Raw genomic sequence first — 48,188 nt, 5'->3', positions numbered from 1 at the left:
CAGACCCCAAGCCGTTCATCTGGACCAAGACCGCCGAAGAGATCCTCGATTCCCTCGCCCGCTTCTGCCGACGGATCTCTGGCGCAGGACACTAGGGCCTGCCCGGCGGATCATGCCGCAGACGCAGACGCAGACGCAGACGCAGACGCAGACGCAGACGCAGACGCAGACGCAGACGCAGACGCAGGGCTCGGCACGCCCCCGCTCACCTGCGTGGACGAGGCGCCGCCGCTGTCCTGCGACGTGATCCGCCGGACAGGCCCTGGCCGCAGCCCGGGTCAGCCGGCACGCTCCGCCTCGCCGCGCTCCACGCAGAACTCGTTGCCCTCGGGGTCGGCGAGGACCACCCAGCCCGTGCCGTCCGCGTTCCGGCGGTCGTCGACCAGCGTGGCCCCGACGGCGAGGAGGCGCTCGACCTCCTCGTCGCGGGTACGGTCCTGCGGCTGGAGGTCGAGATGCACCCGGTTCTTGACCGCCTTGGGCTCCGGGACGGTGACGAACAGCAGTCCCGCGGCCTCGATCAGCGCATCCTCGTCCCCCGGCTTGTCGTCCTCGTGCACGGGCCGGCCGAGGACCTGGGACCAGAAGGTGGCGAGGCGGTAGGCATCGGCGGAGTCGATCGTCACATGGCGAACGGTGGAGGTCATGACAGCGATTCCGATCTACTCGCCGAGCCCGCGCAGCAACTCGGGCAGCGCCGTACCGATCGGCTCCCGGATCACCTCGTCGGCCCGCTCGTCGTACGGCGTCGGCTCCGCGTTCACGATGATCAGCCGCGCCCCGTGGTCGGCGGCGACACCCGCGAGCCCCGCCGCGGGCTGCACCTGCAGGCTGGACCCGACCGCGACGAAGACCTGACACGCCTTGGTGACGGCCACCGCCTCACCCAGCACGACCGGGTCGAGCCGCTCGCCGAACATCACCGTCGCCGACTTCAGGATCCCGCCGCACTTCCGACACGGCGGATCCTCCTCACCGGCCTCGACCCGCTCCAGCGCGTCCTCCATCGGCCCCCGGGCATGGCATTTCGTGCACACCACGCTCCGCGCGGTGCCGTGCAGCACCAGCACCTTGCGGGCCGGCATCCCCGCGAGCTGGTGCAGCCCGTCCACGTTCTGCGTGATCACCCGCACCGGCACCCCGGACCGCTCCAGGTCGGTCACGGCCCGGTGCGCGGGGTTCGGCTCGGCCTTCAGCGTCCGGTTCTCGCGCCGCATCCGCCAGGACCGGCGCCGGATCTCCGGGTCGCCCATGTAGTACTCGTACGTCACGAGCTTCTCGGCCTCGGGATCCCGCCGCCACAGCCCGTTGGGCCCGCGGTAGTCCGGGATGCCGGAGTCGGTCGAGATGCCGGCGCCGCTGAGGACGGCGACGAGGGGCTTGGCCATGTCACCGAGGGTAGGACGCCCGTGCGTTCGGAGGCGAACGGATATCCGGGCCAGGCCCGGGCAGCCGCCGGGGTCAGCCCACCCGGTGCCCGTTCTCCAGCTCCGCCGTCCCCGACCCGTCCCGCAGGACGTCCAGCGCGGTCAGGACGCGGTGGCCCAGGGAGCCGGGCAGGTGCTCGGAGAGTTCCTCGCGCGGGACCATCCGCCAGGACAGCAGTTCCTCCTCCTGGAGGCGGATGGCCTTGAAGTCGTCCTCGCCGAGGACCCCGCCGTCATAGAGGTACGCCACCAACGGCGGGCGGGCGGTGCCGTGCACCCAGTCCACCGCGAGCAGCCGGCCGAGGTCACGGTCCAGGCCGATCTCCTCGAACGTCTCCCGGCGTGCGCCCTGCCGCGGTGTCTCGCCCTCGTCGGACTCGATGGTGCCGCCCGGAAGCGCCCAGCCCTCCCGGTAGTTGGGTTCCACGAGCAGCACCCGGCCCTCGGCGTCGCGGAAGAGGGCCGCGGCGCCGGCGAGGACACGGGGGAGACCCGCGATGTACGTGGCGAAGTCTTCACTGGTGGTCATCAAGGAAGGGTAACCAGGCTTCGCAACCCCGCCTCCGGCTCACTGCCCGGCTCGTCGCACGGACGGACGAGGCGGCTGGGGCTCCGCCACCTGTGCAAGCCGCAGTGTCCGCTCCGCCAGCTCGGTGATCCGCACCCCGTCGAAGCCGAACACCGCGCTGCGCACCGTGTCCTCCAGCGGGTCCTTCCACTGGGACGGGATGGCGTCCGCACCGGTCAGTACGCCGGCCACCGAGCCCGCGGTCGCGCCGTTGGAGTCGGTGTCCAGGCCGCCGCGGACGGTGAGTGTGATGGTGCGGGTGAAGTCGCCGTCACCGTACAGGAGCCCGGCGGTGAGGACGGCGGCGTTCGGGACGGTGTGGATCCAGCCGAGCCCGGCGGTCTCCTCGGCCACCGTGGCGAGCGTGTCCTCCCAGGTCATCCGCGTGTCGTGGAGCGAGACGACCCGCCGTACGGTACGGGCGAGGCGGCTGCCGGCCGGGATGACGGCCAGCGCCTCGTCCACGGCCCGGCGCACCGTGCCGGCGGTGAACGCCGCCGAGACGAGCGCCGCCGCCCACATCGCGCCGTACACCCCGTTGCCGGAGTGGGACAGTGCCGCGTCCCGGCGGGCGAGCAGGGCGGCGCGGCGCGGGTCGCCGGGGCGGGTCCAGCCGTAGATGTCGGCGCGGATGAGGGCCCCGATCCACTCCTGGTAGGGATTGTCGTACGTCGCCGTCAGCGGCGGTCTCAGCCCGCCTGTGAGGTTGCGGTACGCGGCCCGCTCCGCCGTGAACGTCTGCAGATAGGGCAGCCGCAGCAGCCACAGGTCGCCCACCTGTTCCGTGCTGAAGGAGAAGCCGTGGGTCTCCAGGAGGTCCAGGCCGAGAATGGCGTAGTCGACGTCGTCGTCGCGGCAGCTGCCGTGGATCCGGCCGCGGACGCACTGGCGCCACTCGGGGCGCAGCTCGAAGCCGTCGCTCTCGCTGATGGGCTCGGGCAGGTAGTCGGTGAGCGGCAGCGCGGCGGCCTGCCGCAGATAGCGGTCGATCCGGTCCCGCGTCCACAGGTCGCCCTGCTCGACCGGCTTGCCGAGCATGTTGCCCGCGATCCGGCCCAGCCAGCCCCCGAGGATGCGGTCGGCGAGCTCGTGCTCGGTGCCCACAGGGGTCATAGTTCCGGTTTACCCAATTCCGGCGACGACCGCGCGGGGTTCGGCCGTCCCGCAGGGGTTCGCCGGGGAGTCGCGGAGGTTGCCCCGGGGGCCGGTTCGGGCATGACGGCACAGGTGTCCTGCGGTTAAGGTCACAGCGGCGCGACTGGCCTTGACGTACGTGGGGCCCGGAGAGCAAGGGGAGTACAACGTGGCGGACGCTGCGCGGAAGGGCACCCACAGGGTGCTCATCGCCGCAGACAAGTTCAAGGGCTCACTGACGGCCGTACAGGTCGCCGAGCGGGTGACGGCCGGGCTGCGCCGGGTCGTACCGGACCTCGAGGTGGAGTCGCTGCCCGTGGCGGACGGCGGTGACGGGACGGTGGACGCGGCGGTCGCGGCCGGGTTCGAGCGGCGTGAGGTACGGGTCGCCGGCCCCCTCGGGCACGGGGTGACCGCCGCGTTCGCGCTGCGCGACGGCACGGCGGTCGTGGAGATGGCGGAGGCGAGCGGGCTGCAGCGGCTGCCCGCGGGCGTCTTCGCACCGCTCTCGGCGTCCACGTACGGCTCCGGAGAGCTGCTGCGGGCCGCGCTGGACGCGGGCGCACGGACGATCGTGTTCGGGGTCGGCGGCAGCGCCACCACGGACGGGGGCGCCGGAATGCTGTCCGCGCTGGGTGCCCGGTTCCTGGACGCGGAGGGGGAGCCGATCGCTCCGGGCGGCGGCGGTCTCGCCGGACTGGCCTCGGCCGACCTGTCGGAACTGGACCCGCGGCTCGCGTCCGTCGAGTTCGTCCTGGCGAGCGACGTCGACAACCCGCTGACCGGCCCGAAGGGCGCACCGGCGGTGTACGGCCCGCAGAAGGGCGCCTCGCCGGACGACGTGGAGGCGCTGGACGCGGCCCTGGCCCACTACGCCAAGGTGCTGGAGGAGACGGTCGGGGCGAAGGCCGCCGAGTACGCCGCCTCGCCGGGTGCCGGCGCTGCGGGCGGCATCGGATACGGCGCCCTGCTCGTCGGCGCCCGCTTCCGCGCCGGCATCGAGGTCATGCTCGACGTCCTGGGCTTCGCGTCCGCGCTGGAGAAGGCCACGCTGGTCATCACCGGCGAGGGCTCCCTCGACGAGCAGACACTCCACGGCAAGGCCCCGGCGGGGGTGGCGGCCGCGGCCCGCGCGGCCGGCAAGGAGGTCGTCGCGGTCTGCGGACGGCTCGCCCTGCCCCCGCAGGCACTGGGCCTCGCCGGCATCCGCCGGGCCTACCCGCTGACGGAGGCCGAGCCGGACGTGGCCATGTGCATCGCCGAGGCCGGCCCGATCCTGGAGCGCGTGGCGGAGGGGATCGCCCGGGACTTCCTGACCTGAGCGGCGACCTGAACGGCGCCATGAACGGCGCCATGAACGCGGAAGGGCCCCGAGCCGGTCGGCTCGGGGCCCTTCCCCTTGTCTGTCCTGCGACCGCTACGGCAGCTGTGCCGCGCGTGCCTCGCGCCGGTTGTCCCGGAAGCTGTTGACCCGGCGGGCCGTGGCGAACAGCGGAATCACCGCGCCCATGACCAGCTGGAGCGCACAGCCCATCTGGAGGAGCAGCTGGCCGCCCGGGGCATCGAACGCCCAGGCCGCCAGGAGACCCATCGACAGGACGATCCAGGAGAGCATCGCCACCGCGAGACGGCCCCGCGGCTTCGGGTACTCGACCCGGCTCACCATCAGCCAGGCCGTGCCCAGGATCGCGAGGAGCGTCGCCTCGAAGGGCAGTTCGAGGAGCACGATCGAGACCACCGTCAGTGCGCCGAACGGGGACGGCATGCCCTGGAAGGTGCCGTCCTTCACCGTCACGCACGAGAAGCGGGCAAGTCTCAGCACCACCGCCAGCAGCACCACGATCGCGCCGACCGCCGCCACCCGCTGGTGCGCGTCGTTCGCGACCATGCCGTACACCAGGACGAAGTACGCCGGTGCCAGGCCGAAGCTGATGAGGTCCGACAGGTTGTCCAGCTCGGCGCCCATGGGGGAGGAGCGCAGCCTGCGCGCCACCAGGCCGTCGAACAGGTCGAAGACCGCCGCGCACAGCATCAGGATGACCGCGGTGGCCGCGCTGTGGCGGGCCATGCCCGTCTCCTGGCTGCCGGTGAGGTGCGGGATCAGGATGCCGGTGGTGGTGAAGTACACCGCCATGAAGCCGCACGTGGCGTTGCCGAGGGTGAGGGTGTCCGCTATTGAGAGGCGGAGAGAGAGGGGCATCTCCTCCTCTTCGTCCACCTCGTCGGCCTCTGGCACCCAGCCCGTCTGCGTTTCCGGATCAATCACGGTCAATGCGAGTCACCCCAGCCACGGTCTTCTGTCCGACCTCGACCGCGACCTCCACGCCCTCGGGCAGGTAGATGTCGACGCGCGAGCCGAAGCGGATCAGACCGATCCGGTCGCCCTGCTCGACCTTGGTGCCCTGGGGCACGTAGGGGACGATGCGACGAGCGACCGCACCGGCGATCTGGATCATTTCGATGTCGCCGAGTTCGGTGTCGAAATGCCAGACTACGCGCTCGTTGTTCTCGCTCTCCTTGTTGAACGCCGGTACGAACCCACCCGGGATGTGCTCGACCGACGCCACCGTGCCGGACAGCGGCGCGCGGTTGACGTGGACGTTGAGCGGGCTCATGAAGATCGCGACGCGGGTGCGACCGTCCTTCCACGGCATGATGCTCTGCACCACGCCGTCGGCGGGCGAGATGACCCTGCCCTGGGCGATCTCGCGCTCGGGGTCGCGGAAGAACCACAGCATGCCCGCCGCGAGCGCGGTGGCGGGCACGGCGACGGCCTTGGCGGCGCCGGACTTGCGCGCGCGTACCAGGCTGAGGGCTGCGGTGGCGACGGTCGGCAGGAGCCACGGCGATGCTCCGCGCGCGAGGCGTACGCCTGCCAGGCTGTCGCGAGGTGCAGAGGTTTGGCTGTGGGGCATGGATGACCTTCGTAGCGGATGATGCCGCGCTGCGGGAGGGGGACGGCGGCTTACCGGGATCGTACCGGTCGCGGGCCACAACTGGGCAAGCCGGGAAGCCGAGTCCGCCGCTGAAGAGTGCTGACGGGGTGTGATCTTCTTCTCGAGGAAAACACCCCGAACGCGGACATCTATCCCTGGAGCCGATACTCTTCGAGCAGCCTGCGACCGATGATCATTTTCTGGATCTCGGCGGTACCTTCACCGATCAGCAGCATCGGAGCCTCACGGTAGAGGCGCTCGATCTCGTACTCCTTGGAGAAGCCGTAGCCGCCGTGGATCCGGAAGGCGTCCTCCACGACCTCCTTGCAGTACTCGGAGGCGAGGTACTTCGCCATCCCAGCCTCAAGGTCGTTTCGTTCTCCGGAATCCTTTTTGCGAGCCGCGTTCACCATCATCGCATGGGCGGCCTCGACCTTGGTAGCCATCTCCGCCAGCTTGAACTGGATGGCCTGGTGCTGGGCGATCGGCTTGCCGAAGGTGTGGCGCTGCTGGGCGTACGAGACGCCGAGCTCGAACGCACGCTGAGCGACGCCACAGCCACGCGCCGCCACGTTGACGCGGCCGACTTCCACGCCGTCCATCATGTGGTAAAAACCTCGGCCGGTGGCGCCCCCGAGCACCCGATCGGAGGAAAGCCGCAGGCCATCCATGATCATCTCGGTGGTGTCGACACCCTTGTAGCCCATCTTGTCGATCTTCCCGGGGATGGTGAGGCCGGGGCGGACCTCTCCGAAGCCGGGCTCCTTCTCGATCAGGAAGGTGGTCATCGACTTGTGGGGCGCGGTGCCCTCGGGGTGTCCTTCGTCACTTCGGACGAGGACGGCCACCAGACTTGACGTCCCACCGTTCGTCAGCCACATCTTCTGGCCGGTCAGGACGTACTCGTCGCCGTCCTTCACCGCCTTCGACGTGATCGCCGACACGTCCGAACCCAGGCCCGGCTCCGACATCGAGAACGCGCCCCGGATGTCGCCGGCCGCCATCCTCGGCAGGAAGTGGTCCTTCTGCTCCTGCGTGCCGTGCTGCTTGAGCATGTACGCCACGATGAAGTGGGTGTTGATGATGCCGGACACCGACATCCAGCCGCGGGCGATCTCCTCCACGCACAGCGCGTAGGTGAGGAGCGACTCGCCGAGGCCGCCGTACTCCTCGGGGATCATCAGGCCGAACAGGCCCAACTCCTTGAGGCCGTCGACGATCGCTTGCGGGTACTCGTCGCGGTGCTCCAGCCCGGTCGCGACCGGGATGATCTCCTTGTCCACGAAGTCGCGGACCGTGGACAGGATCTCCTGCTGGATGTCGGTCAGACCGGCGGTCTGGGCGAGTCGCGCCATGGCTACTTCTCCTGCTCCCTGAGCTCGGGCCGGCCGGGCTGCTCGCCGCCGCGCTCCTTGATGTACTGCTCGGTGGGCACCATCACCTTGCGGCGGAACACGCAGACCAGCGTGCCGTCCTGCTTGTAGCCCTTGGTCTCGACGTAGACGATGCCGCGGTCGTTCTTCGACTTGGACGGCCACTTGTCGAGCACGGTCGTCTGGCCGTAGACCGTGTCGCCGTGGAAGGTCGGCGCCACGTGCTTGAGCGACTCGACCTCCAGGTTGGCGATCGCCTTGCCGGAGATGTCCGGGACGGACATGCCGAGCAGCAGCGAGTAGATGTAGTTCCCGACGACGACGTTCTTGCCGAAGTCGGTCGTCTTCTCCGCATAGTTCGAGTCCATGTGGAGGGGGTGGTGGTTCATGGTGAGGAGACAGAACAGGTGGTCGTCGTACTCCGTGACTGTCTTTCCCGGCCAGTGCTTGTACGTCGCCCCGACCTCGAACTCCTCGTAGGTGCGTCCGAACTGCATGCCTACGCCTCCGGAATCTCGAACTTGCCGGTGCGCTGCATGCCGGCGGCGCGTCCCTTGCCGGAGACGACCAGCGCCATCTTGCGGCTGGCCTCGTCGATCATCTCGTCGCCGAGCATCGCCGAGCCCTTCTTGCCGCCCGCCTCGGACGTGTAGTACTCGTACGCGTCCAGAATCAGTTCGGCGTGGTCGTAGTCCTCCTGGGAGGGCGAGAAGATCTCGTTGGACGCCTCGACCTGACCCGGGTGCAGCACCCACTTGCCGTCGAAACCGAGGGCCGCGGCGCGCTGGGCGACCTCGCGGTAGCCCTCGACGTTGCGGATCTGCAGGTAGGGGCCGTCGATCGCCTGGAGGTTGTTGGCGCGGGCGGCCATGAGGATCTTCATCAGGATGTAGTGGTAGGCGTCCGCCGGGTAGCCGGGCGGCTGCTCGCCCACGACCAGCGACTTCATGTTGATCGACGCCATGAAGTCGGCCGGGCCGAAGATGATCGTCTCGACGCGCGGGGAGGCCTGCGCGATCTCGTTGACGTTGTTGAGGCCCTGGGCGTTCTCGATCTGCGCCTCGATGCCGATCTTGCCGACCTCGAAGCCCATGGTCTTCTCGATCTGCGTCAGCAGGAGGTCGAGGGCGACGACCTGCTGGGCGGTCTGGACCTTCGGCAGCATGATGCAGTCGAGGTTCGGGCCGGCGCCCTCGACGACCGTGACGACGTCGCGGTACGTCCACTCGGTCGTCCAGTCGTTGACCCGCACGACCCTGGTCTTGCCCGTCCAGTCGCCCTCGTTGAGGAACTTGACGATGGTGTGCCGCGCCTCGGGCTTGGCGAGCGGCGCGCACGCGTCCTCCAGGTCGAGGAAGACCTGGTCCGCGGGGAGGCCCTGCGCCTTCTCCAGGAAGCGGGGGTTGCTTCCCGGGACCGCGAGACACGAGCGGCGGGGACGCAGACGGTTGACGGTCATGCGGGGACCTCCAGGGGGTCGAGCTTGTTCGCTTTCCGGATCTCGTCGACGATGCGGCCGATGATTCCCGTGATGTCGAAGTCCTTCGGGGTGAAGACCGCGGCCACTCCCGCGGCCCTGAGCTGTTCGGCGTCGTTGTTCGGGATGATGCCACCAGCGATCACCGGAATGTCTGTGGCACCGGCCACACGCAGCCGCTCCAGCACGTCCGGCACCAGCTGCGCGTGCGAGCCGGAGAGGATGGACAGGCCGACCGCGTGCACGTCCTCGGCGAGCGCCGCGTCCACGATCTGCTCGGGCGTGAGCCGGATGCCCTGGTAGACCACCTCGAAGCCGGCGTCCCGGGCCCGTACGGCGATCTGCTCGGCGCCGTTGGAGTGCCCGTCCAGGCCCGGCTTGCCGACCAGGAAGCGGAGCTTGCCGACACCGAGGTCGGCAGCCGTCAGGTCCACCTTGCGGCGGACCTGGGACATGGCCGAGCCCTCCGCCGCGGAGACGGCCACCGGCGCGGACGACACGCCCGTCGGCGCCCGGAACTCGCCGAACACCTCGCGCAGGGCCCCGGCCCACTCGCCGGTCGTGACCCCGGCGCGGGCGCACTCCAGGGTGGCCTCCATGAGGTTGGCGGTGCCCTTGGCGGCCTCCTTCAGCCGCTCCAGCGCCTTGCAGGGGCGCGGGTGGTTGAAAGGCGGCTGATAGCGCGTGTCGCGCCAGTTCTGGAGCGAGGCGACGACCCGGGCCTCGACGGCCGGATCGACCGTCTGGATGGCCGTGTCGAGGTCGGCCGTCAGCGGGTTCGGCTCGGTCGTCTCGAAGATGTTGACACCGATGATCTTCTCTTGGCCGGACTCGATGCGGGCCCGCCGCTCGGCGTGCGAGGCGACCAGCTGCGACTTGAGGTAGCCCGACTCGACGGCGGCCATCGCGCCGCCCATCTCCTGGATCCGCTCCATCTCCGCGAGCGACTCCTCGACCAGCTCGCCCACCTTGGCCTCGATCACCTTCGAGCCCTCGAAGATGTCGGCGTACTCCAGCAGGTCGCTCTCGTGGGCGAGCACCTGCTGCATGCGCAGCGACCACTGCTGGTCCCAGGGGCGGGGGAGCCCCAGCGCCTCGTTCCAGGCGGGCAGCTGCACGGCACGCGCGCGTGCGTCCTTGGAGAGGGTCACGGCCAGCATCTCGAGGACGATCCGCTGGACGTTGTTCTCCGGCTGCGCCTCGGTCAGGCCGAGGGAGTTGACCTGGACGCCGTAGCGGAAGCGGCGGTGCTTGGGGTCCTCGATGCCGTACCGCTCGCGGGTGACCTGGTCCCAGATGCGGCCGAACGCCCGCATCTTGCACATCTCCTCGACGAAGCGGACGCCCGCGTTCACGAAGAAGGAGATCCGGCCGACGACGTCACCCATGCGCTCCTGCGGCACCTGGCCGGAGTCCCGCACGGCGTCCAGCACCGCGATCGCCGTGGACATCGCGTACGCGATCTCCTGGACCGGCGTGGCGCCCGCCTCCTGCAGGTGGTAGCTGCAGATGTTGATCGGGTTCCACTTCGGGATGTGGGAGACCGTGTACGCGATCATGTCCGTCGTCAGGCGGAGCGAGGGCACCGGCGGGAACACGTGCGTGCCCCGCGACAGGTACTCCTTGACGATGTCGTTCTGGGTCGTCCCCTGGAGCTTGGTGACGTCGGCACCCTGCTCCTCCGCGACGACCTGGTAGAGCGCCAGCAGCCACATGGCGGTGGCGTTGATGGTCATCGAGGTGTTCATCTGCTCCAGGGGGATGTCCTGGAACAGCCTGCGCATGTCACCGAGGTGCGCGATCGGCACGCCGACCCGGCCGACCTCGCCGCGGGCGAGGACGTGGTCGGAGTCGTAGCCGGTCTGCGTGGGCAGGTCGAACGCCACCGACAGACCGGTCTGACCCTTGGCGAGGTTGCGCCGGTACAGCTCGTTGGACGCCTCGGCCGTGGAGTGACCGGCGTAGGTCCGCATCAACCACGGCCGGTCCTTCTGACGCTCTGTCATCCTGTGACCTCAGATGTTCCGGAAGCGGTTGATGGCGTCGACGTGCTTCGCGCGCTTCTCCGCGTCGCGCACGCCCAGGCCCTCCTCGGGTGCCAGGCACAGCACTCCGACCTTGCCCTGGTGGAGGTTGCGGTGCACGTCGTAGGCGGCCTGCCCGGTGTCCTCCAGGGAGTACACCTTCGACAGCGTCGGGTGGATCTTGCCCTTCGCGATGAGCCGGTTGGCCTCCCAGGCCTCGCGGTAGTTCGCGAAGTGCGAGCCGATGATCCGCTTCAGGGACATCCACAGGTAGCGGTTGTCGTACTCGTGGTTGTACCCGGAGGTCGAGGCGCACGTGACGATCGTGCCGCCCTTGCGCGTGACGTAGACGGAGGCACCGAAGGTCTCGCGGCCGGGGTGCTCGAAGACGATGTCGACGTCCTCGCCGCCGGTGAGCTCACGGATGCGCTTGCCGAAGCGCTTCCACTCCTTCGGGTCCTGGTGGTGCTCGTCCTTCCAGAACTTGTAGTCCTCGGCGGTGCGGTCGATGATCGCCTCGGCGCCCATCCTCCGGCAGATGTCGGCCTTCTGCTCGCTGGAGACGACACAGATCGGGTTGGCGCCGCCGGCCAGCGCGAACTGCGTGGCGTAGGAGCCCAGTCCGCCGCTCGCGCCCCAGATGAGCACGTTGTCGCCCTGCTTCATGCCGGCGCCGTTGCGGGAGACCAGCTGCCGGTAGGCGGTGGAGTTGACCAGACCGGGCGCGGCGGCCTCCTCCCAGCTGAGGTGGTCCGGCTTGGGCATCAGCTGGTTGGACTTGACCAGCGCGATCTCGGCGAGGCCGCCGAAGTTGGTCTCGAAGCCCCAGATGCGCTGCTCGGGGTCGAGCATCGTGTCGTTGTGGCCGTCGGACGACTCCAGCTCGACGGACAGACAGTGCGCGACGACCTCGTCGCCGGGCTTCCAGGCGTTGACGCCGGGGCCGGTGCGCAAGACGACGCCCGCGAGGTCGGAGCCGATGATGTGGTACGGCAGGTCGTGGCGCCTGGTGAGCTCCGAGACCCTGCCGTAGCGCTCCAGGAAACCGAAGGTCGACAGCGGCTCGAAGATCGAGGTCCACACGGAGTTGTAGTTCACCGAGGAGGCCATGACGGCCACCAGGGCCTCGCCCGGGCCCAGTTCGGGCAGCGGCACGTCGTCCAGGTGCAACGACTTGCGCGGGTCCTTCTCGCGGGTCTGCATGCCCGCGAACATCTCCGTCTCGTCCTTGTGCACGGTGATCGCGCGGTACGACTCGGGGAGCGGCAGAGCGGCGAAGTCGTCCGGCGTCGAGTCCGGCGACTGGATCGCGTCCAGGATGTCCTTCACGGTCACGGTGTGCCTCCGGCGAATGGCGTCTCGAGACAAGACGCTGAGGGTTACGTCGGTGCTGCTGAGGGTGGGTGGTGCGTGCCGTCGGTTCGGCGGTTGTGCTGTTCGGCAGCGCTTTGTGGCGCGGGAGGTTGCCTGTGACGCAGGCGTCCGGGCGGGCAGACCGATGGTTTGCTGGGACAGCCGGCGTACGAAAGGTCTCTGCACGCCGGCCGCCCGGACACCTTCAACGTATGACACCGCGTGTCACCTCGCAAGGCACTGAGTGCCAGAACTTCCTCTCAGCTGAAATCTTTACGTAACAAATGAGCGATGATCGATCGAACGGGGGTGGAAAGGTGCCTGAAAAGCTGCCCTGACATGCCAAAACGGCCACCCCGAGGGGTGGCCGTCGTCACAGTGGCGAGAAGGTCTCAGCGGCCTCAGCGGTCCTTGAGTGCCTCTTCGATGGTCCGCATGACCTGGTCGAGCGGGGCGTCCGTGCGGGCCACCGTCACCAGCACCTCGCCGTGGGTGGAGACCGTCGCGGCGGCCGGTCTCGGGGTGGTGGTGCGCCCGGCCCCGATGCCCGACCCGAACGTCTTCCGTACGATCGCGAAGGCGTGGTCCAGCTGGGCCTCCACGTCCCCCTGTGCGCCGGCCCGCAGCCAGCGCCGCAGGACGTGGTTGTGGGCGGTGACCACGGCGGACGCGGCGACCTCCGCCAGCAGCGGGTCGTCGTTGGCGTCGTCGTCGTGCGCGTGCTCGTCGAAGTGGCCGAGCAGGTAGCGGGTGAACAGCCGCTCGTAGCGGGCCACCGACGCGATCTCCGCCTCGCGCAGGGTCGGCACCTCGCGCGTGAGCTTGTAGCGGGCGACCGAGATCTCCGGCCGGGCCGCGTACATCCGCATGACTTCCTTGATGCCCCGGCACACCGTGTCGAGCGGATGCTCGTGCGCGGGGGCCGCGTTGAGGACCGCCTCCGCCCGGATCAACGTGTCGTCGTGGTCGGGGAAGATCGCCTCTTCCTTGGACCGGAAGTGCCGGAAGAAGGTGCGACGCGCGACCCCGGCCGCGGCGGCGATCTCGTCGACCGTGGTCGCCTCGTACCCCTTGGTCGCGAACAGCTCCATCGCGGCGGCCGCCAGTTCCCGGCGCATCTTGAGCCGCTGGGCCGCCGCGCGACTGCCCGCGGCACTTTCCGGTGCGTCGGGCGTAGCTGGTGTACGTGAGGACTTGGCGGGCTGGGACATGCCCCGAACGTACTGCATGTGCGCAGCTCGCCGCGCAGGTCCCCGCTTTCCCCCGGCCGGTGCGGGCGGGGGAGTGGCGGGCGGGGACGGGCCGTTCGGGGCGGGCGGTGCCAACCCGCCCGGCTCGAGCAGTCCGCCCCAGTCCGCGTCCTTCGTGAACCAGTCGCCGGGACGCTCAGCGGCGGGCATATTCGCGGAAGCCGCGGCCCGTCTTGCGGCCGAGGCAGCCCGCGGCCACCAGGTGCTCCAGGAGCGGCGCCGGGGCCAGGCCCGGGTCGCGGAACTCGCGGTGCAGGACCTTCTCGATGGCCAGCGAGACATCGAGCCCGACGACGTCCAGGAGTTCGAACGGGCCCATCGGGTAACCGCCGCCCAGCTTCATCGCCGCGTCGATGTCGTCGAGAGACGCGTAGTGTTCCTGCACCATCTTGATCGCGTTGTTGAGGTACGGGAAAAGCAGGGCGTTCACGATGAAGCCGGCCCGGTCCCCGCAGTCGACCGCATGCTTCCTGATCTTGACGCAGACCTCGCGGACCGTGGAGTGGACGTCGTCGGCCGTCAGCACCGTACGGACGACCTCGACCAGCTTCATCGCCGGTGCCGGGTTGAAGAAGTGCATGCCGATCACGTCCTGCGGGCGCGAGGTGGCGCGGGCGCAGGCGACGACGGGCAGCGACGAGGTCGTGGTGGCCAGGACCGCGCCCGGCTTGCAGACCTTGTCCAGCGTCGCGAACAGCTGCTGCTTGACCTCCAGGTCCTCGGCGACGGCCTCCAGAGCCAGGTCGACGTCGGCGAAGGCGTCGTAGGAGCCCGCCGGGGTGATCCGCTCCAGGGTCTGCGCGGCGGCCTCGGCGGTCATCCGTCCCTTGTCGACGGAGCGTGAAAGCGACTTGCCGATACGGGACTTGGCGGTCTGCGCCTTCTCCTCGCTGCGGGCGGCGAGCACGACCTCGTACCCCGCCTTGGCGAAGACCTCGGCGATCCCGGACGCCATGGTGCCCGAGCCCGCGACGCCGACGGAACGGACCGGACGGCCGGGGACGCCGAGGCCGCCGGAGCCGGGTGTCAGGGCGTCCGGCACGACCGTGGCGCTGCCCGGGGCCTCGTAGGTGTAGAAGCCGCGGCCCGTCTTGCGGCCTGTCAGGCCCGCCTCGCTGAGCTGCTTGAGGATCGGCGCGGGGGCGTGCAGCCGGTCCCGGGACTCGGCGTACATGGCCTCCAGGACCGTACGCGCGGTGTCGACGCCGATCAGGTCGAGCAGGGCGAGCGGGCCCATCGGCAGCCCGCAGCCGAGCCGCATCGCGGCGTCGATGTCCTCGCGGGAGGCGTACTTCGCCTCGTACATCGCGGCGGCCTGGTTGAGGTAGCCGAACAGCAGTCCGTCGGCGACGAATCCGGGCCGGTCACCGACCGCGACGGGCTCCTTGCCCAGCTCGATCGCGAGGTCCGTGACCGCGGCGACCGCCTGGGGCGCGGTCAGCACCGAGGAGACGACCTCGACCAGCCGCATGGCCGGTGCCGGGTTGAAGAAGTGCAGACCCAGCACCCGCTCCGGGCGGGCCGAGTCGGCGGCGAGCCGGGTGACGGAGAGGGCGTTGGTGCCGGTCGCCAGGATCGCCTCCGGCCGCACGATCCCGTCGAGTTCACGGAAGATCTGGTGCTTGATCTCGTACGACTCCGGAGCCACCTCGATGACCAGGTCGGCGTCGGCCGCGGCCCGCAGGTCGGTGGACGTGCGGACACGGGCGAGCAGGTCGGTGCGCTCCCGCCCGGTCAGCCGGCCGCGCTCCACCGCGCGGGCGGTCGCGGCCTCCAGGGCGGCGACCGACTGGGCGGCGGCGGCCTCGCTGATGTCGATGCCGACGACCTCGCGACCGGCCTTGGCGAGCACCTCGGCGATGCCGGTGCCCATCGTGCCGAGGCCGACCACGGCAACGGTCTTGAAGGGGGACAGAGGGGTGTCGGACAGGGGAGCGGCCATCGCGGACTCCAGGAATGAGGGTGACGACTGGAAGCGCGCCCGGGTGCGCCGGGCTCGGCCCGAAGAGGGCCGAGCCACGGGCGCACCGGGGTGCGAAGAGGAGTGCGGGTGTTGCCGGGCTGCAGGCGCACACGCCCGGTGCCGTCATGAGGGGCGTGCACACGCCCCGGAAACGGCGGAACCGACCGGCCCTGTCCCGGGGCCGGGTCGTACGGGTACACGAGGTACCGAACCGACTGCTCTCGCGGCGGCTGCGTCACCAGGCCACCACGAGCGATCTACGAGTGGGTAACTCGCTCGTCTGAGCTTAACCCGTGAGTAACGAGCGCGCCAGTCCCCGAATTGGTGATGTAGGTCCTGCCTTCGCGGCTGCCCGCCTAACCTCGGTTTCATGGACGAAGAGTTGCGATCGCTCACGGAACGCTTACGACAGGAGTCGGGGGACCCGCCCCTGTACGAGCGCCTCACGAGGACGAAGGACGTCGACGACCTGGCGGCAGTGCTCACCGAGCCGGGCCGGCCGCTGTGGGCCAGGGAGCTGGCCGCGTTCCGGCTCGGGCTCGCGGGCGACCGGCGCGCCTTCGAATCGCTCGTCCTGCTGCTCAACCACCGCGACCCGCAGCGCTGCGCATCCGCCGCCCACGCCCTGGGCCGGCTCGGCGACCCGCGCACCGCCCGCGCGGCCGCCGCCCTGGCCACCAACGAACTCCGCGTCGCCTACGCCCTGCATCCCGTCCGGCTCCTGGTGCGGTTGCGCGCCCCCGAAGCCGTACCGGCGCTGATCACCACCCTGGGGCGGCGGCTGCGCCCGCAGGATCCGTACCGGCGGGTGGCCCTCGCCTGCGTGGAAGGGCTCGGCACACTCGGCGACACCCGGGCGAGACCGGTCCTGAACGAGGCACTCGCGCACCCGGCGCTCGCCGAGGCGGCGGTGCAGGCGCTGGCGCGGATCCCCGGGCAGCGGCGGTGACCCCTCAGGCCGACGGCGCCGGCTCCCGTACGTACCGGACCTCCGGCACCAGGACTCGGTCGACCTCGAACGGTTCCTCGGCGCCGTCCGGGCGAAAGCCCGCCCGCTCGTAGAAGCGACGGGCGCGCGTGTTTTCCTTCAGCACCCACAGGAACAGGCGTGCCCGGGCGCCGCACTGCTGCATTGACGTCTCCAGCAGCGCCCTTCCGACCCCGCTCCCCAGATGCGCGGAGTCGACGTAGACCGCGTACAGCTCGGCGTCCGCGGTGCGGGTGTCGCCGTCGCGGTACGGGCCGTGCGCCGCCCAGCCGACGATCTCGCCGTCCCTCCCCCAGTGCCTTGAGGGCCTGGGAGGTGCCCCCACGGCGACCAGGTTCACCACACCGTCGCTCGCGCGCGCCGAGAAGAGGGAGCGCCGTCGCTCGGCGTCCTTCGTCACGCTGAGGGCGTCGAGGAAGGACTGTGGCATCAGGCCCCGGTAGGCGCTCTGCCATCCGCGCACGCGGATCTCGGAGACGCGGTGGCAGTCGGCGAGCCTCATGTCCCGCACCCGCACGTCGCTCACGTGCCGACCACCGCGAACGCCTCGATCTCCATCAGGAACTCGGGCCGGACCAGCGCGGCGACCTGCACGGCGGAGGCGGCCGGCAGGCGGTCGTCGGGTATGTGGGCGGCGCGGGCCGCGCGGATCGCGGGCAGGTGGGCCATGTCCGTGACGAAGATGGTGAGTTTGACGACGTCGTCGAAGGTCGCGCCCGCGGCGGCGAGGCAGCGGCGGAGGTTCTCGAAGACCTGCCGGGCCTGCGCCGCGGGGTCGCCGGCACCGACGAGATCGCCGGCCTCGTCCAGGGCGAGCTGGCCGGAGACCGCGACGAAACGGCCGGTGCCCGTCACGACGTGGGTGTACGCGGCGGCGGGGGCGACACCGTCGGGGGCGGGAATCCTCGTCAGCTCACTCATGCGTCCATGGTGGACCATGGGTCCGACAACGCCCCCGACGGGCCGTCAGGCCGTGCTCAGCCGCGGAAGCCGAGCAGACCGTGCAGGGTCGAGCCGCGGGACGACGTCGACGCCGCCTTCGAGCTCAGCGGCTCCGGGTCGGGCAGTGCCTTGCACACCGCGTCGGCCTCGCCGTGACCGCGCGGCACCGTGCCGTCGGTCAGGTACGCCGCCAGGTACTCGTCCAGGCAGGCGTTGCCGCTCAGCGAGATGCCGTGGTTCCCGCCGCCTTCCTCGACCACCAGACTGGAGTGGGCGAGCAGCCGGTGGACCGTCGTGCCGCCCTGGTACGGGGTGGCCGCGTCGTCCGTCGCCTGGAAGAGCAGTGCCGGCGGCAAGTTGCCGTTGGCGACGTTCTTCGGCTGCAGCGAGTCGGTCGGCCAGAACGCGCACGGCGCGTTGTACCAGGCGTTGTTCCACGCCATGAACGGCGCCTTCTCGTACACCGCCCAGTTGTCCTTGCGCCACTGCTTCCAGTCGCGCGGCCAGGACGCGTCACGGCACTGCACCGAGGTGTAGATGCTGTAGCCGTTGTCACCGGAGGCGTCCACGGCGGCGAAGTTCTCGTACGCCTCGACCAGCGGGTCGGCGTTCTTGTCGTTCACGTACGCCGCGAACGCCTCGGCGAGATAGGGCCAGTAGCCGTTGTAATAGCCGCCCGGGATGAAGGTGTCCTCCAGTTCGGAGGCGCCCACCTGCCCGCCGGCCGGCTTCTTGGCCAGGGCCGCCCGCATCGCGTACCACTTGGCCTCGATCTTCTCCGGATCGGTGCCGAGCTTGTACGTGGCGTCGTACTTGGCGATCCAGGCCATCAGCGCCCGGTGGCGGTCGTCGAAGGCGTGGTCCTGGGCGAGGTTGGCGTCGTACCACACACCGGTGGGGTCGACGATCGAGTCCAGGACCAGGCGCCGCACCCGCTCCGGGTAGAGCTTGCCGTAGACCGCGCCGAGGTAGGTGCCGTACGAGTAGCCGAAGTAGTTGATCTTCTTGGCGCCCAGCGCCTTGCGGATCGCGTCCATGTCCCGCACGGCGCTGAGCGTGTTGATGTACGGCAGCACGCTCGCGTACTTCTTGCCGCAGGCGGCGGCGAAGGACTTGGCGCGGGAGAGGTTGGCCTTCTCGATCGCGGGTGTGCTCGGCACGGAGTCCGGGCGCACCGGGTCGAAGTGGCCCGGCCTGCAGTCGAGGGCGGGCTTGCTCGCGCCCACTCCGCGCGGGTCGAAGCCGATGACGTCGTACTGGGCCGCGACCGCCTTGGGCAGCGTGGAGGCCACGAATCCGGCGAGCGTCAGACCGCTGCCGCCGGGGCCGCCGGGGTTGACCAGCAGCGGGCCCTGGTACTTCTTCGCGGTGTGCGGGACGCGGGACAGTGCGAGGGTGATCTGCCGGCCGTTCGGCTTCGCGTGGTCGAGCGGCACCTTGAGCGACGCGCACTGGAGCGTCGGATAGTCGGCGGTGCCGCACTTCTTCCAGGCGGGTTTCGCGGCCCCGGAGGTCTGTGCGGTCCGGGCGGTCGGTAAGGTGCTCGCGCCGGCGGGGACGGCCGTGAAGCTCCCGGCCACGACGACGGCGGCACCGCACAGCGCGGCTGCGCGTTTTCTCATGGAGTCCTCCCAGGACGGAGGGTTTCGGACCGCGAAGGTCACGGTCCCCGCCGCATCGTCCCGGAAAGAACCCCTGGAAGAACGGATTCTGGCAATACTTGACCCAATTGGATCGCGGTATGCGCTCGTATGCGCTCAGATCAGCGTGAGTTGAGTCGGTTCGGACAGATCCGGCCGGTCGGGCTCCGGCTCACGGACGCGCCGCGGCATCCCCGCGCGCGCGGGGCCGATCCCGTACTCCTGCGCCAGCTCGTGGACCTGACGGGTGATCCGGCGCTGGTACCACTTCGGGGCGTAGGCGCCGTCCGCGTACAGCCGCTCGTAACGGCCCACCAGATGCGGATGGTGGCGCATCAGCCAGGCCATGAACCACTCCCGGGCGCCGGGGCGCAGATGCAGCACCAGCGGGGTGACCGAAGTGGCCCCGGACTCCGCGATCGCCCGTACGGTGTCCCGCAGTTGGGCCGGATGGTCGCTCAGGAACGGGATGACCGGCGCCATCAGGACGCCGCACCCGATGCCGTGCTCGCCGAGAGTCCGTACGACGTCCAGGCGCCGCTCGGGCGCGGGTGTGCCCGGCTCGACGGTGCGCCACAGCCCGGGTTCGGTGAAGCCGACCGAGACCGAGATGCCGACGTCCGTCACCTCCGCCGCCCGCTTCAGCAGGTCGAGATCGCGCAGGATCAGCGTGCCCTTCGTCAGGATCGAGAAGGGGTTGGCGTGGTCGGTCAGGGCCGTGATGATGCCCGGCATCAGGCGGTAGCGGCCCTCGGCGCGCTGGTAGCAGTCGACGTTGGTGCCCATCGCGATGTGCTCGCCCTGCCAGCGGCGCGAGCCCAGCTGGCGGCGCAGCAGCTCCGGCGCGTTCGTCTTGACCACGATCTGGGAGTCGAAGTCGACGCCCGTGTCCAGATCCAGGTAGCTGTGCGTCTTGCGGGCGAAGCAGTACACGCACGCGTGCGAGCAGCCTCGATAGGGGTTGACCGTCCATTCGAACGGCATGCGGGAGGCGCCCGGCACGCGGTTGATGATCGACCGGGCCCGGATCTCGTGGAAGGTGATCCCGGCGAACTCGGGCGTGTCGAACGTACGGCTGGTCACGGCGTCCGCGTCGAACAGAGCGGCGTCGGCCCGGCTGTGATCGCCGGACTCTGTGAGGTTCTCCCAGCGCATGAGGCCTCCTCGGTAGCACTGACCCCAAGAATAGAACATTTGTTCCCTTGATCGTGCGACCCCCGATTTGGGCGCCCGGGACCCGGGGTGGTTGGCTTGCCCAAACCCCGAGAACCAAGGTCCTGGAGGAAGTCAATGGCGCAGGTCGAGGCCACTACGGAGCGGATCGTCGCGGCGGACGCGGAGAAGGTGTTCGACGCCCTCGCCGACTACAGCGGCACGCGCGCGAAGGTGTTGCCCGCGCACTTCAGCGAGTACGAGGTGCGCGAGGGCGGCGACGGCGAGGGCACCCTCGTGCACTGGAAGCTCCAGGCCACCAGCAAGCGCGTCCGCGACTGCCTCCTGGAGGTCAGCGAGCCCACCGACGGCGAGCTCGTCGAGAAGGACCGCAACTCCTCGATGGTCACCACCTGGCGGGTCACCCCGGCCGGCGAGGGCAAGTCCCGGGTCGTCGTCACCACCGTCTGGCAGGGCGCCGGCGGTATCGGCGGCTTCTTCGAGAAGACCTTCGCCCCCAAGGGCCTCGGCCGGATCTACGACGCCATGCTCGACAAGCTCGCCGCCGAGGTCGAGAAGTAGTCCCCAACGGGGCACCGGTGAGCGGCCGTTGCCCCCCTCACCGGTTCGAGTGGATCTCCGTGCGCCCCGGCGGTACGCCGTAACTCGTCGCGCTTGCTCGCAGTTGTCGCCTTACGCGGGAATTGTGCGAAAGCGCGACGAGGGGAGCGATACGTGGGCGGGGTCACTCTGGTACAGGACGAACCGGCCCCGGCACCCCCGTCGCAGGGCCCGCCTCCGCAGTCGGCCACCGGCGCCCGACTGAGCCCACGCCAGGTGCGCTGGGTCTTCTTCGCACTCATGCTCGCGCTGCTGCTGGCGGCGCTGGAGCAGATGATCGTCGCCACCGCGCTGCCGAAGATCGTCGGCGAACTGCACGGCCTGGACAGGATGTCCTGGGCGATCACCGCCTACCTCCTCACCGCCACGATCGGACTCCCGGTCTACGGCAAGCTCGGCGACCTCCTCGGCCGCAAGGGCGTCTTCCAGTTCGCGATCGTCGTCTTCGTCGTCGGATCCGCACTCGCCGGCCGCGCGCAGACCATGGACCAGCTGATCGCCTTCCGGGCGGTCCAGGGCGTCGGCGCCGGCGGCCTCCTGACCGGCGTGCAGGCGATCACCGCGGACATCGTGCCGGCCCGGGAGCGCGGCCGGTTCCTGGGCCTCATCGGCGCCGCGTTCGGTGTCGCCTCCGTCGCCGGACCGTTGCTGGGCGGCTACTTCACCGACCACCTCTCCTGGCGCTGGTGCTTCTACTTCAACGTCCCCTTCGGCCTCGTCACCCTGGCCGTGGTCGCCGTCGTCCTGAAGCTCCCCAAGCCGACGGCCAGGCCCCGGCTCGACGTCCTCGGCGCGCTGCTGCTCGCCACCGCCTCCACCTGCCTGGTGCTGCTGACCAGTTGGGGCGGCTCCGAGTACGCGTGGGACTCGCGGGTCGTCCTCGGACTCGGCGCCGGCGCGGTGGCCGCGAGCCTCCTGTTCCTCCTCGCCGAGCACTTCGCTGCCGAACCCCTCATCCCGCTGCGGCTGTTCAGGGACTCCGTCTTCAACGTCACCGGCCTGATGGGCCTCGTGACCGGCGCCGCCCTGTTCGGCGCGGCCGGCTATCTGCCGACCTTCCTGCAGATGGCCGACGGGGCCTCCGCCACCGAGTCGGGCCTGCTGATGCTGCCGATGACGGCCGGCATCGTCGGCGCCTCGATCATCTCCGGGCAGCTCATCAGCCGCACCGGGCGCTACAAGATCCACCCGATCATCGGCGGGGCGCTCTCCGTGACCGGCATGTGGCTGCTCTCCCGCCTCGAAGCCGACACGCCCCGGCTGCACTACAGCATCTGGACGGCCGTGCTCGGTGCCGGCATCGGCATGGTGATGCCGGTCCTGATCCTCGCCGTGCAGAACTCCGTACGACCCGCCGACCTCGGCACCGCCACCAGCGCCAGCAACTACTTCCGGCAGATCGGCGGCAGCGTCGGCGCCGCGGTGTTCGGGACCCTCTTCGCCGGCCGGCTCGCCGGCTCACTGGAGGAACGCCTGCCCGCGCGCGCGGGTGCCCCGCTCCCCGACCCCGAGTCCCTCACCCCGCAACTCGTCCACGCGCTGCCCCCGGCGCTGCGCGACGGCTACGTCCGGGCCTACGCCGACGCCATGCCGCGGATCTTCCTCTACCTCGTGCCGGTGCTCGTGCTCGGCCTGCTCATCGCCTTCTTCCTCAAGGAAAAACCCCTGGTGTCCTACGACGCCCCGGCCGCGGAGCCGGAGACCGCCCGCGCCGACGCCCCGGTCCCGCAGGCGCTCCCCCACCCTCCGGGCGCGGCCCCCGTCCCGCTTCGCTCGCCGTACACCGCCGAGATCCCCGTGGGCGGCACCGTGCAGCGTCCCGACGGGACGGTCGTGCCGCGTGCGGCCCTCACCCTGATCGACAGCGCCGGGCAGCAGATCGGGCGGGGCGCGAGCCGCGAGGACGGGCGGTACGCGCTGTCGACGCCGGGCTCGGGGACGTACGTCCTGATCGCCGCCGCGGGCGGTCATCAGCCGCAGGCCGTCTCCGTGACCGTCGGGGACCGCCCCGTCGAGCTGGACGTCGTCCTCGGCGGTGCGGGACGCCTCGCCGGGACCGTGGTCACCGCGGACGGCAGCCCCGTCCGGGACGCCACCGTCACGCTCACCGACGTGCGGGGCGAGGTCGTCGCCACCACCCGCAGCGGGCGCGAGGGAGGTTATGTCATCACCGAGCTGGTGGCCGGCGAGTACACCCTCGCCGTCGGCGCCCCCGCGTACCGGCCGGCCGCGCTCCCCGTCACCGTGCAGGCCTCCCGTGAGACCCGCCAGGACGTCGAACTCGCCGGCGGGGCCGTGCTGCGCGGCACCGTGCGGGCCGGCGGCGGACGGCTCGTGGAGGACGCGCGCGTGACGCTGCTGGACGCGGCGGGCAACGTCGTGGACACCCTCACCACCGGCCCGGACGGAACCTTCAGGTTCGCCGACATGGCCTCCGGCGAGTACACCGTCATCGCCACCGGTTACCCGCCGGTCGCCACCGCACTCCACGTGGCCACAGGAGGCCGCACGGAACGGGATCTGCAGTTGGGACACGAGGACTGAAAACCTGTCAGTAACTGGCGCTGCCGGGCATTGGGTCCCTGCTCAGAGCAGGGACGAGGGGGCGTGCGCCGGTGTGATCCCGCGAAGCGATTCCCGCGTTGCCGCACATCGTGACCGACCGGCGCCGTACGGTGGTCGAGGCGGCACAGATCTCGCGGAGCCGTGGGGAGAGAGGGCCTGGGCCATGAACCGTGGCACCGAGAGGGACGCACCTCCCAGCCCCGGAGCTGGGAGCGGTGCGGCGGAGCAAGCACCGTCCGGCCGCATCCCGCTGGCCGTGGTCGTGGTGGACCGCGGCGGCCTGGTCTCGCACTGGAGCACGGGGGCGCGCCGCCTGTTCGGCGCCGCCAAGGAGGAGGCGATCGGCCGGTTCGCGGTCGACCTGCTGCCCGTCTCCGGAGCGCTTCCCGAGGAGGACGAGGTCCAGCCCTACGGGGCGTACGCGGCCTACGACGGCCTCGGACCCGACCTGGAGACGTCCCTCGACGGCCGGCTGTCCTACCCGGCCGCGGGCCGCGCCCGCCTCACCGTCGCGGACAACGACCGCATCGACGTCCTGTGGTGGGCCTACCCGCTGATCGGCCCCGGGCGGGAGCGCCTGCTGGTCCTCGCCGCCGACGCGGCCGGACTGCGGCCCGACCACGCCGACGAGGACACCCAGGACCTGGCGTTCGAGCGGATCGCGCCCGGCTTCGCGCTGCACACCGACTTCCCGGGCGCCGAGGAACTGGCCCGTCGGCTCCCCGAGATCCTGCCCAGCATGAGCGTCGACGAGGGCGCGCGCATCGTCGGGCAGGTCCTCGAACTGGGTTATCCCGTCCTGGAGTTCAGTCAGAACGCCCGGGTGCCCGTGACGCCCGACTGGGGCGTGCCCCGGCGCACCGAGCGCAAGGCCCGCCGTGAACGCGCGGCCCGTGCCCTGGCCGAGGGGCGCCCCCTGCCGCAGGACGTGGCCGACGAGGCCGAAGACCTCGAGTACACCGCCGTACGGGAGCGTCTGGAGTTCCTGAACGAGGTCAGCGGCCGGATCGGCACCTCCCTGGACCTGGCGAAGACCATCATCGAGGTCAGCAAGGCCGTCGTGCCCCGCTTCACCGACGTCGCCGGCACCTATCTGCGCGAACAGGTCGTCGCCGGCGAGGAGTTCTCCGAGGGCGTTCCGGACACGACCACCATGTGGCACCGGGTCGCCCTGGAGCACACCGACGAACCCGGCCGCTGGGACGACGTCGTGCCGGTCGGCGAGGCCATGCCGTTCCCGGCGCACACCCCGTTCTTCCAGTGCATGACCAGCGGCGAACCCGTGCTCGTGCCGCGCATCAGCGAGCCGATGGGCCACGCCATCGCCTCCCAGTTCGAAAAGCGGGACATCCGGCCCCTCATCACGGGCCGCTCCATGCTGGTCGTGCCGCTCAAGGCACGCAACGTGGTCCTCGGCTTCATGATCCTGCTGCGGCACCCCGAGCGCGTCGAGTTCAATGACATGGACCGGGTCACCGGCGCCGAACTCGCCGCCCGCGCGGGCCTGGTGCTCGACAACGCGCGCATGTACACCTACCAGGAGAGCGTCGCCGAGACCCTCCAGGACAGCATGCTGCCGCACATCCCGCCGCGCATGGCGGGCTGCGACATCGCCACCCGCTATCTGCCCGGCACCCTCCTCGGGCGCGTCGGCGGCGACTGGTTCGACTCCGTGAAACTGCCCGGCGCCCGCACCGCCCTGGTCGTCGGCGACGTCATGGGCCACGGTCTCAACTCGGCCGCCATGATGGGCCAGTTGCGGACGGCCGTACAGACCATGGCCGCCCTCGACCTGCCGCCCGCCCAGCTGCTGCGCAACCTCGACGACCTCGCCCAGCGCCTCGGCGACACCTACCTCGCGACCTGCCTGTACGCCGTCTACGACCCGATCGCGAGCGAACTGCACCTCGCCAACGCCGGTCACATCCCGCCCGTCGTGGTCCGTGCCCGGGACGGCGGCAGCGAGCTGCTCGACCTGCCGACGGGGGCGCCGATCGGCGTCGGCGGGGTGCCGTTCGAGGCGGTACGCGTGCGCGTGCGGCCCGGCGACCGGCTCGTGATGTGCACCGACGGTCTGGTGGAGGTGCGAGGCGAGGACATCGGCGTCGGCCTCGCCACGCTGTGCGAGTCCGCCGCGCACCCGGCCGCCTCCATGGACGACGCCTGCGACACGATCATCCGGGCCCTCAACACCCGTGGCGGACGCAAGGACGACGTGGCCCTGCTGATGGCCCGCCTGAACGGCATCGAGCCCGACGACGTCGCCGAGTGGCGGCTGACTCTCGACCCGGCCGAGGTGGGCCGGGCCCGCGCCGTGGTCCGCGAACAGCTCCACGCCTGGGGGCTCACGGGGCTCGCCGGTCCCGCCGAGCTCATGGTCAGCGAGCTCGTCACCAACGCCGTCCGGCACTCCCACAGCCGCCCTGTCGACCTGCGGCTGGTACGCGGCGACACCCTGCTGTGCGAAGTGGACGACGACGACCACGAGCTGCCGACCCTGCTGAGCGCGGGGTCGGGCGACGAGGCCGGGCGCGGTCTGCGGGTGGTGAGCACTCTCGCGCGCGAGTGGGGAACCAGCCGGACGAAGGCCGGCAAGACCGTGTGGTTCGAGCTGACGCTGCCGCGCCGCTGACCGTCCCGAGGGTGAGGGGCGCACGACGGCGTACTCGTCACGAACGACCCGTGAAGGAATGCGCCGCGCGCTTGTGGGCGTGACCTGGGCGCGATACACCGTACTGACCCGTCACTTGGGGGCGGGCGGCCTTCGCACCCTGGGGAGTTGGTCATGAGCGTGACGAGTCGGTACCGGGAGGCCTGGGAGGGCTTCTGGCGTGAGGCTCCGGGTGAACCCGGGGCCGTGTTCTGGGACGCGGAGCCGATCCTCACGGCCGGCGCCCATCTCGCCCTGTTCGAGCCCCATCTGGTCGACCCCGGTCTGCCCCTGGTGGACCTCGGCTGCGGCAACGGCACCCAGACCCGGTTCCTCGCCGACCGTTTCCCGCACGTCCTCGGCGCCGACCTGTCCGCCGCCGCCCTCGACCACGCCCGGCGCGGCGACCCGGCGGGCCAGGCGACGTACCGGGTGCTGGACGCGGCCGGCAAGGGCGAGGCGGAGACGCTGCACGCGGAACTCGGCGACGCCAACGTCTACATGCGGGGCGTCCTCCACCAGGCCGACCCCGACGACCGGCAGGCGCTCGTGGACGGGATCGCCGCGCTGCTCGGAGAGCACGGCCGGGCCTTCCTCGTGGAACTCTCCGAGGCCGCCAAGCCCGTCCTCATGGGCCTGGCGCAGCGCCCCGAGGGCCCGCCGCCCAAGCTGGCGCCCGTCTTCCGGCACGGCATCGCGCCCGGCGAGGTCGCCGACGACGCGATCCCCGTCTATCTGAACGTGGCCGGGCTGAGCGTCCTGGCGAGCGGTGAACTGCCCCTCACCACCACCGAGTACCGGCCCGACGGCACCCGGATCGCACTTCCGTCGAGGTGGCTGGTGGCGAGCCGCACGGTGTGACGCCCGCGGCGGTCGGGGCCACAGGGAACTCCCACCGGCGCGGAGTCGTTGTCAACTCGCGGGATTCTCAACGTAGTTGTCGCGGCAGTTGTCAACGAAACCCCACGTCATGGAGGCGCCCACGATGACCCCGACCCACCCCCGCCCGACCCGGCGTGCCGTACTCGGCGGCGCCGCCCTGGCGGCCCTGGCCGTGACGGCCGGCGCCGGCACGGCGAGTGCCGGCCCGAACGCCGCCTGGCCGACGGAGTTCCCCCTTCCGAACGGCTGGCTCCCCGAGGGCATCGCCATCGGAAACAAGCCGTACGCGTACATGGGTTCCCGCGCCAACGGCGCGATCCTCCGCACCGACCTGCGCACCGGAGAGGGCAAGGTCCTCTTCGCCGGCGGCACCGGCCTGATCTCCGTCGGGCTCAAGGTGGACCACGACGGGCTGCTGTACGTCGCCGGGAACACGGGCGTCGCCCGGGTCCACGACTCGCGCACCGGTGAACTTCTCGCCACGCACCGGCTCACCGAGGCCACCGGTCACTTCATCAACGACGTCACGCTGCTCGGCGACCGCGCCTGGTTCACCGACTCTCGCGACGCGGCCCTGTACGGGGTCCCGCGCGGCGGCCGGAAGGGCGACATCCGTGCCCTGCCGCTCACCGGCGACTGGACGCAGCTACCAGCGGTCAACAACGCCAACGGCATCGTCGGCACCCCCGACGGCCGGGGCCTGATCGTGGTCAAGAGCACGCCGGGCGAGCTGTACAACGTGAACGTGAAGACGGGTGCCGCCACCAGGATCACGCTGGTCGGACAGGCGGACGTCGTCAACGGCGACGGCCTGTGGCGTACAGGGCGCACGCTGTACGTCGTACAGAACCGCCTGAACCTGATCAGCGTCTGGGACCTCGACGCCAGGGCCACCACCGCCACCCTGCGGAAGACGATCACCGACCCGCGCTTCGACGTGCCCACCACGGCCGCCCGCTTCGGTGACCGCCTCTACCTGGTCAACGCGCGCTTCACGACCACGCCGACGCCCGAGACGACGTACAACGCCGTCGCGGTCCCCGTCTGAGCCCGTACGGCAAGCGGTCCGTCCTCCGGTGCTCCGGCGCCGGAGGACGAACCGCCCCGGTCAGTTCACCGCCGGGCCGCGGCGGTACGCCATCCAGCCCGCCGCCACCCAGCCCGCCGCCAGCAGTGCGGCCGCGACCGCGGCCACGGAGCGCACGGTGACGCCGGTGGAAGCGAGGCTGCCGCCCGCGGCCGAGGTCCCCGTCGTGCCGGTGCCGCCGGTCGCCGAGCACGCAGGTGGCCTTGAAACAGTCGGTGGACTCGTCCTGGGCGCCCACGGTGAGCTCGACCTCGAAGGACCCGCCCTCGTCGTAGGGGACCGCCAGTTCCTCGCCCCGCACGGCGGCGGACAGTGACGCCGTACGCCTTTCTGAAGGACTACCTCGAGTCCCGGACGACGGCGTACTGATTCCCCGACCCAGGGGGCGGCACGGGTGGCTTTTCTGGCCGGTTTCCCCTGCTGCGCGTAACGTGACGGGGCATGAAGATCCTCATCAGCGCCGACATGGAGGGCGCCACCGGGGTGACCTGGCCGGCCGACGTACTGCCCGGCGCGCCGCAGTGGGAACGGTGCCGCTCGATGTTCACCTCGGACGTCAACGCCGCCGTCCTGGGGTTCTTCGACGGCGGCGCGGACGAGGTCGTGGTCAACGAGGCCCACTCGACGATGCGCAACCTCCTCCTCGAACAGCTCGACGAGCGGGTGGAGATGCTCACCGGGCGGCACAAGTCCCTGTCCATGGTCGAGGGCGTGCAGCACGGCGACGTGGACGGCATCGCCTTCCTCGGCTACCACGCGGGCGCCGGCATGGAGGGCGTCCTCGCCCACACCTACCTCGCCAACTCCATCACCGGCGTGTGGCTGAACGACGTACGGGCGAGCGAGGGTCTCCTCAACGCCCACGTCGTCGCCGAGTACGGCGTGCCGGTCGTCCTGGTCACCGGCGACGACGTGGCCTGCGAGGACGCCCTCGGTTACGCCCCCGAGGCGCTGAAGGTCGCCGTCAAGGACCACGTCTCGCGGTACGCGGCCGTCTGCCGCACACCGGCCAGGACCGCCGCCGACATCCGGGCCGCGGCGAAGGAGGCGGCCGGGCTGGCCGTGCGACAGAATCCGGTCGACGGTGGACCGTATACAGTCGCCCTCGAGTTCGACGCGGAGCATCTGGCGATGGCCGCCACCGTCGTGCCGGGCGTGACGCGGGTCGGGGAGCGGAAGGTGGCGTACACCAGCGGCACCATGTACGACGGGATCCGCGCCTTCAAGGCGGTCACCACGATCGTCTCGGCCGCGGTGGAGGAGCAGTATGGCTGACCAGCCCGAGCAGCAGGCACTGGACGAGGTCGTCGAGTTCACCTCCGGCCTCATCCGCATCGACACCACCAACCGGGGCGGCGGCGACTGCCGGGAACGGCCCGCCGCCGAGTACGCCGCCGCGCGGCTCGCCGAAGCGGGCCTGGACCCCACCCTCCTCGAGCGCACCAAGGGCCGTACCAACGTCGTCGCGCGGATCGAGGGCACCGACCCGTCGGCCGACGCGCTGCTCGTCCACGGTCACCTCGACGTGGTGCCCGCCGAGGCGCCGGACTGGAGCGTGCACCCCTTCTCCGGGGAGATCCGTGACGGGGTCGTCTGGGGGCGGGGCGCGGTCGACATGAAGAACATGGACGCGATGATCCTCGCCGTGGTGCGGGACTGGGCCCGGCAGGGCGTGCGGCCCCGGCGGGACCTGGTCATCGCGTTCACCGCCGACGAGGAGGCCAGCGCCGAGGACGGCTCCGGATTCCTCGCCGACGAGCACCCCGCACTGTTCGAGGGCTGCACGGAGGGCATCAGCGAGTCGGGGGCGTTCACCTTCCACGACGGGAGCGGGCGGGAGCTCTACCCGATCGCGGCCGGTGAACGGGGCACGGCCTGGCTGAAGCTCACCGCGCACGGCCGTGCCGGGCACGGCTCCAAGGTGAACCGGGAGAACGCCGTCACGCGTCTCGCCGCCGCCATCACCCGGATCGGCGAGCACGAGTGGCCGCTGCGGCTGACCCCGACCGTGCGCGCCGCGCTCACCGAACTCGCCGCGCTGTACGGCATCGAGACCGGCCTCGCCGACGCGGACGCGCTCCTGGACAAGCTCGGCCCGGCGGCCGCGCTGGTCGAATCCACCGTGCGTAACAGCGCCAACCCGACCATGCTCGACGCCGGTTACAAGATCAACGTGATCCCCGGTCAGGCCGTGGCATACGTCGACGGGCGCTTTCTCGCCGGTTCCGAGCGCGAGTTCCGCACGACCCTTGACCGGCTCACCGGACCTGACGTGGAGTGGGAGTTCCAGCACCGGGAAGTGGCTCTGCAGGCGCCGGTGGACTCGACGACGTACGCGAAAATGCGGGCCGCCGTCGAGGAGTTCGCGCCGGAAGGGCACGTGGTGCCGTACTGCATGTCCGGAGGCACGGACGCCAAGCAGTTCTCGCGCCTCGGCATCACGGGCTACGGCTTCACGCCGCTCAAACTCCCGGAGGGCTTCGACTACCAGGCCCTCTTCCACGGAGTCGACGAACGCGTACCCGTCGAGGCGCTCCACTTCGGCGTCCGGGTACTCGACCGCTTCCTGCGCACGGCCTAGGCACACATGGGGGACGAAGTGCGGACGCTGGCCTACGGTTCCTGGCCCTCGCCCATCGACGCGGCACTCGCCGCCGCGCACGACGGGCATCCCGAGTACGTCGGTTTCGTCGGCGACGAGGCGTGGTGGACCGAGCCGCGTCCCGCCGAGGGCGGCCGGCGCGCACTGGTGCGGCGCGGCGCCGACGGCACCGAGGAGTCGGTGCTCCCCGCGCCGTGGAACGTGCGCAGCCGGGTGATCGAGTACGGCGGACAGCCCTGGGCCGGGGCCGTCGTCGACGGCGAACCGCTCGTCGTGTTCGTGCACTTCGCCGACCAGCGGCTGTACCGCTACCGGCCGGGCGGCACTCCGAGCCCGCTGACGCCGGTGTCCCCGGTCGGCGGCGGGCTGCGGTGGGCCGATCCCCAGGTGCTGGCCGATCGCGGCGAAGTGTGGTGCGTGCTGGAGGAGTTCACCGGTGACGGGCCCGTCGACGTGCGCCGGGTGCTCGCCGCCGTCCCGCTGGACGGTTCGGCGGCCCAGGACCGGGACGGTGTACGCGAACTCACCGACGACCGGCACCGGTTCGTCACCGGGCCCCGCCTCTCGCCCGACGGACGGCACGTGGCCTGGCTCGCCTGGGACCATCCGCGCATGCCGTGGGACGGGACGGAACTGGTCCTCGCCGAGGTCGGCGCGGACGGCTTCTTCCACGGTGCGCGGACGCTGGCCGGCGGGCCGGATGAGGCCATCGCCCAGGTCGAGTGGTCGACGGAAGGCCGTCTGCTGTATACAGCCGACCGTACGGGCTGGTGGAACCTGTATGCGGTAGACGGTGTGCTGGACACGGGCGACGGTGGACCGCACACGGGCGACGGTGGACCGCACACGGGCGACGGTGGACCGCACACGGAACACGGTGGACCGGCTGCGGGAGCTGGTGTACCGCTGTGCCCCCGCGACGAGGAGTTCGGCGGCCCCCTGTGGAAGCTGGGCAACCGCTGGTTCGTCCCGCTGCAGGGCGGTCTGATCGCCGTCGTGCACGGCCGCGGCGCCACCACCCTCGGGATCCTCGACCCGGAGACCGGCGAGGTCGTGGACGCGGCGGGCCCCTGGACCGAGTTCGCGCCCACCCTCGCGGTGCACGGCGAGCGGGTCGTCGCGGTCGGTGCCAGCCCGCGCAGCGCGTACGAGGTGGTGGAGCTGGACGCCCGGACCGGACGGGCCCGGGTGGTCGGCGCCGCCCACGACGACGCCGTGGACCCGGCCTACTACCCGGAGCCACAGATCCGCACCTTCACCGGGCCCGCCGGGCGCGACATCCACGCCCACATCTACCCGCCCCACCACCCGGGCTGCGTGGCACCGGGCGAACAGGCGCCGCCGTACGTCGTCCGGGCGCACGGCGGACCCACCGGCCGGGCTCCGCTCGTGCTCGACCTGGAGATCGCCTACTTCACCTCGAGGGGCATCGGCGTCGCCGAGGTCGACTACGGCGGCTCGACCGGGTACGGCCGTGAGTACCGGGACCGGCTGCGCGAGCAGTGGGGCGTGGTCGACGTCGAGGACTGCGCGGCCGTCGCGCTCGCCCTCGCCGACGAGGGCACCGCCGACCGCGACCGGCTCGCCGTGCGCGGCGGCAGCGCCGGCGGCTGGACCGCGGCGGTCTCGCTCGCCACCACCGACGTCTACGCCTGCGGCACGATCCTCTACCCCATCCTCGATCTGGCCGGCTGGGCGACGGGGGAGACCCACGACTTCGAGTCGCAGTACCTGGAGGGCCTGGTCGGGCCGTACGCCGAGGTGCCCGCCCGGTACGCGGAGCGCTCGCCCACCGAACACGCCGACCGGATCGGCGTGCCCTTCCTGCTGCTCCAGGGACTCGACGACGTGATCTGTCCGCCCGCACAGTGCGAGCGCTTCCTGGCCCGCATGGCGGGGCGGCGGGTGCCGCACGCCTACATCGCGTTCGAGGGGGAGGGGCACGGCTTCCGGCGGGCCGAGACGACGGTCCGGGCCCTGGAGTCCGAACTCTCCCTGTACGCACAGGTCTTCGGGCTGCATCCGCCCGGCATTGCGACACTGGAGCTCAGCACGTGAAGGAACTCGTACGGCCGTCCAGGCTCGCCCCCGGTGCGCGGGTGGCCGTCGTCGCGCCCAGCGGGCCGGTGGCGGAGGACCGGTTGCAGGCCGGGCTCGACATCCTGCGCGGCTGGGATCTGGATCCGGTGGTCGCCCCTCATGTGCTGGACGTGCACGACGAGCTGGGGTACCTGGCGGGCTCCGACACCGACCGCGCCGCCGACCTGCAGCAGGCCTGGTGCGACCCGTCCGTGGACGCGGTGCTGTGCGCTCGCGGGGGATACGGAGGCCAGCGGATGGTCGACCTCCTCGACTGGGAGGCGATGCGGGCGGCGGGACCGAAGGTGTTCGTGGGCTTCAGCGACAGCACCGCGCTGCACGAGGCGTTCGCCGTGCGGCTGGGCCTGGTCACGCTGTACGGGCCCGCTGCCGCCGGCGTCGACTTCGTGAAGAACGCCCGAGCGCAGGGACATCTGAGGGCCACGCTCTTCACCCCCGAGACCGTCGGCGTTGTCACCTCCTCCGGTGTCCCCCTGGTGCCGGGGCGGGCCCGGGGCGTCACGATGGGCGGCTGCCTGAGACTGCTCGCGACCGGTTACGGCACGCCCCACACCCGGGCCGGCGCCCGCGGCGGTCTGCTGCTGATCGAGGACGTCGGAGAGCGCGCGTACAGCCTCGACCGGAGCCTCACCCAACTCCTGCGCACCGGCTGGCTCGACGGAGTGCGGGGCATCGCCCTCGGCTCGTGGGACCGCTGCGGCCCGTACGAGGAACTGCGTCCGATGTTCGCCGACCGGCTCTCGGCCCTCGGCGTGCCCGTGCTGGAGGAGTTCGGCTTCGGGCACTGCGGCGGAGCACTGACCGTCCCCTTCGGGGTGGCCGCCGCACTCGACGCCGAAGCGGGCACATTGACGCTCGACGAACCGGCACTGCGCTGATCCCCTTCACCGGCACTCCTCAGGAAACCGCAGGAACACTCGCCCCGGCGGGTCGTAGGGTGGCGGAATGCCGCACAACGCCTCCCCGTATCTCACCGAAGGCCCCCGCGTGGGCATACGGCACTTCACCTACGAGGACGGTGCCGAGTTCACCGCCCGGGTCCGCGAGAGCAAGGAGCTGCATCATCCGTGGCTCTTCCCGCCGGACGGTGCCGCTGCCTACGCGGCGTACGCCGGGCGGCTGATCGAGGATCCCACCAAGGCGGGGTTCCTGGTCTGTGAGAAACAGCAGGGGGGTGCCGTCGCGGGGTTCATCAACATCAACAACATCGTCGAGGGCGGCTTCCAGTGCGGGGCGCTCGGATACGGGGCCTTCGCGCACGCCGCCGGGCGCGGGCTGATGCGGGAGGGGCTGGACCTCGTGGTGGGGTACGCCTTCGGGCCGATGCGGCTGCACCGGCTGGAGATCAACGCGCAGCCCGGCAACGCCGCGTCGATCGCGCTGGCCCGCAGCTGCGGATTCCGGCTGGAGGGCTTCTCGCCGGACATGATCTTCATCGACGGGGCGTGGCGGGATCACGAACGGTGGGCCGTCACCGCGGAGATGAGGGCTTCCGGCCGACCCGTGCGCCGACGCGGATGACCCCCGCCGTGTGACGCGCCGCGTGGGGAGCCACCGGCCGGCCGTGCACGGCTACACGCCGCCGCGGTCCACGTACTCGTACACCGCTCCGTCCGGATGCATGGCGATCAGGTTGCGGCCCGCCGGGGTGGGGACCGGGCCCGCGATGACGCGGGCGCCCAGCTCCGTCAGCACCCGGTTCGCCTCCTCGACGTCCTTGACGGCGATCGTCGCGGTGACTTTGCGCAGCACCTCCAGCTCGGCCTCCGGGCCGCTCATCAGCAGGAAGCAGCCCACCGCGGCGACCTGCACGCCGCCGCGTTCGAAGCGGAGGGCTCTGCCGCCTGCCAGTCGCTCGTAGAAGGGGACCGCGGTCTCCAGGTCGTCGACGCATACGCGCAGCGTGGCTCCCAGAATGTCCATGGGGAGAGCCTAGTTGGGGCGGCGGGAAGAGCGAGATCGTTTCACATGATCCCCTCGTCCCGGCCCGTCGTGGCCGCACCCGTGAGAGTCCAGGCGCGCGAGCGGGGGCGGGCGCCCCTGCCCGTAGCGTTACCCGCCGGTGGCTGCGGGTACCCGGCGGCCATGGACCGCTTGGAGCATCTGGAGCATCTGGACAGGCACCTGGTCGACGAGCTGGCGCAGGTGGCGCGCGAGACCGTGCGCGACGAGCTGCGCGAGCAGACCCGCAAACAACGCCGCAAGGCCATGCTGTACGGCGCGTCGGGCGCCGTCGCCCTGTACGCGGGCGCCGCCCTCGCGCTCGCCGTGGGACTGGCCCTCGCCATCGGTCTGCCGGACTGGGCCGCCGCCCTGATCACCGCGGCGATCCTGGGCGTCGTGGCGTACGTACTGCGCGGCGCGGCCCGGCCTCACACGTCACGCCCCGCACCCCGGCACGACGCGGATGTGCCCGAGGGCGGCGGGCAGCGTGTCGCCGGCGGCAGCGCACCGGGCGTTCCGCCGAGCGGGCTCGGTATGCCGTACCCGCCGATGCCGCCCACCGCGCCCGGCGTGGGCACCCCGGCGGCCGGCGGCGCCGGGACCGCGGTGCCGCGCCGCGGCGACGTCGACCCCGAGCAGCCGCACCACCGGGCGTGATGCGGCGTGCGCGGCTTCCGCAAGGGCTCACTGCCGAGACACGGCAAGGTCGTCGTGGTGACCGGCGCCAGCGGCGGCGTGGGCCGGGCCACCGCCCAGGCCTTCGCCGCCCGAGGGGACAGGGTCGCCCTGCTGGCCCGGGGCCGCGAGGGCCTCGCCGCGGCGGCCGACGACGTGCAGCGGGCCGGCGGTGAGGCGCTCGTCGTCACCGTGGACATGGCCGACGCCAAGGCGGTCGACGACGCCGCCCAGAAGGTCGTCGACGCCTACGGGCACATCGACGTCTGGGTCAACAACGCCTTCGCCGGGGTGTTCGCCCCGTTCACCGAGATCACCGCGGACGAGTTCCGGCGGGTGACCGAGGTGACGTACCTGGGCTATGTGTCCGGCACCCGGGCCGCGCTGCACCACATGCTGCCGCGCGACCGGGGCACCATCGTGCAGGTCGGCTCCACCCTCGCCTACCGCGGGGTTCCGCTGCAGTCCGCGTACTGCGGTGCCAAGCACGCCATCCAGGGCTTCAACGAGTCGCTGCGCTGCGAGCTGCTGCACACCGGCAGCGGGGTCCGTACCACGATGGTGCAGCTGCCCGCCGTCAACACCCCGCAGTTCGACTGGGTGCTGAGCAGGATGCCGGGCCGGGCACGGCCGGTCGCGCCGGTGTTCCAGCCGGAGGTCGCCGCACGGGCGATCGTGCACGCGGCCTCGCACGGGCGGCGCCGCGAGTACTGGGTCGGCGGGCCGACCGTGGCCGCGCTGATCGCCAACGCGGTCGCGCCCGGGGCGCTGGACCGCTATCTGGCGCGGACCGGGTTCGACGCGCAGCAGGACGAGCGGGCCGAAGGGGAGTACGGCAGCGGCCCCGGGAATCTGTGGGCGCCGGCGGACGGGCCGCACGGGCACGACTTCGGCGCGCACGGCCGCTTCGACGACGAGTCGGCGTCCGTCAGCCCCCAGGACTGGGCCTCCCGGAACCGGGGGCGGATGGGAGCGGGGCTGCTGGTCGCCGGAGGGCTGGGGGCCGCGGTGACCGCGGGGCTGCGCCGGGGCGCCGAGCGCCGTTGAGGAAGGCGGGCCGTCCCGGGGCGAATACGACGGACGGGCCGTTGCCGTCCTGTCGCCGGGTCCTGTCGCCGGGCCGGATCCTCAAAGTCAGGAAGCCTGCTGGAGCTGCGGCAGCACCTTGGTGCGGTAGAAGTCGAAGAAGCCGCGCGTGTCCGGGCCGATCTGGTTGACGTAGACCGCGTCGAAGCCGGCGTCGGCGAACTGCGCCAGCTCCGCCACGTGTTCGTCCACGTCGTCGCCGCACACCCGGTTCTCCCGGACCATGTCCTCGGTGACCAGCGTCTGCGCCTGCTCGAAGTGCTTCGGCGAGGGCAGCACCTGGCTCAGCTCACCGGGCAGCTGCTCGTTGGCCCACAGCCGGTGCACGGTGCGTACGGCCTCGTCCTTGTCGGTGTCGTAGCAGACCTTGGTGCCGCCGCTGACCCGCTTTCCGCCGCCGCCGCCCTTGCGGTACTGCTCCACCATCGACGCGTCCGGCATCATCGTGATGTAGCCGTCGCCGACCCGGGCCGCCAGCTTCGTCGCCGCCGGGCCGAAGCCGGAGATGTCGATCGGGACGGGCTCGTCCGGGACGGTGTACAGGCGGGCGTTCTCCACCGTGTAGTGCGGGCCGTGGTGGTTGACCTCCTCGCCGGTGAACAGCCGGCGCATGATCTGGATGGACTCCTCCAGCATCTCCAGGCGTACGTGGGCGGGCGGCCAGGCGTCGCCGAGGACGTGCTCGTTGAGCGCCTCACCGCTGCCGACGCCCAGCCGGAAGCGGCCCTCGGTCATCACCGCACTGGTCGCCGCGGCCTGTGCCACCACCGCCGGGTGGATGCGCACGGTCGGGCAGGTCACGGCCGTCTCGACGGGCAGGGACACGGCCTCGGACAGGGCGCCGATCACCGACCAGACGAAGGGGCTCTGGCCCTGCGCGTCGTTCCAGGGGTGGTAGTGGTCGGAGATCCACAGTGACTGGAACCCGGCCTGTTCGGCCATCCGCGCCTGCTCGATGAGCTCCGCGGGACCGTACTGCTCGCACGAGAGGAAGTAGCCGTACTCGGGCATGGGGGGTGTGCCTCCACGAGGTGGGCGGACGGTTCGCCGTCCCGAGTACCCGGGCGCCCGGGCGGAAACCGGGCCCGCGCGGCCGGCGGCGCACGTTTGGGTGTCCTGGCCAGGGGGACGCGGAAGGCTCCCGAGGTACGCGACCAGCCCCGGAGGCGAACCGTGAGTCGACCCCGCATCGTGATCGTCGGCGCCGGCTTCGCGGGATACCGGACGGCCCGAGAACTGGCCCGGATGTCCCGCGGCAAGGCCGACATCACCCTGCTGAACCCGACCGACTACTTCCTCTACCTGCCCCTTCTGCCCCAGGTCGCCGCCGGGGTCCTGGAGCCTCGCCGGGTCACCGTCTCCCTGTCGGGCACCCTGCCGCGGGTGCGCCTGGTGCTCGGAGAGGCCGACGGGATCGACCTCGACGGGCAGACCGTGCACTACACCGACCCCGAGGGCGGCGAGGGCACCCTGGCGTACGACCGGCTCGTGCTCGCCGTCGGCAGTGTCAACAAGCTGCTTCCGATCCCCGGGGTCGCCGAGCACGCGCACGGCTTCCGCGGACTGCCCGAGGCGCTGTACCTGCGCGACCACGTCACCCGGCAGGTGGAGCTCGCCGCCGCCGCCGACGACCCGGAGAGCTGCGCCGCACGCTGCACCTTCGTGGTGGTCGGCGCCGGCTACACCGGCACCGAGGTCGCCGCGCACGGGCAGCTGTACACCGACGCGCAGGTGCGCAAGCACCCCTTGCGCCAGGGCATACGGCCCCGCTGGCTGCTCCTCGACGTCGCGCCGCGCGTCCTGCCCGAGCTGGACGAGCACCTGTCCCGCACCGCCGACCGCACCCTGCGGGAGCGGGGCGTGGAGGTGCGCATGGGGACCTCCGTGAAGGAGGCCACGCCGAACGGAGTGCTGCTGACGGACGGCGAGTTCGTCGAGACGCGGACGCTGGTGTGGTGCGTGGGCGTACGGCCGGATCCGCTCGTCGAGAGCACCGGGCAGCCCCTGGAGCGTGGCCGGATCATCGTCGACCCGTACCTCCAACTCCCCGGTCGGCCCGAGGTGTTCGCGTGCGGGGACGCCGCCGCCGTACCGGATCTGAACGACCCCGGGAAGTACACGCCGATGACCGCGCAGCACGCCTGGCGGCACGGCAGGACGGTGGCCCGCAACGTCGCCGCCTCGCTCGGCGTCGGGGAGAAGCGGCCCTACCGGCACAAGGACCTGGGGTTCGTGGTGGACCTGGGCGGCGCGAAGGCGGCCGCCAATCCGCTCGGCATCCCGCTGTCCGGGCCGGCCGCCGGTGCGGTCACCCGTGGCTACCACCTCGCGGCGATGCCCGGCAACCGGGTCCGGGTCGCCGCGGACTGGCTGCTGGACTCCGTACTGCCGCGCCAGGCCGTCCAGTTGGGGCTCGTACGGTCCTGGTCGGTGCCCCTGGACACGGCGTCGCCGGAGCTGCCACGGATGCCGGGCGGGCCGGAGCGGCGGCAGGACGGGCAGGACGGGCAGGACCGGCAAGGCAGGCAGGTAGCGGAGGCCGCCCGGTCGGGGCCCGGCGCGGCGACGGCGGAGGACACGAAGCCGGCGGGCCCCCGGTCCGGACCGCCCTCCGAGCCATCGGGCAGCCGACCCGGCGACGATCCGGCGAAGACCAGGCCGGGCCCGGAGCCCGCGAGGAACCAGCCGGGCCCGGAGCCTGCGAGGAGCCAGCCGGGTATCGAGCCCGCCAGGAATCAGCCCGGCCCCGAGCCGGCTAAGGGTCAGCCGGGCCCGGAGCCTGCGAGGAACCAGCCGGGCCCGGAGCCTGCGAGGAACCAGCCGGGCCCGGAGCCTGCGAGGAACCAGCCGGGCCCGGAGCCTGCGAGGAACCAGCCGGGCCCCGAGCCGGCTAAGGGTCAGCCGGGTCCCGAGTCGGCTACGAGTCAGCCGGGCCCGGAGCCCGCGAGGAACCAGCCGGGCCCGGAGCCTGCGAGGAGCCAGCCGGGCCCGGAGCCTGCCAAGGGCCAGCCGGGTATCGAGCCCGCCAGGAACCAGCCGGGCCCGGAGCCTGCGAGGAACCAGCCGGGCCCGGAGCCTGCCAAGGGCCAGCCGGGTATCGAGCCCGCCAGGAACCAGCCGGGCCCGGAGCCCGCGAGGAACCAGCCGGGTCCCGAGCCCGCCAGGAACCAGCCCGGCCCCGAGTCGGCGAAGAGCCAGCCGGGCCCCGAGCCGGCCAAGAACCAGCCGGGTCCCGAGCCCGCCAAGAACCAACCCGGCCCTGGCCCCGCCCCGGGCCCCGTCCCCGGCCCCGCCGTGGACCGGACCGGGGGTGCGCCCGCCGGGGAGCACCCCGCCGGTGAGCCCCGCGACGTCCCCGGGCCCGTCCGGCGTACCGACGAAACCCCCGCTGAAGGAGACTCATGAACACCCGTGAACTCGTCGACCTGGCCCAGCAGTTGCGCGTCGACAGCGTGCGTGCCTCGGCCGCCGCGGGCTCCGGGCACCCGACCTCGTCGATGTCCGCCGCGGACCTGATGGCCGTACTCCTCGCCAACCACTTCCGCTTCGACTTCGACCGCCCCGCCCACCCGGGCAACGACCGCTTCGTCCTGTCCAAGGGGCACGCCTCGCCCCTGCTGTACTCCGCCTACAAGGCGGCCGGTGTCGTGGACGACGAGGAACTGCTGACCTTCCGCAAGCTCGGCAGCCGGCTCGAAGGGCATCCGACGCCCCGGCAGCTGCCCTGGGTCGAGACGGCCACCGGATCGCTCGGGCAGGGGCTGCCCGTCGGCGTGGGGATCGCGCTGTCCGGCAAGCGCCTCGACCGCACCGGATACCGGGTGTGGGTGCTGTGCGGGGACAGCGAGATGGCCGAGGGCTCGGTCTGGGAGGCCGCCGAGCACGCGGGGCACGAGCACCTCGACAACCTCACCGCGATCGTCGACGTCAACCGGCTCGGCCAGCGCGGCCCGACCCGGCACGGACACGACCTCGACGCCTACGCGCGCCGCTTCCAGGCGTTCGGCTGGCACACCGTCGAGGTGGACGGCCACGACGTCGACGCGATCGACCGGGCGTACGGCGAGGCGGTCTCCACCACGGGGCAGCCGACCGCGATCCTCGCCCGCACCCTCAAGGGCAAGGGTGTCGCCGACGTCGAGGACCGGGAAGGTCTGCACGGCAAGCCGCTGAAGAACGCCGACGAGGCCATCGACGAGCTCGGCGGGGTGCGGGACATCCGTGTCGAGGTGCACGAGCCGCCGGCCGCCCGCATGCTGCACGCCGTACGCGCCGGGCATCTCGAACTGCCGCGCTGGGACAAGGGCGGCGACGACGTGGCCACCCGCAACGCCTTCGGGCAGGCTCTCGCGGCGCTCGGCACGGGACGCGGTGACGTCGTCGCCCTCGACGGTGAGGTCGGCGACTCCACGCGCGCGGAGTTCTTCGCCAAGGAGCATCCCGACCGCTACTTCGAGTGCTACATCGCCGAACAGCAGATGGTCGCCGCCGCCGTCGGGCTCGCCGCGCGTGGCTGGGTGCCGTACGCCTCGACCTTCGCCGCCTTCCTGACCCGGGCGTACGACTTCATCCGCATGGCGTCCATCAGCGGCTCCGGCATCAACCTGGTCGGCTCGCACGCGGGCGTCGCGATCGGCCAGGACGGGCCCAGCCAGATGGGTCTGGAGGACCTGGCGATGATGCGGGCGATCCACGGCTCGACCGTGCTGTACCCGTGCGACGCCAACCAGACCGCGCACCTGGTCGCCCAGATGGCGAACCTGGAGGGCGTCCGCTATCTGCGGACCTCGCGCGGCGAGAGCCCGGTGATCTACGGCCCCGACGAGGAGTTCCCGATCGGCGGCAGCAAGGTGCTGCGCTCCTCCGGCCAGGACCGGATGACGATCGTCGCGGCGGGCGTCACCGTGCCCGAGGCGCTGGCCGCCGCCGACACGCTGGAGGCGGAGGGCATCCGGGTGCGGGTGATCGACCTGTACTCGGTCAAGCCCGTCGACCGGCGCACCCTGCGCCAGGCCGCCGAGGAGACCGGCTGCCTGGTCACCGTTGAGGACCACCGGGAGGAGGGCGGTCTCGGCGACGCCGTGCTCGAGGCCTTCCTCGACGGGCGGCCCGTGCCGCGGCTGGTGCGCCTCGCCGTTCGTACGATGCCCGGCTCGGGCTCTCCCGACGAGCAGCTCCACGCGGCGGGCATCGACGCCGAGTCGATCGCGGCGGCCGGGAAGCTGCTGGTGGAGGAGGCGGTCGTGCGGTGAGCGGCGACGGATCACGCACGGTCCGGGCGGGGCGGCGCACGGTGGAGGTGCACCGCCCGGACAAGGTGCTCTTCCCCGGGGACGGCGGCGCGAAGGAGTACACCAAGAGCGATCTCGTCGACTACTACCGGTCGGTCGCCCCCTTCATGCTGCCGCACCTGCGCGGCCGTCCGCTGATGCTGGAGCGGCACCCGGACGGCATCGCCGGACCCCGGTTCATGCAGAAGAACACCCCGGAGAACTACCCGGAGTGGATCACCCGGGCCGAGCTGGCCAAGGAGGGCGGCACCGTCTGCCACACCGTGTGCGACGACACCGCCACCCTGCTCTACCTCGCCGACCAGGCCGCCCTCACCGTGCACCGCTGGCTGTCCCGGGTCGGGCGCGTCGACCGGCCCGACCGGATGGTCTTCGACCTGGACCCGTACGGGGACGCGGGAGATTCCGGGGATGGCGGGAAGGTCGGAGGCCCGTTCGCGGCGGTGCGCGAGGCGGCCGTGCTGCTGGGGGAGCTCCTCGACGAGCTGAAACTGCCCTCGGCGCTGATGACCACCGGCTCGCGAGGACTGCACGTGATCGTGCCGGTCGACGGACGGCACGACTTCGACGAGGTACGGGCCTTCGCCCGGGACGTCGCCGACACCCTCGTCGCCGGCCACCCCGACCGCTTGACGACCGCGGCCCGCAAGAAGGAGCGCGGTGGGCGGCTCTACCTCGACGTACAGCGCAACGCCTACGCCCAGACCGCGGTCGCGCCCTACACCGTCCGCGCCAAGCCGGGCGCGCCCGTGGCGACGCCGCTTGCCTGGAGCCAGCTGGACGACCCGGGCCTCGACGCCCGCCGCTGGACCATCGACGACGCCGTCGACCAGGCCCGCACGAACCCGTGGGCCGGTGTGATGACCCGGGGGAGGGCGCTCGGCCCGGCCAGACGTCTGCTGAACGCATTGCGTGGCTGACGCACGTACCACCTCTGAGCAGGCATGACGCGCCCGCTCTCGGACGCATGCCCGCTCGCAGGTTTGGCCAACGGCCGAGCGGCCACCCGGAGTTAGAGGTGGCCATGGCGAACACAAAGAGCACTTCAGAATCACAGAATTCACAAGATTCCCGCAAAAGGGAAGAAAAGGACACGGAGCGCAACATGGCGGAAGACCGGCCGAACCCCATGGAGGTGCTGCGCCAGGCGCGTACCCAGCTGGCGGAGCTCACCGGCATGGCCGCCGAGAACGTCTCGTCCTTCGAGCAGACGGAGGAGGGCTGGTCGCTGGAGATCGAGGTTCTCGAACTCTCCCGCGTGCCCGACACGATGAGCCTGATGGCGAGCTACCAGGTCGACCTCGACCCACAGGGGCAGCTCACCGGCTACCGGCGCGTGCGCCGTTACGAGCGCGGGCGGGCCGACGCACACAGGCAGGGCGGTCGCTAGGCGACCACCCACCCCAGTACCCGTTCACCAGTCACAGACAAGGAGGCGCGGTCGACATGACCGTTGTCCCGGCCCAGCAGAGCGGCGGCGGAGGCGGCAGCAGCGGCCTCTACGACGTTCTGGAGCTCGTCCTCGACAGGGGTCTCGTCATCGACGCGTTCGTACGGGTCTCCCTGGTCGGCATCGAGATCCTGAAGATCGACATACGTGTCGTCGTGGCCAGCGTCGACACCTACCTGCGCTTCGCCGAGGCGTGCAACCGCCTCGACCTGGAGGCGGGCCCGCGCAAGAGCCCCGGCCTGCCCGACATGGTCGGCGAGATCACCGAGTCCGGCGCGCGCGGCAAGTCCAAGGGAGCGCTGTCCGGCGCGGCGGAGACCGTCTCCGGCGCCTTCAAGCAGGCCCGTGAGGAAGGCCAGACCGAGTCCAGGCCTCGTCCGCGCAAGTCCACGGCATCGCGCAGGAAGGAGGAAGAGGAGTGAGCACGTACGTCTACGGCATCACGGCCGCGTCTCATCCTTCGCTGCCCGAGGGCATGGGGGGCGTCGGCGAGCCGCCGCGTCCCGTGCGCATCCTGAAGGCGGGCGAGCTGGCGGCGATCGTCAGCGACGCGCCCGAGGGACTGCGCCCCAAGCGCAGGGACCTGCTCGCCCACCAGACCGTCCTGAGCGAGTCCGGCGCGGAGGGCTGCGTCCTGCCCATGCGGTTCGGCAGTCTCGCCCCCGACGACGAGTCCGTCACCGGAGTGCTCAGCGAACGCGCCGACCACTACCTGGAGCGGCTGCGCGCCCTGGACGGCAAGGTCGAGTACAACGTGAAGGCCGTCCACAACGAGGAGGCCGTGCTGCACCGGGTGATGTCCGAGAACCCGGAGGTGCGCGCCCTGACCGAGGCCAACCGGCAGGCGGGCGGCGGCAGCTACGAGCAGCGGCTCCATCTCGGCGAGATGGTGGTGGCCGCGGTCAAGGCCCGGGAGGGCGAGGACGCGACCGACGTACGGCACACCCTGGAACCGGTCGCCGAGGCGGTGAGCGTGGGCCCCGAGTCCAGCGGCTGGCTCGCCAACCTCTCGTTCCTGGTGGCCCGCGACGAGGCCGCGTCCTTCCTGGCCGCGGTGGACCAGGTCCGCAAGGGCCACCCGCACCTCGAACTGCGCGTCAACGGCCCCCTGCCGCCGTACAGCTTCGTCGAGCCCGGCCCCGGCGAGCCCGTGGGCACCACCCTGGGCGCGGACCACGCGGAACACGCGGAGGAGTGAGGCGGTCGTGGGACTGATCGGAGAGGTGCTGCTGCTGCCGTTCGCACCGGTGCGCGGCAGTGCCTGGGTCATGAGACAGGTACTGAACGAGGCGGAACGCCTCTACTACGACCCGGCCGCGGTCCGGGCCGAACTCGGCCAACTCGAAGAGCTGCTCGAGGCGGGCGAGATCGACGAGGAGGAGTTCGACCGCAGAGAGGACGAACTCCTCGACCGACTGGAGATCGGCCTTCGCGGTGGCGCGGGGACCGGGGACGGGACGGCACAATGAACCGAGTGGGACTGGGCCTCGCGGTAGGGGCCGGCTACGTCCTCGGACGTACCAAGAAGATGAAGATGGCGTTCGCGGTCGGCACTCTCGTGGCCGGCAAGCGGATGCATCTGAGCCCGCGGGCGCTCGCCGACCTGGCGTCCCAGCAGCTGCGGAACAATCCGCAGTTCAAGGAGATCGGCGACCAGCTGCGCGAGGACCTGCGTGGCGTCGGCAAGGCGGCCTCCGGGGCCATGGTGGAACGGCAGATCGACTCGATCGCCGACCGCCTGCACGGCCGTACCTCCCAGGTCCGCGACCAGCTCGCGGGCGTGGTGCCGGATCCCACGGACCTCGGCTCCAAGGGCGACTCGCAGGACGAGGAGCCCGAGGACGAGTACGAGGAGTCGGAAGCCGACGAGACCGAAGAGGCGGACGAGGAGCCTGAAGCCGAAGCGGCCGACGACTCCGAGGAGGCCGAGGACTCCGACGAGGCCGACGATTCCGACGAGGAATCCGAGCCGCGCCGCCGCCCGGCGGCGAAGAAGGCCGCCAAGAAGGCGCCCGCGAAGAAGGCCCCGGCGAAGAAGGCGGCTGAGAAGGCGCCCGCGAGGAAGGCTCCCGCCAAGAAGACGGGTGCGAAGAGGACGGCCGCGACCAGGGATGCCGCCCGCGGCGCCCGGACCCGCGTGCCGAAGGGTGGTGCTGAGCGATGACCGACACTCTGGGAACGGCGCGGGGCGTCACCGACAAGGCGAAGGACCAGGCGACGGGCAACCCGCTCACCGACGTGGCCAAGAGCGAGGCCGTGGACCGGCTCAAGGCCGAGGTGCAGGAGTACCTCGCCGCCCAGGCCCAGCGCCTGCTGGTCGGCGCCGGCCGCAAACTCGGCGAGACCACCGGCAAGCTGAACGACATCGCCGAGGGCAACAGCCCCGGCTTCGCCAAGCTCGCCCTCGACGGGGGCCGCAAGCTCGCCGAGGGCAAGGGGCCGATGCGGTCCGCGCTGGAGCTCGGCGCCTCGCGCGCCAAGGACAGTGTGGTCGGCGCCTTCAAGAACCTCGGCGGCAAGGGCAAGGGCAAGAAGAAGGGCGGGGGCGGCCAGAAGCCGATCGTCATCATCGAGTTCATCGATGTCGGCGTCCCGCTGCGCACCGCCTACGACCAGTGGACCCAGTACAAGGACTTCAGCACGTTCGCCAAGGGCGTCAAGAGCGCGAACCGCGCCGACGACACGCACTCCGACTGGCAGCTGAAGGTCTTCTGGTCCAGCCGCAGCTGGAAGGCCCATACCACCGAACAGCTGCCCGACGACCGGATCGCCTGGAACTCGGAGGGTGCCAAGGGCACCACCAGGGGCGTCGTCTCCTTCCACCGCCTCGGCGACAACCTCACCCGTGTCCTGCTGGTCATCGAGTACTACCCCTCGGGTTTCTTCGAGAAGACCGGCAACATCTGGCGCGCCCAGGGCCGCCGGGCCCGGCTCGACCTGAAGAACTTCGCCCGCCACATCACCCTCAAGGGCGAGGCGGAGGACAGCTGGCGCGGCGAGATACGCGACGGCGAGGTCGTGAAGAGCCACGAGGACGCCGTGGCCGAGGAGGAGGAAGAGTCGGCCGAGGAAGCCTCCGAGGAGGAGTCGGCCAAGGACGCCCCCGAGGAAGAGGGCGAGGAGGCGTACGAGGACGAGGAAGAAGGCCCGTACGCCGAGGAGGAGACCGAGGACGAGCCCGAGGAGGACGAAGAGGAGGAGAAGGGCGAGTACGACGAGGAGGAGGAGCCGGAGGAGGATGAGGAGCCGGCGGCCGAGGCGCAGGACGAGGTCGAGGAAGAGGACGACTACCAGTACGCGGACGGTGGGAAGCGACGATGACGACCCCCAGCCGGCTGCCCGAACCCTACGGCCAGAGCAGCGGCGCCAACCTCGCGGACATCCTGGAACGCGTCCTCGACAAGGGCATCGTCATCGCCGGTGACATCCGCATCAACCTGCTCGACATCGAACTCCTCACCATCAAGCTGCGCCTCATCGTCGCCTCCGTCGACAAGGCCAAGGAGATGGGCATCGACTGGTGGGAGGACGACCCCGCGTTGTCCTCCGGCGCCCGTCGCAAGGAACTCGCCCGGGAGAACGCCGAGTTGCGCGAGCGGCTGGCCGAACTCGAGTCCGCCGACGGCCGGGAGGCACCATGACAGGACTGCGGTACGTCTACGCCGTCTGCCGCCCCTTCGGCACTCCCCTGCAGGCCCAGCTGACGGGCGTGGCCGGCGACCCGCCCAGAATGCTGCACCACCACGGTCTGGTCGCCGTGGTCAGCCATGTGCCGGAGCGGGACTTCGCCGAAGGACCGCTCCACAAACATCTCGAGGACCTGGACTGGCTGACCGCGACCGCCCGCGCCCACCAGGGCGTGATCGACGCGCTCACCGTCGTCACCACCCCGCTGCCGCTGCGCCTGGGCACCGTCTTCCGGGACGACAGTGGCGTCCGCGTGATGATGGAGGAGCGCGAGGACTCGTTCCGGCGCACCCTCGACCGGCTGCAGGGGCGGGTGGAGTGGGGCGTCAAGGTGTACGTCGAGGCGGGCGCCGCGGACAAGGCGGACAGCGGGGAAAGCGGGACCTCGCCGGAAAAGCCCGCATCGGGACGGGACTATCTGCGTCAGCGGCGCACGGCGGTGCGCACGAACGAGACCCGGTGGCAGCAGGCGGAGGCTTTCGCCAACCGGCTGCACGAAACGCTTTCCGCGCACGCCGAGAATTCTCGGCTGCACGCCCCGCAGAATCCCGCCCTTTCCGGTGTCTCCGGACAGAACGTGCTTAATGCGGCCTATCTCGTGTCGCGCACCGTATCCGAGGAGTTCGTGGAACTCGTGGACCGCACGAAAGGTGAGGTACCGGGAATGCGCGTGGAACTCACCGGCCCCTGGGCCGCGTATTCCTTCGCGGGTGAGTCCCCGGGGGAGGAGGACCGGTGACGGTGATCGAGCGCCGTGAGGTCGCGCTGGTGGACCTCCTCGACCGGCTGCTCGCCGGCGGGGTCGTCATCACGGGCGACATCACCCTGCGCATCGCGGACGTCGACCTGGTCCGCATCGACCTGAACGCGCTGATCAGCTCGGTGAACGAGCAGGTGCCGTCACCGTGGGGGGAGTTGTCGTGACCGAGCGGCACAACGGGAGCGAGCCGCACAACGGGAGTGGGCCGCACACCGGGAGTGGGCCGCACGACGGGAGCCGGCCGCGCAACCACCGGACCGAGCGGCACAACCGGATGGACCTCGACCCCGACACGGTCGAGAGGGACCTGGTCAAGCTCGTCCTGACCGTGGTGGAACTGCTGCGCCAGCTCATGGAACGCCAGGCGCTGCGCCGCTTCGACGAAGGCGGCCTGAGCGAGGAGCAGGAGGAGCGCATCGGGCTCACCCTGATGCTGCTCGACGACCGTATGACCGAACTGCGCGAGCGGTACGGACTGCGGCCCGAGGACCTCAATCTGGACCTCGGGCCGCTCGGACCTCTTCTGCCCCGGGAATGAATCCCGGTTTTTTCCCCGGGATT

47 protein-coding genes are annotated in these 48,188 nt (G+C 71.3%); 28 read left to right on the top strand and 19 right to left on the bottom strand.

What is annotated here, in order from left to right; genetic code table 11:
* Positions 1-278: 278 nt before the first annotated feature.
* The 4 genes from ACZ5XS_RS14965 to ACZ5XS_RS14950 form a co-directional block, all read right to left on the bottom strand.
* Positions 279-647 carry a VOC family protein gene (locus ACZ5XS_RS14965; protein WP_468651263.1) on the bottom strand — a complete coding sequence of 123 codons (369 nt, stop codon included), beginning with the start codon at positions 645-647 and terminating at the stop codon, positions 279-281.
* Between the two features lie 15 nt (positions 648-662).
* A complete protein-coding gene (locus tag ACZ5XS_RS14960) occupies positions 663-1,388 on the bottom strand; it encodes an SIR2 family NAD-dependent protein deacylase (protein ID WP_468651261.1) in 726 nt (241 codons plus the stop codon).
* A gap of 73 nt (positions 1,389-1,461) precedes the next feature.
* Entirely contained in the window at positions 1,462-1,956 is a 495-nt protein-coding gene (locus tag ACZ5XS_RS14955; protein ID WP_217239043.1) for an NUDIX domain-containing protein, read from the bottom strand.
* Positions 1,957-1,995: 39 nt separating this feature from the next.
* On the bottom strand, positions 1,996-3,108 hold the full coding sequence (locus tag ACZ5XS_RS14950) for an ADP-ribosylglycohydrolase family protein (RefSeq protein WP_468651259.1): 1,113 nt from the start codon (positions 3,106-3,108) through the stop codon (positions 1,996-1,998).
* A 223-nt stretch (positions 3,109-3,331) separates the two neighbouring features.
* Between ACZ5XS_RS14950 and ACZ5XS_RS14945 the strand changes: the two genes are divergently transcribed.
* Positions 3,332-4,450: a glycerate kinase gene (locus ACZ5XS_RS14945; RefSeq protein WP_468651285.1), complete on the top strand. Its 1,119-nt coding sequence runs from the start codon at positions 3,332-3,334 to the stop codon at positions 4,448-4,450.
* Positions 4,451-4,546: 96 nt separating this feature from the next.
* Here the strand turns inward: ACZ5XS_RS14945 and pssA are convergent, their stop codons facing one another.
* From pssA to ACZ5XS_RS14900, 9 genes are all read right to left on the bottom strand, one after another.
* Entirely contained in the window at positions 4,547-5,365 is an 819-nt protein-coding gene (gene pssA, locus ACZ5XS_RS14940; RefSeq protein WP_217239045.1) for a CDP-diacylglycerol--serine O-phosphatidyltransferase, read from the bottom strand.
* A 22-nt stretch (positions 5,366-5,387) separates the two neighbouring features.
* Positions 5,388-6,044 (bottom strand): phosphatidylserine decarboxylase, encoded by a 657-nt coding sequence (locus ACZ5XS_RS14935; protein WP_217239046.1) that lies wholly within the window; start codon positions 6,042-6,044, stop codon positions 5,388-5,390.
* Between the two features lie 170 nt (positions 6,045-6,214).
* Positions 6,215-7,420, bottom strand: coding sequence for an acyl-CoA dehydrogenase family protein (locus tag ACZ5XS_RS14930; RefSeq protein WP_468651256.1), 1,206 nt, complete (start codon positions 7,418-7,420; stop codon positions 6,215-6,217).
* Between the two features lie 2 nt (positions 7,421-7,422).
* The gene (locus ACZ5XS_RS14925) at positions 7,423-7,935 is read right to left on the bottom strand and encodes a MaoC family dehydratase (RefSeq protein WP_468651254.1); all 513 of its coding nucleotides are present in this window, start codon (positions 7,933-7,935) and stop codon (positions 7,423-7,425) included.
* Between the two features lie 2 nt (positions 7,936-7,937).
* Positions 7,938-8,897: an HpcH/HpaI aldolase/citrate lyase family protein gene (locus tag ACZ5XS_RS14920; RefSeq protein ID WP_217239049.1), complete on the bottom strand. Its 960-nt coding sequence runs from the start codon at positions 8,895-8,897 to the stop codon at positions 7,938-7,940.
* Entirely contained in the window at positions 8,894-10,921 is a 2,028-nt protein-coding gene (locus ACZ5XS_RS14915; protein ID WP_468651252.1) for a protein meaA, read from the bottom strand. Before ACZ5XS_RS14915 ends, ACZ5XS_RS14920 begins: the two co-directional genes overlap by 4 nt.
* Before the next feature lie 9 nt (positions 10,922-10,930).
* On the bottom strand, positions 10,931-12,268 hold the full coding sequence (ccrA, locus tag ACZ5XS_RS14910; protein ID WP_468651283.1) for a crotonyl-CoA carboxylase/reductase: 1,338 nt from the start codon (positions 12,266-12,268) through the stop codon (positions 10,931-10,933).
* A gap of 425 nt (positions 12,269-12,693) precedes the next feature.
* Positions 12,694-13,503 carry a TetR family transcriptional regulator gene (locus tag ACZ5XS_RS14905; RefSeq protein ID WP_468651250.1) on the bottom strand — a complete coding sequence of 270 codons (810 nt, stop codon included), beginning with the start codon at positions 13,501-13,503 and terminating at the stop codon, positions 12,694-12,696.
* 175 nt (positions 13,504-13,678) lie between these two features.
* Entirely contained in the window at positions 13,679-15,484 is a 1,806-nt protein-coding gene (locus tag ACZ5XS_RS14900; protein ID WP_468651248.1) for a 3-hydroxyacyl-CoA dehydrogenase family protein, read from the bottom strand.
* Positions 15,485-15,875: 391 nt separating this feature from the next.
* Between ACZ5XS_RS14900 and ACZ5XS_RS14895 the strand changes: the two genes are divergently transcribed.
* Positions 15,876-16,454 (top strand): adenylosuccinate lyase, encoded by a 579-nt coding sequence (locus tag ACZ5XS_RS14895; protein ID WP_468651246.1) that lies wholly within the window; start codon positions 15,876-15,878, stop codon positions 16,452-16,454.
* Positions 16,455-16,458: 4 nt separating this feature from the next.
* Here ACZ5XS_RS14895 and ACZ5XS_RS14890 read toward each other — a convergent pair whose 3' ends face one another.
* From ACZ5XS_RS14890 to ACZ5XS_RS14875, 4 genes are all read right to left on the bottom strand, one after another.
* Complete coding sequence (locus ACZ5XS_RS14890; protein ID WP_468651281.1) at positions 16,459-16,995, bottom strand: GNAT family N-acetyltransferase; 537 nt, start codon at positions 16,993-16,995, stop codon at positions 16,459-16,461.
* A gap of 20 nt (positions 16,996-17,015) precedes the next feature.
* Positions 17,016-17,414: a RidA family protein gene (locus ACZ5XS_RS14885; protein WP_468651244.1), complete on the bottom strand. Its 399-nt coding sequence runs from the start codon at positions 17,412-17,414 to the stop codon at positions 17,016-17,018.
* Positions 17,415-17,470: 56 nt separating this feature from the next.
* Positions 17,471-19,057, bottom strand: coding sequence for an alpha/beta hydrolase (locus ACZ5XS_RS14880; RefSeq protein WP_468651242.1), 1,587 nt, complete (start codon positions 19,055-19,057; stop codon positions 17,471-17,473).
* 135 nt (positions 19,058-19,192) lie between these two features.
* Positions 19,193-20,230 (bottom strand): Rv2578c family radical SAM protein, encoded by a 1,038-nt coding sequence (locus ACZ5XS_RS14875; RefSeq protein WP_468651240.1) that lies wholly within the window; start codon positions 20,228-20,230, stop codon positions 19,193-19,195.
* A 135-nt stretch (positions 20,231-20,365) separates the two neighbouring features.
* On the opposite strand from ACZ5XS_RS14875, the gene ACZ5XS_RS14870 reads away from it, so the two are divergent.
* The 11 genes from ACZ5XS_RS14870 (at position 20,366) to ACZ5XS_RS14820 (ending at position 34,255) form a co-directional block, all read left to right on the top strand.
* The gene (locus ACZ5XS_RS14870) at positions 20,366-20,809 is read left to right on the top strand and encodes an SRPBCC family protein (protein WP_217239057.1); all 444 of its coding nucleotides are present in this window, start codon (positions 20,366-20,368) and stop codon (positions 20,807-20,809) included.
* A 153-nt stretch (positions 20,810-20,962) separates the two neighbouring features.
* Entirely contained in the window at positions 20,963-23,392 is a 2,430-nt protein-coding gene (locus ACZ5XS_RS14865; protein ID WP_468651238.1) for an MFS transporter, read from the top strand.
* 184 nt (positions 23,393-23,576) lie between these two features.
* Positions 23,577-26,045 (top strand): ATP-binding SpoIIE family protein phosphatase, encoded by a 2,469-nt coding sequence (locus ACZ5XS_RS14860; protein WP_468651236.1) that lies wholly within the window; start codon positions 23,577-23,579, stop codon positions 26,043-26,045.
* Between the two features lie 153 nt (positions 26,046-26,198).
* Positions 26,199-26,924, top strand: coding sequence for a class I SAM-dependent methyltransferase (locus ACZ5XS_RS14855; protein WP_468651234.1), 726 nt, complete (start codon positions 26,199-26,201; stop codon positions 26,922-26,924).
* 124 nt (positions 26,925-27,048) lie between these two features.
* Positions 27,049-27,993 carry an SMP-30/gluconolactonase/LRE family protein gene (locus tag ACZ5XS_RS14850; protein WP_468651232.1) on the top strand — a complete coding sequence of 315 codons (945 nt, stop codon included), beginning with the start codon at positions 27,049-27,051 and terminating at the stop codon, positions 27,991-27,993.
* Between the two features lie 157 nt (positions 27,994-28,150).
* Entirely contained in the window at positions 28,151-28,348 is a 198-nt protein-coding gene (locus ACZ5XS_RS14845) for a hypothetical protein (RefSeq protein WP_468651230.1), read from the top strand.
* Positions 28,349-28,473: 125 nt separating this feature from the next.
* A complete protein-coding gene (locus ACZ5XS_RS14840; RefSeq protein WP_468651228.1) occupies positions 28,474-29,307 on the top strand; it encodes a M55 family metallopeptidase in 834 nt (277 codons plus the stop codon).
* Positions 29,300-30,613, top strand: a complete 1,314-nt coding sequence (locus tag ACZ5XS_RS14835; RefSeq protein ID WP_468651226.1) for a M20/M25/M40 family metallo-hydrolase — start codon at positions 29,300-29,302, stop codon at positions 30,611-30,613. Before ACZ5XS_RS14840 ends, ACZ5XS_RS14835 begins: the two co-directional genes overlap by 8 nt.
* 6 nt (positions 30,614-30,619) lie before the next feature.
* On the top strand, positions 30,620-32,692 hold the full coding sequence (locus ACZ5XS_RS14830) for a prolyl oligopeptidase family serine peptidase (protein WP_468651225.1): 2,073 nt from the start codon (positions 30,620-30,622) through the stop codon (positions 32,690-32,692).
* A complete protein-coding gene (locus tag ACZ5XS_RS14825) occupies positions 32,689-33,612 on the top strand; it encodes a S66 peptidase family protein (protein WP_468651223.1) in 924 nt (307 codons plus the stop codon). The genes ACZ5XS_RS14830 and ACZ5XS_RS14825 overlap by 4 nt, the downstream gene beginning before the upstream one ends.
* Positions 33,613-33,679: 67 nt before the next feature.
* On the top strand, positions 33,680-34,255 hold the full coding sequence (locus tag ACZ5XS_RS14820) for a GNAT family N-acetyltransferase (protein WP_468651222.1): 576 nt from the start codon (positions 33,680-33,682) through the stop codon (positions 34,253-34,255).
* 51 nt (positions 34,256-34,306) lie between these two features.
* Here the strand turns inward: ACZ5XS_RS14820 and ACZ5XS_RS14815 are convergent, their stop codons facing one another.
* Positions 34,307-34,657, bottom strand: coding sequence for a VOC family protein (locus ACZ5XS_RS14815; RefSeq protein ID WP_468651221.1), 351 nt, complete (start codon positions 34,655-34,657; stop codon positions 34,307-34,309).
* A gap of 162 nt (positions 34,658-34,819) precedes the next feature.
* Here ACZ5XS_RS14815 and ACZ5XS_RS14810 point away from each other — a divergent pair, with 162 nt between their 5' ends.
* Positions 34,820-35,335 (top strand): phage holin family protein, encoded by a 516-nt coding sequence (locus tag ACZ5XS_RS14810; protein ID WP_468651219.1) that lies wholly within the window; start codon positions 34,820-34,822, stop codon positions 35,333-35,335.
* A gap of 6 nt (positions 35,336-35,341) precedes the next feature.
* On the top strand, positions 35,342-36,400 hold the full coding sequence (locus ACZ5XS_RS14805; RefSeq protein ID WP_468651217.1) for an SDR family oxidoreductase: 1,059 nt from the start codon (positions 35,342-35,344) through the stop codon (positions 36,398-36,400).
* A gap of 87 nt (positions 36,401-36,487) precedes the next feature.
* Here the strand turns inward: ACZ5XS_RS14805 and ACZ5XS_RS14800 are convergent, their stop codons facing one another.
* Positions 36,488-37,450 (bottom strand): LLM class F420-dependent oxidoreductase, encoded by a 963-nt coding sequence (locus ACZ5XS_RS14800; protein ID WP_468651215.1) that lies wholly within the window; start codon positions 37,448-37,450, stop codon positions 36,488-36,490.
* A gap of 180 nt (positions 37,451-37,630) precedes the next feature.
* Here ACZ5XS_RS14800 and ACZ5XS_RS14795 point away from each other — a divergent pair, with 180 nt between their 5' ends.
* The 13 genes from ACZ5XS_RS14795 (at position 37,631) to ACZ5XS_RS14735 (ending at position 48,165) form a co-directional block, all read left to right on the top strand.
* Positions 37,631-39,844: an FAD-dependent oxidoreductase gene (locus tag ACZ5XS_RS14795; RefSeq protein WP_468651279.1), complete on the top strand. Its 2,214-nt coding sequence runs from the start codon at positions 37,631-37,633 to the stop codon at positions 39,842-39,844.
* On the top strand, positions 39,841-41,691 hold the full coding sequence (locus tag ACZ5XS_RS14790; protein ID WP_468651213.1) for a transketolase: 1,851 nt from the start codon (positions 39,841-39,843) through the stop codon (positions 41,689-41,691). Before ACZ5XS_RS14795 ends, ACZ5XS_RS14790 begins: the two co-directional genes overlap by 4 nt.
* Positions 41,688-42,650 carry a non-homologous end-joining DNA ligase gene (gene ligD, locus ACZ5XS_RS14785; protein ID WP_468651211.1) on the top strand — a complete coding sequence of 321 codons (963 nt, stop codon included), beginning with the start codon at positions 41,688-41,690 and terminating at the stop codon, positions 42,648-42,650. The genes ACZ5XS_RS14790 and ligD overlap by 4 nt, the downstream gene beginning before the upstream one ends.
* A gap of 104 nt (positions 42,651-42,754) precedes the next feature.
* Positions 42,755-43,120, top strand: a complete 366-nt coding sequence (locus ACZ5XS_RS14780) for a gas vesicle protein GvpO (RefSeq protein ID WP_468651209.1) — start codon at positions 42,755-42,757, stop codon at positions 43,118-43,120.
* A 56-nt stretch (positions 43,121-43,176) separates the two neighbouring features.
* Complete coding sequence (locus ACZ5XS_RS14775) at positions 43,177-43,602, top strand: gas vesicle structural protein GvpA (protein WP_217239080.1); 426 nt, start codon at positions 43,177-43,179, stop codon at positions 43,600-43,602.
* Positions 43,599-44,378 (top strand): GvpL/GvpF family gas vesicle protein, encoded by a 780-nt coding sequence (locus ACZ5XS_RS14770; protein WP_468651207.1) that lies wholly within the window; start codon positions 43,599-43,601, stop codon positions 44,376-44,378. The genes ACZ5XS_RS14775 and ACZ5XS_RS14770 overlap by 4 nt, the downstream gene beginning before the upstream one ends.
* Positions 44,379-44,385: 7 nt before the next feature.
* Positions 44,386-44,649 carry a gas vesicle protein GvpG gene (locus tag ACZ5XS_RS14765; protein ID WP_468651205.1) on the top strand — a complete coding sequence of 88 codons (264 nt, stop codon included), beginning with the start codon at positions 44,386-44,388 and terminating at the stop codon, positions 44,647-44,649.
* Entirely contained in the window at positions 44,646-45,344 is a 699-nt protein-coding gene (locus ACZ5XS_RS14760; RefSeq protein WP_468651203.1) for a DNA primase, read from the top strand. Before ACZ5XS_RS14765 ends, ACZ5XS_RS14760 begins: the two co-directional genes overlap by 4 nt.
* Positions 45,341-46,501, top strand: coding sequence for an SRPBCC family protein (locus tag ACZ5XS_RS14755; protein WP_468651202.1), 1,161 nt, complete (start codon positions 45,341-45,343; stop codon positions 46,499-46,501). The genes ACZ5XS_RS14760 and ACZ5XS_RS14755 overlap by 4 nt, the downstream gene beginning before the upstream one ends.
* The gene (locus tag ACZ5XS_RS14750; RefSeq protein WP_468651200.1) at positions 46,498-46,821 is read left to right on the top strand and encodes a gas vesicle protein; all 324 of its coding nucleotides are present in this window, start codon (positions 46,498-46,500) and stop codon (positions 46,819-46,821) included. The genes ACZ5XS_RS14755 and ACZ5XS_RS14750 overlap by 4 nt, the downstream gene beginning before the upstream one ends.
* Positions 46,818-47,606, top strand: a complete 789-nt coding sequence (locus ACZ5XS_RS14745) for a GvpL/GvpF family gas vesicle protein (protein ID WP_468651198.1) — start codon at positions 46,818-46,820, stop codon at positions 47,604-47,606. The genes ACZ5XS_RS14750 and ACZ5XS_RS14745 overlap by 4 nt, the downstream gene beginning before the upstream one ends.
* Positions 47,603-47,791 (top strand): gas vesicle protein, encoded by a 189-nt coding sequence (locus ACZ5XS_RS14740; protein WP_053747233.1) that lies wholly within the window; start codon positions 47,603-47,605, stop codon positions 47,789-47,791. Before ACZ5XS_RS14745 ends, ACZ5XS_RS14740 begins: the two co-directional genes overlap by 4 nt.
* A gap of 110 nt (positions 47,792-47,901) precedes the next feature.
* A complete protein-coding gene (locus tag ACZ5XS_RS14735) occupies positions 47,902-48,165 on the top strand; it encodes a gas vesicle protein K (protein ID WP_053747435.1) in 264 nt (87 codons plus the stop codon).
* Positions 48,166-48,188: the final 23 nt, after the last annotated feature.

The organism is Streptomyces sp. NPDC033131, from assembly GCF_055578365.1.
The sequence above is the reverse complement of the archived record's forward strand: the minus strand, read 5'-3'. Positions and strand labels throughout refer to the sequence as shown.

What these genes read in the sequence shown, in the direction of transcription:
- ACZ5XS_RS14875 (WP_468651240.1), bottom strand. Translation starts at nt 20,230, where the DNA reads ATGCGCTGGGAGAACCTCACAGAGTCCGGCGATCACAGCCGGGCCGAC.
- ACZ5XS_RS14890 (WP_468651281.1), bottom strand. Translation starts at nt 16,995, where the DNA reads ATGAGGCTCGCCGACTGCCACCGCGTCTCCGAGATCCGCGTGCGCGGA.
- ACZ5XS_RS14950 (WP_468651259.1), bottom strand. Translation starts at nt 3,108, where the DNA reads ATGACCCCTGTGGGCACCGAGCACGAGCTCGCCGACCGCATCCTCGGG.
- ACZ5XS_RS14840 (WP_468651228.1), top strand. Translation starts at nt 28,474, where the DNA reads ATGAAGATCCTCATCAGCGCCGACATGGAGGGCGCCACCGGGGTGACC.
- ACZ5XS_RS14855 (WP_468651234.1), top strand. Translation starts at nt 26,199, where the DNA reads ATGAGCGTGACGAGTCGGTACCGGGAGGCCTGGGAGGGCTTCTGGCGT.
- ACZ5XS_RS14735 (WP_053747435.1), top strand. Translation starts at nt 47,902, where the DNA reads ATGGACCTCGACCCCGACACGGTCGAGAGGGACCTGGTCAAGCTCGTC.
- ACZ5XS_RS14850 (WP_468651232.1), top strand. Translation starts at nt 27,049, where the DNA reads ATGACCCCGACCCACCCCCGCCCGACCCGGCGTGCCGTACTCGGCGGC.
- ACZ5XS_RS14965 (WP_468651263.1), bottom strand. Translation starts at nt 647, where the DNA reads ATGACCTCCACCGTTCGCCATGTGACGATCGACTCCGCCGATGCCTAC.
- ACZ5XS_RS14930 (WP_468651256.1), bottom strand. Translation starts at nt 7,420, where the DNA reads ATGGCGCGACTCGCCCAGACCGCCGGTCTGACCGACATCCAGCAGGAG.
- ACZ5XS_RS14780 (WP_468651209.1), top strand. Translation starts at nt 42,755, where the DNA reads ATGGCGAACACAAAGAGCACTTCAGAATCACAGAATTCACAAGATTCC.
- ACZ5XS_RS14755 (WP_468651202.1), top strand. Translation starts at nt 45,341, where the DNA reads ATGACCGACACTCTGGGAACGGCGCGGGGCGTCACCGACAAGGCGAAG.
- ACZ5XS_RS14915 (WP_468651252.1), bottom strand. Translation starts at nt 10,921, where the DNA reads ATGACAGAGCGTCAGAAGGACCGGCCGTGGTTGATGCGGACCTACGCC.
- ACZ5XS_RS14860 (WP_468651236.1), top strand. Translation starts at nt 23,577, where the DNA reads ATGAACCGTGGCACCGAGAGGGACGCACCTCCCAGCCCCGGAGCTGGG.
- ACZ5XS_RS14880 (WP_468651242.1), bottom strand. Translation starts at nt 19,057, where the DNA reads ATGAGAAAACGCGCAGCCGCGCTGTGCGGTGCCGCCGTCGTCGTGGCC.
- ACZ5XS_RS14895 (WP_468651246.1), top strand. Translation starts at nt 15,876, where the DNA reads ATGGACGAAGAGTTGCGATCGCTCACGGAACGCTTACGACAGGAGTCG.
- ACZ5XS_RS14920 (WP_217239049.1), bottom strand. Translation starts at nt 8,897, where the DNA reads ATGACCGTCAACCGTCTGCGTCCCCGCCGCTCGTGTCTCGCGGTCCCG.
- ACZ5XS_RS14955 (WP_217239043.1), bottom strand. Translation starts at nt 1,956, where the DNA reads ATGACCACCAGTGAAGACTTCGCCACGTACATCGCGGGTCTCCCCCGT.
- ACZ5XS_RS14960 (WP_468651261.1), bottom strand. Translation starts at nt 1,388, where the DNA reads ATGGCCAAGCCCCTCGTCGCCGTCCTCAGCGGCGCCGGCATCTCGACC.
- ACZ5XS_RS14745 (WP_468651198.1), top strand. Translation starts at nt 46,818, where the DNA reads ATGACAGGACTGCGGTACGTCTACGCCGTCTGCCGCCCCTTCGGCACT.
- ACZ5XS_RS14800 (WP_468651215.1), bottom strand. Translation starts at nt 37,450, where the DNA reads ATGCCCGAGTACGGCTACTTCCTCTCGTGCGAGCAGTACGGTCCCGCG.
- ACZ5XS_RS14820 (WP_468651222.1), top strand. Translation starts at nt 33,680, where the DNA reads ATGCCGCACAACGCCTCCCCGTATCTCACCGAAGGCCCCCGCGTGGGC.
- ACZ5XS_RS14885 (WP_468651244.1), bottom strand. Translation starts at nt 17,414, where the DNA reads ATGAGTGAGCTGACGAGGATTCCCGCCCCCGACGGTGTCGCCCCCGCC.
- ACZ5XS_RS14775 (WP_217239080.1), top strand. Translation starts at nt 43,177, where the DNA reads ATGACCGTTGTCCCGGCCCAGCAGAGCGGCGGCGGAGGCGGCAGCAGC.
- ACZ5XS_RS14835 (WP_468651226.1), top strand. Translation starts at nt 29,300, where the DNA reads ATGGCTGACCAGCCCGAGCAGCAGGCACTGGACGAGGTCGTCGAGTTC.
- ACZ5XS_RS14925 (WP_468651254.1), bottom strand. Translation starts at nt 7,935, where the DNA reads ATGCAGTTCGGACGCACCTACGAGGAGTTCGAGGTCGGGGCGACGTAC.
- ACZ5XS_RS14870 (WP_217239057.1), top strand. Translation starts at nt 20,366, where the DNA reads ATGGCGCAGGTCGAGGCCACTACGGAGCGGATCGTCGCGGCGGACGCG.
- ACZ5XS_RS14935 (WP_217239046.1), bottom strand. Translation starts at nt 6,044, where the DNA reads ATGCCCCACAGCCAAACCTCTGCACCTCGCGACAGCCTGGCAGGCGTA.
- ACZ5XS_RS14810 (WP_468651219.1), top strand. Translation starts at nt 34,820, where the DNA reads ATGGACCGCTTGGAGCATCTGGAGCATCTGGACAGGCACCTGGTCGAC.
- ACZ5XS_RS14750 (WP_468651200.1), top strand. Translation starts at nt 46,498, where the DNA reads ATGACGACCCCCAGCCGGCTGCCCGAACCCTACGGCCAGAGCAGCGGC.
- ACZ5XS_RS14900 (WP_468651248.1), bottom strand. Translation starts at nt 15,484, where the DNA reads ATGGCCGCTCCCCTGTCCGACACCCCTCTGTCCCCCTTCAAGACCGTT.
- ACZ5XS_RS14905 (WP_468651250.1), bottom strand. Translation starts at nt 13,503, where the DNA reads ATGTCCCAGCCCGCCAAGTCCTCACGTACACCAGCTACGCCCGACGCA.
- ACZ5XS_RS14815 (WP_468651221.1), bottom strand. Translation starts at nt 34,657, where the DNA reads ATGGACATTCTGGGAGCCACGCTGCGCGTATGCGTCGACGACCTGGAG.
- ACZ5XS_RS14760 (WP_468651203.1), top strand. Translation starts at nt 44,646, where the DNA reads ATGAACCGAGTGGGACTGGGCCTCGCGGTAGGGGCCGGCTACGTCCTC.
- ACZ5XS_RS14830 (WP_468651225.1), top strand. Translation starts at nt 30,620, where the DNA reads ATGGGGGACGAAGTGCGGACGCTGGCCTACGGTTCCTGGCCCTCGCCC.
- ACZ5XS_RS14790 (WP_468651213.1), top strand. Translation starts at nt 39,841, where the DNA reads ATGAACACCCGTGAACTCGTCGACCTGGCCCAGCAGTTGCGCGTCGAC.